Consider the following 57,671-nt stretch of genomic DNA (forward strand, 5'->3'; position numbering starts at 1 on the left):
TTTTGGTAATAATCTTGAAAACTCTTCTCCACCAAAGTATGAAGAATTAACTAGATTATTGAAGAAAAAGAGTATGATCAAGCATTAGATTTGTACAATGAAATTATGAAAGAAATTATTCAATCTTTATTTTAGATAAACAAAAAAGCCTGATTCTCTATTTTGAGAATCAGGCTTTTCATATTATTTAAAGAATTGCTCTTAGGCTGTTACGTCACGTTTAGAGAATACAACTAATGCTAATCCTAAGAAAACAACGAAATAAACTACTAGTATAATTAATGAAAATGACATTGTCATTCCTTTTACTAGCGGAGTACCGTTGATGTACTGCATTAAATCTGTGTTTGCAAATAGGATAAATTTTGTCCAATCAAAGAAACTAGCTAAAATATTTGTTACCGTACTTCCAACTGTTAATAAAAGGATTGAAATACCGATTGCAATTGTATTATTTCTAAACACAGTTGATACCATGAATGCCATTGTAGCTAGCATAAATGTTTCGATAAAACTCATTAAATATTGCTTTGCAGAATAAACTAGTCTACTTTGTTCCTCTACATGGCCATTGACATATGCTAAATAAGAATTATCCCCACTACCAGGTCCGAATAAAATTAAGCCTAGTACGCTAGAAACAATAAATAAAATAAATAACATTGCAAAACCAAATAGAATACTAGTTAAATATTTTGACATAATGATTTTAGTTCTAGAAAACGGACGAATAAGTAAAAGTTTAATAGTTCCCCAATTAAATTCACTTGCGACAATATTAGCAGAAACGATAATCGTAAATAATCCTACCAATATAATTAATTTTGATGAAACTTCCATAAAAGTCCACACACTTGATTTTTCATTAGGTGCAATATTATGCTCAATACGATACTCATTTATCGCAATTGTTCGTTCTAAGTACGGTCTTGTAATATCATTCTTATCACTTATACTTTTTAATTCCTTTTTATTTTGAGCTGTCTCATCTTGTAGTGATTTCTTCCAATTCTGATCAGCGCTTTGCTCTACTTTATTGTCGTTATATTTTATTATTGTACCAGTTACACCTACAAGTAAAATAACAAGAGCAACCATCACAATTGTTCCTGGTCTTTTAATAATCTTTATCCATTCATTCTGAATCAATTTTAACATGTTTTAAGTTCCTTTCTTTTTGAATTTCTCAACTAGTTAACGAGACTTCTAAAGCTTGTTAAACATTCGTGATTTCTAAGAAACGATCTTCCAATGTTTTTGCATTTGCCTTAAATCCATATACACGAATACGGTTTTCTACTAATAATTCAATGACATTCGGTACATCTTCTCTTGTTAATTCAATATGTATTTCTCCATCAACAACATTAGCGTTATGTTTAGTAAGAACTTTAAGTGCTGCTTCACTATTATTCACTTCAATTGAGTAAGTTTGTACATCTTCAGTTGTAAGCTCTGTTACTGTTTGTACATCCACTAGCTTACCTTGCTGAATAATCCCAATTCGGTCACACATCATTTCCATTTCTGCTAATAAGTGACTTGATACAATAATAGCCATGCCTCTTTTTTTCGTAAGTAGTTGCAAGTGATCTCTCATTTCTCGGATACCTGCTGGATCTAGTCCATTCGTCGGTTCATCAAGAATTAAAACTTTTGGATCATGCAATAAACATTGAGCTAAACCAAGTCGCTGCCTCATACCTAATGAATAGGTTTTAACTTTTTGACGGATTGCCCCAGTTAAGCCTACTAACTCAACAACCTCATCAATCTTCTCTTTTGTAACATTCTTATTCATTCGAGCATATTGCAATAAATTATCATAGCCGCTTAGAAACTTATACAACTCTGGATTTTCTACAATCGCACCTACATGCTTAATTGCATCCTCAAAGTTAGACTTAATACTATGGCCATCAATCACAACGTCACCTTCAGAAATAGCCATCAAACCAACCATCATCCTAATTGTCGTTGTCTTACCAGCACCATTTGGCCCTAAAAATCCAAAAACTTCGCCTTCAAAAATATCAAAGCTTAAATCAGAAACAATTTTCTTCCCTCTGATTTCTTTTGATAAGTTCTTAATTTGCACAATTGAATTCTTCATTTCGTCCTCCTTATTTCCAATATTTTCTAAATTCCTAATTATATTTTAACAAAATAATCAAGTAAACAAAACAGTCTAAAGTCTGAGTTTGTTAAAAGGTGGAAGATAATGTTACGAAAACATGAAAATTATTACATATTTCATTGTTTTGTGACATTTTTCAAAATTTTTTAATGTGAAGAATAAATTGACGGAAAGTAAATATAGAGAAGATTAACTCTATAATTTCATGTGGAAATAATAGTAAGATACGAGGACTGTTTGATGGTTTCAACGAACAAATATATGAAAAGAAAATAAAGAATACTTATTAAGTTACTTAGGTAGCATTGCATATTTAATTTTTACTATTATAAGAATCCATATAAGTACATAGGTACTACATAAAAAAATAGCCTTATCCCTCAATGAAATTGGGGTAAGGCTATTTTCTAGGAAATAAAATTTGTTTACCTACTAGTCATATTTGCTAAAATTTTATACTTCTTATGATTAATTACTGTGTGATCATGATCGTAATAATTTCGGTGGTTTCGATCTTTTCTCATATCTACGATTACAGAATTTGAAAGAACTTTTGTTACGATTCCTTTTACTGAGTTCGGATTTTTCTTGTCAAGATCCTCTTTTTTTGGAGTAAATTCAATTTCATCGCCTGGTTTTACATAGTATTTATTCATCGTTATGATTAGTTTATTATTTTCACACATATGTTTATCACCTTTTTTATTCTATTTTATTCAATATTACAAAAATATCTGAATATTCAAAAGTGAATTGGATACTAGATTATATTGTGACTCTGTACCTATAAATTGTTCTGATAGTATTAGATGGCTAATGCTTTATTCGTTACTGTGTATTTATTTATAGTATTACGATTGAGAAACGTAGAAGATAAGGAAACAGTACTTAAATATCTCTAAACTGTTACTATAATATAAAGACAGTAGGCATACCCATGATATCGAGTATGCCTACTGTCTTTAACCTTACTTCTATTCAAATTGAAATTGACTGATGCAAAGTTTGAATCATTACCCTTTAGGCAAAAACCCTAAAGTAGATTCCCTTTTAACTAGCGCCACTTCTAATTGATATTCTTCAGTGTCATCTGTCTCTTCTATTAAATTGATTAATTTATTTGTTGCAGCGACGCCGATTCGATAAATTGGTTGAACAATTGTACTTAATTCAGGTTCGACCATTTCTGTTATTTTAATTCCATCAAATCCAATAATAGCTATGTCAGTTGGAACGTTGATATTTAACATTTTTAATGCTTTTAAAGAGCCTATTGCCATTAAATCATTTGCAAGAAATATACCATCTACGTCTGGATGGTCCTCAAGCAACCGTTGGGTTAATTGCTTGCCACTTTCCATCGCAAAATCTCCTTGGTAAACAATTGGTTCTTGTATTGGAAAATATTTTTGCAAAGTATCTTGATATCCTCGAAGCCGGTCAATCGCAGGAATAAAAACATCAGGACCACTGATATGAGCAATTTTTTTACATCCAAGTTTATACAAATGTTCGACAGCCATTATGGCTCCTTTATAATTATCGACACCTACAGAGTTTGCAGTATGTGTATCAACAGCACGGTCTACTCTAACAAATGGAATTTGTAAATTCTGTAAGCTTTTTAGGATTTCTTCATTAAATTCAAATGACGCCAACACAAAACCATCGATATACCTACTTTGAAACTCCTTCCAAAACTTAGGGTTCTTTAGATCATCATTATTAGAATTAACTAGTATTAAGCTATACCCTTTTAATTTAGCAACTTCTTCTATTGCAACAACCAATTCTGGAAAGAACGGGTTTGAAATATCAGGAATAATTAAGGCAATAGTTTTCGATTTTTGTTTCGCAAGTCCTCTAGCAATCTCGTTTGGTTTATAATCAAGCTTTTTCATAACTACTTTAATTTTTTGTTCGGTTTCTGGACTAATATAGCTTATGTTATTTATATATCTTGATACCGTAGCTACAGAGACACCCGCTTCTTTTGCGACATCCCGTATCGTCGCTTTCTTATTTTTCACTGGATTATACTCCCCTAAAATATAACAGATTTTCTCATATGTATTATTTTGTTATTCTGATTCGATTAATCGTTTTACTGTTTCAGTAATTGTTAATCCCTTTAAATGCGGAACACAGAACCCTTTTATGGTATCAACACTATCTACCCAACTTTTCGAAATTGATTCCATTCCACTCATTGCACCTGCCAATGCACCAACCATTGCAGGCATGCTGTCGGCTTGTTTTGGTAACATAAGTGAGAGCATGATACTCTTTTCAAAATTTCCTTCTGTAGCAAGAATTATAGCATAGGCAATCGCTAAAGTCTCAGGGGCTATATTTCCATAATTATAAATTGAGTTGACTAGTTGGTTATTCCAAAGAGGCATTGCAGCAAATCCATCGTTATTAGTTGATTCCAAAATCGAAATTGCTTGGTTTACTTTTCTACTTAACCATGTATTTTCAGGGATTTGTTTTAATCCTTCATCAACAATTTCCTTCGCTGAAGCACCATCAATTGCAAGTGCAATACTTGCTGCCATTGCCTTTGCAGCGTATACTCCATCTTCCGCATTTGTGATTGATGCCATTTTTTCTGATACAATTGCAGCTTTATTTGGGTCGCCATGGAATTTAATTCCGATTGGTACTGCTCTCCCTACAGCCCCATCATCGAAATGATGCGGATTGTCATTCCCTGTTGCAGGGGATATTAAACCCTTTTTAATATTTTCAATAGAAGCTCTCTCACTAATTCCGCTCCATATTTCATGTTCATGTTGAACGACAAGTTTTTTCCATTGTTCAAGGAATTCTACTTCATTGAAATGAGATGATTCAAGTAACATAAGTGCAGAAATCATAGCAAATTCAGTATCGTCTGTCCCAGAAAAGTCTAAAATACTTTCATCCATTGCATGAGTAAATGGCAACGAAAATTTGTTAATTTTATATTCATCAGTCTGTTTACTAAAGTCCCAAAGACGATTCCTTCTTCTTGTTGGTAAAACTGTCGTTCGATGATACATAGCTGGAAACCCTAATGAATCTCCAATTGCAAGCCCTAAAAAAGCTCCACATGATTTACTATATAATGTTTGGTAATTCATTATAAACCCCTCCCAACAATAACATCTGTGAACCTCTCACTTAAATCACGTATATCAATTCCTCTTGTTTTCTTAACACATACTCCCTTAATCACATTAATTCTACTTTTCCAATCCTCCGGAATAACGCTTGAACCGTTTAATGCCCCTGATAATGCACCATTCATTGAGGCGATCGTATCTGAATCTCTGCCAATATTTGTTCCACCTAAAACTGCTTGTATGTAATCTCCCTTTGATGCAGCAAATACACCATATGCTAAAGCCGTAGCCTCAGGAGCAACGTCTGCCCAAGGATAATAGAAAATTGAAACTTTATTATAGAGCTCTTCCATTGCCTCTTGTACATTAGAATATTTCATCCCAATATTTACTGCTTCATCTATTTTTCGATAAGACCATGAATCTTTTGGTAATACGTCTAGGCCAGTCTTAATTACCTTTTCAAAGGAATCACCTGTCATAGCATAAGCAACACTAGCAGCAATCGCCATTCCACAATAGACGCCGTCTCTGTCATGACTAATTCTTGCCTCAATTTCTGCTATTTTTGCAGCTTTTTCTGGGTCACCAGCAAAATAAACACCTACTGGAGCTATTCGCATGGCTACACCATCACTCCACATTTCATGATTATCCATACCTGAATAAGGAGCAACAAGTCCTTTTCTTAAATTAAAAATAGCATCAACTTCGCTAAAACCTCCACCTTTAAATCCACCATTTTGGTCTAATAAGTATTGGCTCCATTCATTTGTCATATCTTGATAAGTTAAATTTTCACCATATTTAAGTAAGATTAGAGAAGTTAACATCGAGTATTCCGTATCATCTGTCCCAACAGGATCGTCTGAAATAAAACCATCCACCCATTTGTATTTCTCCCTTATTCCTTCTAGTGTCATTCCCTCAGTTGGCGCACCAAGTGCATCACCAACTGAAAGACCAATTAGACATCCGTATACTTTATCGTAAATTTCTTTCCGATTCATACTACTCACCTCATTTAATTAATCAAACAATGTGATTGACTATATTATAAAAGGCAGCTTTCGCTACCTTTCATAAACATCATCTTTATAATTCCTTCACAGAAAAATTAGATATGATCGATTCCCCTTGTTCTAACATTGCAAATCCGATCATTCCTCGATTAAATCGATTATGCTCAAATAAGAGAATTGCTTCATTATTAATAGAAAAGCAGATTTCATTTCCTTTGCATTTCAATTCAAACTGATACTCTTCATCATGCTTCCACTCATATGGAATAGAGTGTATACGCTCAATTCCAAAATCGTTCGAAATTAATGAAACTTGATTTTTTCCATCAAAACCGACTTGGTAATGGCGCTCTACTCCAGATGCTCTAAATAGTAGATTGTGAGAGTTACCTTTCTTCGGTAAAATGGATGCATTCATGATTACATCTTTTGTATAATAGTTTCCTGTGAATGATGCACAGTCTGTTAAACTATTAACTCTCATTTTTCCGTTCTCTAATGTCCACTCACCTCGATGATGAGAAAATGGAGTTACGCTAAGAAATTCAATTGCTTGTTTTGAAAAATCAATTTCATAACAAGACTTTCCAAAAATCCTGAATTCATCAAAATATAATTTACCAAATGCTCTTTTTGTTAGTTCTGACGGACTTTCAATAATAAATCCTACTTCATCAATTAAATCCCCATCAGTATCTGGAACGACAAATTCAACCTGATTCCATTCACCATTTGTAAGTTTAATAGAATTCAGTTTTACAGTCTCTTTAGAATAAGTATTTCGAATATAAGGTGTTAAAATAAAGTCTTCACCTTGAATTTTATCGGAATAGATTTTTAAAGAGACGCTTTGTCCACTATAAATCTGAGGTGCAAACGTTGGCTTATATTTTTCATCATTAAATTCTTCTCTTCTGTAGAAAGGTTTATAGAAAACTTTACTACTTTCACCTTTTATCATTCTATCGATAAAGATTTCAAGTGACCCTTTGCTTTGGTACCCATGCTCTGAATTATGTCTTAAGAATGTTTTAAAAGGGAAGTCTGTTCGGAATCCATGTGTAGATCCCGGTAAAGTGAAATCAAAATAAATTTCTTCTTCTCGATAGCTATTTAATAATTCAACAGATGGCTCCTGATTTGCCATCTTGTAGCCTAATAGTGCAACAGATTTAGAGAATGTAGGGATATCTAAAATGTTTAAATAGCCAGAAACACTTGATGTGGCGATAAAATCATTAATCGGTTTTCGATAACGATCAGCTATTCCGTCAATTCCGGTAAAAACACCTAAAATTGTTCCAACATTTCCAGCATTGCAGTCTGTATCCCATCCACACATCGTTGCAATCTCAATTGTTCTTGCAAAGTCGCCATTACCATAAAGTAACGATAAGATACACACACCCGCATTTGGTATAATATGGCAGATACCTGGGTATTTGTCATATCCCCATTCGTCCTCAAGATACTGACGGCAAAGGCGGAAATCATTTGGCACTTGCTCATGAAAATCTAGAACTGCTCTAACAACTAGAGCATATGTAGATTCTTCTGGAATCTCTTTTAAGCCAGCTTCAATAATTGCTTCGATCGATTTTGCAGAAAATGCTTGAGCGATACATGCGGCAATAAATCTCGCTCCAAATAATCCATTTTTATCATGTGAAACGCTTGCTGCGATTTCAGCGTAATCTGCTGCTTTTTTAGGATTATTAGGAAACAGTAAGCCCCAACTATCAACAAATATTTGCCCGCCAATTTGCTCTGCAAGGACAATTCCGTTTACTTCAGAAGATCCAGATTTTGGCGCAGATATACCTTTTTTCAAATTATTATAGGCAGTATGCTCCGTACTAATGCCTTCACCGCCCCACCAAAACATCCCGATTCCTTCACGTGTATAGTTTAACCAAGCTCGACCTACATCTTCTGGTGTTAATTCACGATCTTTTGCATCATCAAATAATGCACGAAGGAAAAATACTGGACCGTTGGCATCATCATCAGCAGAAAAAGTTTTGTAGTCCTTTATATAGCCATTAATATCACCATAGACATCTTTAATGATTTCTGGTGTCCACTCTGTTGGTTCAACCGGTGCACCAAGTCGGATTCCAGCGTTCATTCCTAAAAATCCAGCATATACCTTTTCTAAATAATCATTAGAAATCATCTCTTTCACTCCACTTCCAGGTTACACTTTTCCTCAAAAAAATCTTTTTCTTTGTTCATTAATATGTAAATCTTGCAATATAATCTCTTTTGCAACTTTAGCAAACGTATCGGATAAATGAAGTAGATTCATCTTGTTTGTTGACTCTAAGATTTGAATATCTTCTTGTTTGATAACACTATAACCATACTTAGCTCCAAGAATTACCCCAATCATCACACCAATGGAATCAGTATCACGCCCTGAATTAATACCGTCATAAATAGATTTATAGAATTCTCCATTATTTAAAACAATAAATGCCAATGCCATTGGTAGTTCTTCAATTGAAAATAACCTACTCGGTGTATAGTGATTTGATGGGATTCCGACCTTTTCTATTTTGCGATGAACATCATCCATCATTGGTGAAAACTTCACGAGAATACTTTGGAATGTTTCGATAACTTGATCCATCTCTGCCTGATCTACTCGTAGTTTTCTTGCAGCTTCTGTTAATTCAATAATCGCTTGTTTTGTGCCGTCTTTCGCATAATGAATCGCCGTCTCAACAATTTCATCAATGCTTACATTTTCTTCAAAAGCCTTTGCCACACATGCAGCCAAAACCCCTGCTGCCTCAAGTCCATAACTACTTTGATGTCCCATAGCAAAAAGGATTGCTTCATCATAAGCTGCTTTTGGATTACCTGCATTAACTACACCTATTGGAGCAATGTACATGGCTGCTCCACAATTAATCATATTTCCAATGCCACCCTCTCTTGGCTCACAATTAGCCAAAACATGTCGCATGAATATATATTTTTCAGGATAAAACAAACGATCAATAATTAATGCTTCACGGCCAAATTCAGGAATATATGTTTTTTTAAAGGCAATTTCTTTCACGAATTCATTCCCAACATCATAAGCATCAAGATGTCTTTTTTCCTTTAAATAAACATTAATTAAAGCCGCGGTCATCAAGGTATCGTCTGTTACGATACCTTGTCCACGCATTTTACCAAGTGTTACATCAAGTGGAGCGTCTTCTTTATACCATCTAGTATTCAATGACTCTACTCGTTTATATTTCTCTTTTATTTCTTCATAGGTAAGCTTTTCAATCGGTGCCCCAAGTGCGTCACCTAAGGCTGTCGAAAGAATAATACCTCTTACACGATCCTTAAACGTAACCATATTAAGCACTCCTTACTTTATTTTGTCATTTGCATATTTAGTAAGCTCATCTCCACCAGCTTTTTTCCATTCTTTTACAAACTTGTCAAAGTCACTTACAGGGCGCTTTCCTGTGATAATATCAGATGCGTATTCTTTATAAAGGTTTTCCATTGCATCCCAATTAGCAATGAATTTCTCTGGTAAAATAAAGCTATTATCTTCAGAATAAGCTTGTTGAACCATTTCTTGAGATTTCAAAGCAGGCTCACTTAACAATGGTGTTTTTAATGGCTGTTCCGTTTTAAAATCTGTTGGCTCCCAATATCTAGCAAACCACTCACTATAATATTTATCAGTTAATGCAATTTGTCCGTTATCAATCTTATATTCTTCATTTTCATAACCTAGACGATCAAGCATTTGGCCCTTTGGACTTGCTAAGTAATCCAATACTTTGAAAACTAAATCTTTATGTTTTGATTGAGAAGAAATAGCATATCCGCGTGACTCTTTTGTTACATCTGTTCCACCAAAGCCTTGGTAAATTCCTTTTGCAGCTGGTAAAACTTCTAATTCAGCTTGTTTGCCATTCACTTGAGTCATTTTACTGTTGTATAAATCGATTACTTTACCGTTTGTTCCAGTAATGATTGCAGCATCGCCATCATAGAATGCTTTCTCTTTTGTATCCCATTGTTTTGTTAAATATTGCGGATCAAGAATGCCATCTTTATAAAGTTTGCTATAGTAAGCTAGCAATTCTTTTTCATTATTTGATACTTTCGAATAAACATATGTTCCATCACTATTCTTTAACCAAGTTTGATTGATCCCAAATGCCATTTTAAAAATAGAATCTAGTTCTGCAATATCGCCTGCAGCCGTAAGTCCGTAAGCTGGTTTTTTGCCACCACCTGGGTGCTTCGTAACTAATTCTTTTAAGAACGCATAATAATTATCCGTTGTAGGATTTGCCATTAATGCTTGTGCGCTAGTCATTTTATCAAACCAGTCTTTTCTAATGACTGGAGTCTTTTGGTCAAGTGGTTTAATCCATAACAAGTAAGGATAGTTGTTTAATCTTTTTTCGTCATACGGTTGAAGCATGTTTTTAATATTCTTCGACTGATCAATATATGGTGTTAGTTTTTCTAATAAATTTTGTTGTGAAATCGGTTGGTCCCCACCTTGGAAGTAAATTAAATCAGGAATATCTCCACCAGTTAATAATAGATTTAATTTTTCAGCATAATCTCCTTGTGGTACTTCTACTAGTTTAAATTTCACATTTATATTTTCATCTCTTTTTAAAGCTTTTTCTAATTCATTGTAATACTTTACTGATGCAGGATTAGATGGAGAATCATCTTTTGCAACTACTCGAATAATTGTCTTCCCATCCGCTGTTTTATCATTTGTATTCGTTTCTTTGTCGTTTGAACAAGCAGCAGTTGTAAATACTAGTAGTGCACTAAAAATTAACATAAGTAATTTCTTCATTTTTTTACCCCCTCATAAATTTTAAGTTTTTTTGACCATTTAACATGTTTAACCATTAGTCTTTTACTCCACCTTCAAGCGCACCCTTTGCATAATATTTTAAGATTAGTGGGTACAGTATTAATAAAGGAATCATTGAAATTATGATTGTTCCGGCTTGTAGAGAAGAAAAATCTAGATTAGCAATTTGTTTATATGACCCACCAGTCAAATTCCCTAACATTGAAGTATTATCCCTCATCACTACAAATTGTCGAAGCACAACTTGTAATGGCCATTTATGTGGATCGGTAATATAAATAGTAGCTCTGAAATATTCATTCCAGTGATAAACTCCATAGAATAATCCAAGAGTTGCAAGTGCTGGCTTTGATAGAGGTAGCATGATTTTCGTAAAAATTCTGAAATGCCCTGCTCCATCAATTCTAGCAGCCTCTAAAATACTATCTGGTACATCTTCAAAGAATCTCATTAAAATAAACAGATAGAACACATTAATTGCCTTGTATAGAATTAAAGAAGAGTAAGTATTAAGTAATCCTAAATTTTTAACTAATAAAAATTCTGGAATCAATCCTGGTTCAAAAACCATTAGAATAATAAGGAAAACCATAATAACTTTTTTTCCTACAAAGTTCGTTCTAGCTAGCACATAGGCTGCCATTGCAGTTAAAAATAGATTTAGCGCAGTTCCAATAACCGTTATTAAAAATGTGTTAAAAATACTTCGTAAAATAAGTGGATTTGAAAGCAATATTTTATAATTAATTAAAGAAAATCCTTCTGGCAAAATACTTAACCCTTTTAATTTATGAACTTTTAAAGGGTCTGAAAGAGACATTGCCAGTAAGTTCAAGATCGGTATTAATATCGATAAAGATATTAAAATTAAAACTAGATAGATGGCTATTTTTATCCAATTAACTTTCTTCAAAACCTACACCTCCCTATTACCAAACACCCTTACCTGAAATCCTTTTTGAGATAAAATGTGTTCCGAGAATTAAAACTACTCCAATAACACCCTTAAATAAACTAGCCGCTGTTGCATAAGAGTATTGAGCATTTAAAATACCGATTCTATAAACATATGTATCTAAAATATCAACGACACTAATTACGGAATCATTTATCATGTTAAACACTTGATCGAAACCAGCGTTCAAAAAGAATCCTAAATTTAAGATAAACACCGTTACGATCGTACTTGTAAGTTCCGGTAGAGTGATATATCTCATTTGTTGTAAACTAGACGCCCCGTCCATACGAGCAGCTTCATATAATGATGGGCTTATTTTCATGATTGCTGCTAAGTAAAGAATGGAGTCCCATCCAGAAGAACGCCACATTTCTGAAAAAACTAAAACCCAACGAATATGACTTTTACTTGTCATAAAGTCAACGGATGGTAGATGGAAAAAGTGACGTATAACATTCACGCCTCCATCAGTTGGATTTAAAAGACTAATCCATATACCAGCAATTACAACCCATGAAAGAAAGTGCGGTAAATAAATGACAGATTGTACATACTTTCTAAAAGGCCCAGTTCGAACCTCGTTGATTAACAATGATAATATAATTGGAATCGGAAAAATGAAGATGATCTTCATTGAGCTAATGATGACAGTATTTTTTAATACATCCAAAAAAGCAGGTGAGTTGAATAAAAGCTTAAAATGCTTTAGACCAACCCAAACATTGTCACCAATTATCCGATAATCCTGAAAGGCAAGCTTCATCCCTAGCAATGGAATTACATTAAATATAAAGAAGTAAACAATTGCAGGAAGAAGCATTAAATAGATGACCCAATCTTTTTTAATTTTCGATAGCGTGGTCTTCACCTTCATGTTTCAACTCCTCTTTCCATAAAAGGTCTACTTCACTTCGATATGGCATACCGGTTTGAGCACCTTTTTTTGTAACAGATAATCCAGCTACAATCGTTCCGAATCGAATACTGTCATAAAGATTTTTCTCCTCTGAAACTGCTACTGCAAACGCTCCGGAAAATGAATCGCCTGCACCAGTTGTATCAACAGGTTCTACTTTTATAGCTGGCACACGAACAATTTCTTGTCCATCATAATAAACAACACCATCCGTACCACATGTAATAATTAATTGGTTTGGATAGTTTATCAGTAACTTTTCCATTGGAAGCTTACAATCAAAAACGATTTCATACTCGTGTTCATTTGGTGTTAAATAGGTGATCTTATCAAATAGATGTGCCTTAATTTTATGCGCAGGGGCCGGGTTAACGATTATTATTTTGCCTTTTTCATGTAGAATAGGGATTAAATACTCCATTAACTCGATTGGCGTTTCCATTTGGAATAAAACAACATCATACGTAAGCAATCCTTCTAAAACTCTATTAATATAGCTAACATCTGTAAAATCATTAGCCCCAGGTACAACTAGAATTCGATTCTCGCTATTACAAATTTCTATAAATGCTACACCAGTATGGCTTCCTTCAACTAGATTTAAATTTTTTATATCTAACGTTTCGTTTTTCATATTTTCGATAAAGATTTCACTAATCTCATCTTTACCAACTGAGCCAAATAAAGCTACTTCAGCACCTAATCGGGAAGCGGCTACAGCCTGGTTAGCACCTTTACCTCCTACAGATAAAAAGAATTGATTCCCTAATAGCGTTTCACCTATTTCGGGTAATTTTTCTGCTTCAACAAAATAGTCCATATTAATACTACCTACAACTGCAATCTTCCTCACTAGTCATCTCCGCCTCATCAAAAGTAATCTTCATTAGCGGTGCATGTTGTTGCGCACCATATACATCTCTGTCTCCTACACTTCCTGAAGAGACTTCTCTTTCAATCGTAATTTTGATTCCCAATGCTTGGTCAAAGAAAACAAGATGGTGAACCTGTTCTTCACGTAAATTATATAAATGACAAATTGTCTGTTTTGTAATCTTGCCTGAGTTTTTAACTAGTTGATAAACTCGTTCTGAATCAAATAAAATGTCCAATGTGACTTCAAAAGGACCTGAATTTTTACTTCTAAGTACTTTTGCTAAATCAAATAATGTAACCATTACTCTGCCCTCCTACAAGTACTCAATTTGAAACGGATTATCATTAATTTCCATTAAATGATAGATAGAAAACTCGTATACCGCCCCAAATTCGACATCACTTGGTGCAAATGGAAATGCTAGATTTCCCGCAGTCGACTTGCGCTTTTCGTAACCAAAGTGTAGAAAAGTTGATCTGACTGTTGCACATATACTATTTGCTAGTTCTTGAGTCTTGGCGATAACTTCAAATAACACACCAATCTCATGGCCTTTAAATGGTTCGATCTCTTTTGAGCCAAGAACAGCGTCAATTCCATAATTTAAAAAGTTAATTTTGTAATCGTTTCGGTCAATTTCAGGATAATATTCAAATACTTGTTCCTTTACCCGATCTTCAATTTCATGGATATTTTCAATTAAAATTGGATCCCTGATGCCTGCCATAACAAATGTCCGATATGCAGTCTTTTTTGCACCTTCGAGTTTAATAAATGTAGTATCTTCAGAAATGAATCGGCTATTCGAAACTTCTACAACGCCATTTCCAGCATCATGAAACTCACAATCACTTAAATCAAGTCTAAATCCTGGTCCATGTAGTAAGTATGGATGTTCTTTCTCATAAAAAGTATGAGCTGCCACACTAATCGGCGTACATTTCCGTAATGGATTTAATGATTCGACTGTGAAGGAATTATCCTTTAAAACTCCTAAAATACTATCTTTTGTAGTTCCAGGTTCCGCACAAAGTGCACCACATTCTAAAATCTTGCCTAAATGATAAGCTAGTCCCGGGTCTTTTTGATGATAAATTCCAATCGCTGCAAATGGCGATGGATCATAAGCCCGGCCGCATATGATGATATCACTATCATTTTCTAATGCTTCTAAAATTGGTTCGTGTCCCATTTGAGCTACAATTTGAATTGTTTCTTTAATCGTCTCTTCATCTAGTTCAGGGATATTCTTAGTTAAAGGTTTAATTTTATGAGAACGATTTGCCTCAATAATTTCCTCTTGTGTAAAATCAGCCCAAATTACCGCAACTTTAGCGCTTAATTCTTTCTCTTTTAATATCTTTTTTATGATTGAAATCGTTGATTCTACATGTGGTCGCGCTCCCGCTCCACCAGCAGATCCAATAATAATAGGAATTTTTCTTGGAACACCATTTGTTATGATTAATTCTAAATCCTTCATTAATGCCCGTTCACTTACGATCGAAACACCTGCACCTAATTTATGAGGGCCAGCATCCGTAGACCCAGCATCAACAACGATTCCATGTATTTTATCTTTTAATCCATTTAAAAATGAAGTTGCTGGAAATCCATACCCAAGCATCCCACATGGGGACAAGATTTTAATTTCTTCTGACATTTCTATACCTTCTATCATTGTCGATTTTTATGTATGTGTAACCGGTTACATACTCTGTAAAAAAAAAGCGAACTTTTAGGAGCATTTTTACAAAGTTTATATGTAACCGGTTACATAAGATAATCATAATAATGATTCTTAAAAACGTCAATAACTAATTTTAAAATTTTTAGAATTAATTGATTATATTTTTTCACAGAAGTATTCCTATTCATCAAACTAAACAAATAAAAAGTTCCAAAAGTAAAAAACTCATCCATCTTTGAATGAGTTTTACTAATCCATATTCATAAACTTCTACTACATATAAAAAAATTTACTTAAATCGTTTTCTTAAATTTACTATCCAGCTTTACACTTGTATCTTCTTTATCAGTAACACGTTCAACTTTTCCTACTAGGAAGATATAAGATAATGCTCCTAATAATGTGATACATGCAATAAATGTAAGTGCTGGTGCAAAGTTACCGTCTTTCACTAGGAAACCAATCACGATTGGAATGATGATTGATGCAGTTCCTCCGATAAAGTTAAATACCCCGCCGGCAATACCGATTAGACGTTTTGGTGCAAGTAATGAAACAAATACCCAAGTGATCGAAGCAAAACCATTTCCAAAAAATGCGATGGACATGAATAATACAATTAATCCTGGACTATTAACATAGTTTGCTCCAATAATAGCGGTTGCTAATAATAACCCTGTAATAATTGGTGTTTTACGAGCTTTATCTTTAGATACTCCTCTTTTAACTAGGAAATCTGAAAGAAATCCAGAAGATAATACTCCGATGAATGCTGCTATAAATGGTAGGGATGCATAAAAACCAGTTTTAATAAAAGTTAAACCTCGGTATTCTACTAAATAAGTTGGGAACCAAGTTAAGAAAAACCATAATGTTGAGCTGACTGCAAATTGACCAATATAGATGCCCCATAATTTTCTGCTTGATAATACAATCCCTAAGTCTTTCTTAGTAAGCTTTGATTTTACTTGCTTTTCTGCGTTTTTCGAATCGAATCCATCACCTTGGCTAATGTAATCAAGCTCTTCCTGATTTACCCTTTTACTCTTGTTTGGATCACGGTATAAAAAATACCATAATACAGACCAAACTAATCCGACGATACCAGCAATAATGAATAATCCTCTCCAACCAAATGTATGTTCTAAGAAGATAAGCGTTGGCGTTAAAAAGGCTAATCCAATAAATTGTCCAGAAGTGTAAATTGATACAGCTCTCGCTCTTTCATTTTCTGGAAACCAAGTTGCTGCTACTTTACTGTTAGTTGGAAAGGCAGGAGCTTCAAATGCACCTAAACCTACACGCAAAAACATTAAGCCTGTGAATCCGCTTGCAAAACCTTGTAATAAGGTCATTAAAGAGAAACCTGCAATTCCAAGTGTGTGAGTATTTCGGTTACCAAGTTTGTCTAAAAGCAAACCACCAGGAATTTGTAAAGCACAATACGTCCAACCGAAAGCCGAGAATATTAATCCCATATCAACTGTATTTATACCTAGTTCTTTCGTGATAAACGGAGCTGCAACTGATATATTACTACGATCCATGTAGTTCACAATTACAGTAATAAACAACATAAAAACAATGCTATAACGAACTTTTGTCGCTTTGTTTTTCATTTTTTCTCAATTCCTTTCAAGGAAATTTATAATATTAAAATCTGAATATTAAGAAAAAGGAAATTATATGGGGTGGCTAAAATACCACCCCTATGTTTTACCACTCAGCTACGCTGCCATCACGATGACGCCATACTGGATTCTGCCATTGGTGACCTTCTTTTGCCATTTTACGTACATGCTCTTCATTAACCTCAATGCCAAGTCCTGGACCTTGTGGTATTTGAACATAACCGTTTTCGTAATGGAAGACAGATGGGTCTACAAGATAGTCTAATAAATCGCTACCTTGATTATAGTGAATACCTAAGCTTTGTTCTTGAATAAAAGCGTTATGTGCAGTTGCATCTACTTGTAAACAAGCTGCTAAAGCAATTGGGCCTAGAGGACAGTGCGGTGCAGCTGCCACATCGTACGCTTCTGCCATACTTAATATTTTCTTGCATTCTGTTATGCCGCCTGCATGTGATAAATCTGGTTGAATGATATCAACATAACCACCAGCTAATAAAGGTTTAAAATCCCATCTTGAGTACATGCGCTCACCAGTTGCAATCGGAATAGAAGTATGAGCTGCAATCTCTTTTAATGCTTCATTATTTTCAGGCAAAACTGGTTCCTCAATAAACATCGGTCTAAATTCTTCTAAAGCTTTTGCAAGCACTTTTGCCATTGGCTTATGTACACGTCCATGGAAATCAATTCCGATTCCAATATTTTTACCGACAGCTTCACGAACTGCTGCTACATTTTCTAACACGCGATCAACTTTATCGTAAGAATCGATATATTGAAGTTCTTCCGTTCCGTTCATTTTTACAGCTTGAAAGCCTTTTTCTACACAGTCTAGAGCAGCTTTTGCTGTATCGCTAGGACGATCTCCACCAATCCAAGAGTACACTTTAATTGAATCGCGACAAGCTCCACCAAGCAACTGATAAACTGGTGCGTTAAAGAATTTTCCTTTGATATCCCATAGAGCTTGGTCAATACCAGCAATTGCACTCATTAATATTGGGCCACCTCTGTAGAAACCACCGCGGTACATTACATTCCAATGATCTTCGATACGTAGTGGATCTTTACCAATTAAATACGTCATTAATTCTTCAACGGCAGCTTTTACAGTTGCTGCTTTTCCTTCGATGACAGGCTCTCCCCAACCGACAATGCCTTCATCAGTCTCAATTTTTAAAAATAACCATCTTGGTGGTACTTGGAATAATTCATAACCTGTTATTTTCAAAGTGAACACTCCCCTATCTCAATTGTTGCTTTAGCTGCTAAGGTAAATTGTCTTGCTTTTTCTGTTAATCTCACAAAATACTCATCTGTTAATGCTTCTTTTGTATTCACTAGTGAACTACCAATTCCTAGACCTGCAGCACCTGCAGTTAAATAGTCCCTAATATTATTTAAACCGACTCCACCTGTAGGTAGTAATGGAATTTGTGGCAAAGGACCATGAATATCTTTGATAAACTGAGGTCCGAGCACCGTTGCAGGAAATACTTTAATAATATCTCCACCCAGTTCATAAGCTTTTAAAATCTCAGTAGGTGTGAATGCAGCCGGAATACTGATCGCACCATATCGTTTTGTTAGTTTGATTGTTTCTACATTTAACGTCGGAGAAAGAATGAACTGTGCCCCAGCAAGTAGAGCGCTTCGAGCCGATTCAGGATCTAAAACAGTTCCTGCTCCAACTGCCATTTCTTTTCCAAATTCATCTGCAACCATCTCAATTGCTGATAATGCTTTCGGTGAATTCATCGTAATCTCGACGATTCGAATTCCACCTTCATATAAAGATTGTACAATTCTCAAAGTATCCTCTGGTCTTGCGCCACGTACAATCGCGATTAATTTATTATCTAGTATTTTTTGTAGTGTACTCATTTGCCGATACCTCCTCTTCCAATCTATCGATTTACTTCTTCTCCTGAAGTAATATTGAAAAATTGGTACAATTCTTCCCTATTAGGCAATCCTTCAATATCTCCATTAACAGTACAAACCATTGCCCCAATCGCACAGCCTCGTTTCACTGCTTCACCGATGCCTTGTCCGTCAAGAAGACCCGATATGACGCCCGCTGCAAACCCATCACCTGCACCAACTGGATCGACTACATTTTTCACGCTAAATCCATCCACATAACCTTGGTCAGAACTAGAATTTTCGGAATAAAAAGCACCTTTCTCACCTAGTTTAATGACAACTGTCTTGGCTCCTAGTGAATGAAAGGAAGCTGCTACTTGTTCACATTGCTTTGTTCCAAATAGAAACTCGCACTCCAGTATTCCAGGCAGAATAATATCAGATTGACCTGCGATGGCTAATAGTGTTGCCCGAGCCTCTTCTTCTGACCAAAGCTTTCTACGAAGATTTGGATCAAACACTACTTTTACACCATTTTCCTTCGCAACGCTAATCGCATGGAAAATCGTTTCTTTACAGGAAGTGCTAAGTGCAGGTGTAATGCCAGATAAATATAAATACTTCGACTTTGCAATATACCCTTGATCGATGAATGCAGGCGTAAGTTGACTTGCTGCTGAGTTGTTTCGGTAATAGTAAATATTTACATGATCCTCATTTACAATTTCTTTGAAAAATACACCAGTAGATGATTGTTCATCCATTGCCACTTGACTTACATCTACCCCTTCTCCTCTGACTGTGGTCAAAATTTGCGCACCAAACTCATCTTTTCCTAGCTGGCTAATCCATCCAGTTTCATGCCCTAATCTAGAAAGCCCAATCAACGTGTTAGTTTCTGCTCCCGCTATTTTAGAGTTAAACAGATTCGAATAACGCATTTTTCCCATTGAATTCGGAGTAAACAAGATCATCGTTTCTCCTATGCTTATAACGTCCATGTTTTCACCTTTTTTCTTATGAAATGCATCCAATTCCTTCAGAAATTTTTCTAGAAGTCCAAAGAACTCTTTCAACAACCTCACCCTGTTGAGCTAACATTCTTTCCTTTGGTCCAGCTACACTAATAGCTGCATGTATTTTACGATCTGCACCGAAAATAGGAGCAGCGACACAATACAATCCTTCTTCATTTTCCTCATCATCAATCGTGTATCCGATTAACGAATACTGATACAGTTCTTTCTCAAGCTCTTCCCTGTTGGTAATCGTTTTCGGTGTAATTGGTACTAATTGAATCTGATCCAAAATTCTGGAACGATCCTTTTCTGACATATTTGCTAAAAATGTTTTCCCTAAACCCGTACAATAAAGTGGCTTACGGAAACCTGTTTGAGCAGTCGTTCTAATTGAACGCTTACTATCAATTTTTAAAACATAAACTAATTCTTCCTCTGATAACGTTGCCATAAATACTGTTTCTTGAACATTTTGCATTAGCTTTTCAAGATAAGGCTTAGCAACTAAGGAAATATCTAAATTCTCCATCGCCATCGTTCCAATATGGATCAACTTCGCTCCTAATTTATATCGTTTTGAAGGGTCTAATCTTAAGTACCCTTGAGCTGAAAGGGTAGCCACTAAATTTGAAGTACTGCTCTGTGGAAATAATAGACTTTCACTTATCTCTTTAACCGTTAACCCATCAGGTTCACGAGATAATAATTCAAAAATTTGAAGAACGCGTTCTGCCGATTTAACCGACATATATTACTCCTTCCTCTATATCACATATGTGATATAGAATCATATATATGATTTTTATGAAGGAATACTAACATACGTATTTAAAAAACGTCAATAAAATTTGCAAACGTTTTCTGAAAAATTGAGAAATAATGATTATGACCAAATAATATTCAGTCCAAATAACCTAAATAATATCGAGTAAGAACTAGCACTTGCTCTCGATTCAGGGTAGAAGGCTCACGCAATTATTCACTCATGCCTTCATAGAAACCGCCGTTCCGCGTCGACAAGGGCATCTTTGTCTTACTCTACTCGGGACATTATGCACTTTCAGGACAAAAAAAAAAAAGCAAGGGAGTTTATAGACTCACATTGCTCTTATTACCAAATATACTTATGGGTGAACCGTCTCAGAAACCCCATCCAATTCTGCTCCATTTGAAGCAATTACCTTTTGAAACCAATAAAAGCTTTTCTTTTTATATCTTTTTAAATCTCTTAAATCTGTTTCATCACGATTTACAAATATAAAGCCATATCGTTTTTTCATTTCACCTTGAGAGCTAAGTAAATCTGTTGCGCCCCAAGTCAAATAGCCGAAAACTTCCACGCCTTCTTCCATTGCAAGTTTCATTTGTTCAATATGTTCTTTTATATAATCAATTCGATACTGATCATCTACCGTCATATTTTCATTTAATTGTTCCCTAACGCCAATCCCATTTTCTGTGATAAAAATTGGTAAGCGGTATCTTGCGTATAAATCCTTTAATGCGACTCTAAGTCCGATTGGATCGATTGACCATCCCCACTCATTTGCTTCTAGATTTGGATTTGGAGTTACTCCACTTATTACATCATTTTTATTATTTACATCTAACTTCACGGTCTGACTTTGATAATAACTAATACTTAAATAATCAACTGTATTTTCTTTTAATAAATTTACATCACCATCTTCAAAAGTCGGCATGATGCCTTTCTTTTTAAGCTGACTTGTTACATAAGATGGATATTCTCCATTCGCAAAAACGTCACAGTAGAAGTCAATTAACAACTCTTTTGTCTTTACATTAGCAATTACGTCGCTTGGTCTGCAGGAAATAGGATATGTCGTTAAATAAGTAACCATTCCAGCCATTTTTCCGTCTGGTATTATTTCATGTAGAACTTTAACTGCTTTAGCATGCGCAATAAATGAATTATGTACAGCCTGATAACTTAATGCTTCCTTATTTTCATCTGTTACTTTTACACCTAATAGTTTTGGCTGAATTAAGAATAGATTTTGCTCATTAAATGTTAACCAATACTTTACTTTATCTCGATAGCGTTCAAATACCGTTCTTACATAGTTTTCAAATAAATCAACTACTTTTCTAGAAGCAAAACCATTATATTTTTCTGCTAATGCTAATGGTATATCAAAATGGTATAGCGTGATTACAGGCTGGATCCCGTTAGCCAATAACTCATCAAATAAATTATCATAAAACTGTAATCCCTCTTCATTTGGTGCACCTTCCCCTGTTGGGAAAATTCTTGCCCATGAAATACTTGTACGATAAGCAGTGAAACCTAATTCTTTGAATAAAGCGATGTCTTCTTTATAGCGATGATAAAAATCAACTGCTATTTTCCAATCAGAAAATCCTTCTGGAACTGGTCTCGCATCGACGATCGAAGGGCCTTTTCCACCTTCATTCCAAGCTCCTTCAGTTTGAAAGGAAGTTACCGCTCCTCCCCATAAAAATCCTTCAGGAATAATCTCATTATTTGTCGGCATAGCTATTCCTCCATTTTAAAAGTAGTCATATTACTTTATGAGATTTCTTGGCCAAACTATTACTTAAATAATGATTTTAAATGACTAATTACTGATCATGCATTCACTAGAAAAAAGCACCGTTCCATATAGGACGGTGCTAAATTGATTGAATTAAATTTCATACTTTGTTGACTTCGTCTTAGAAGAAATTGAATGTGTAGAGACAATTTCATCTTTATTCACTTTAATACCATGCAATGAGCCACCATAAGCAGCTGCTCCATCTATACAAATCTTCGTTTTACAAGGTGAGTACCAAATATCAAATTTGCCTTCTGTTTTATGTAATATTGATGTCGGGGTATGGCCAAATATAAACGTTTTATCTGTTTCATTTTTTCCGTAATGGAATGCATCACGAATCCAGTAAAATTCTTTATCAGTAGTATCCTTCCAATTTGCGAGACTTAAGTCTACCCCAGCATGAACGAAAACATAATTTTCCCATTCAAAATATAATGGTCTATTTTTTATAAATTGTAATTCAGACTCAAATTGTTCTTTCATTAATTGTGCTACTTCAATAGGCCCTCTTTTATTTGTAATTTCAAATTTAAAAAATGAATGAATTGTTTCAATGCCACCCTGTCCATAATAATACGCTTCTTTTAACTCTGGTTGCTCAAGCCAGTCCAAAAGCATTTGCTCATGATTTCCTAAAATCACAACCGCTCCATATTCTTTTTCTAATTGCTGCGCTTTTAACAATACCTCGTACGGATTCTCACCACGATCCACTAAATCACCAAGTAATACTAGCTGTTCATTATCCGAATTCCATTTCTTTAGTAACTTTTCTAATTCATTAATGCTGCCATGAATATCTCCAATTGCAAATACCGTATCTTTGTTCATAAAATTAAATCCTCCATAAACCTATTATCCCCATTAAATTATTTAAATAATATAAATAGTTTAACAAATATAAAAGTAAATAATCTAACATATTGCCTTTTTAAATATTGAAATATAATTTCTTTGCCTAAGAATAAGCTAGGATAGTTTTTTTACCAAAGGGAATAATGAAAAGGTAAATTTTTAGTAAAGGGGATTTTTGAAATGAGTAATGAGAATAAAGAAGTAAGTAGTAATGATTTTTATATTGCAGATTTAACTAGTGATGCTAAGAGTAAGATTGAGAATTTGGAAGATGAATTGGATATTACTTTAGTTGCTTATGATTGTAAGAAGTGAAATTAAGATAACCCGCAAGGAATTCAATTCCTAGCGGGTTCTTTGTTAAAATAAAGCTGATTTTAAGATTAATTACGTTAGTTTCACCATTATTTAAACTATGTTAATCATTCTACCAACGAGCAGTCAGCATCTTCTTCCTAGTATAAAACTCAACTCCATCCGATCCATTTGCATGTAAATCACCATAAAATGAGTTTTTATATCCTGAAAATGGGAAGAATGCCATTGGGGCAGGTACTCCTAGATTTACACCTAACATACCTGCATCGATTGTTTCACGGAATAGGCGAACATGACTTCCGTTTTGAGTAAATAGGCAAGCGCCGTTTGCGAATTCGGATTTGTTCGTTAAGTCGATTGCTTCTTCTAAACTATTTACTCTTACGATTGATAATACTGGTGCGAAGATTTCTTCTTTCCAAATTTTCATATCAGTTGTTACGCGATCAAATATTGTTGGTCCAATAAAATAACCTTCTTCTGCTGTAGCTTCGTCTTTTCTTCCATCACGTACTAAATGGGCTCCTTCGTTTTCACCAGATTCGATATACTGAATTGTTCTGGCTTTATGGCCTTCTCGAATAACTGGGCCAAGAAAGACACCTTCATCCATTCCGTTTCCAATTTTAATTTCATTCGCAGAATTATGTAGTTTTTCAAGCAATGGGTCAATTACTTCACCAACTGCAACTACAACAGATGCGGCCATACATCTTTCACCAGCTGAACCAAATGCTGCACTTGTAATTTCTTTAACAGCTATATCTAAATTAGCATCTGGCATTACAATTGAATGGTTTTTAGCACCTGCTAAAGCTTGTACTCGTTTTCCGTTTGATGCAGCTGTTTTATATACATATTCAGCAACTGGTTGCGATCCTACAAATGAAATAGCTTTTACATCTTGATGTTCTAGTAGTCCATTTACAACATCGTGCGCTCCATGAACAATATTTAAAACGCCATCTGGTAGTCCAGCTTCTTTAAATAATTCTGCTAGGTGATTTGCAAGTAATGGTGTACGTTCCGACGGCTTTAAGACGAAAGAATTTCCACAAGCAATCGCTAAAGGGAACATCCAACATGGTACCATCATTGGGAAATTGAATGGGGTGATTCCACCAATTACACCAATCGGATATCGATACATACCTGATTCAATATTCGTTGCAATATCAGGTAATTGTTTCCCCATCATTAAATTTGGTGCACCTGCTGCGAATTCGACACATTCGATTCCTCGTTGTACTTCTCCGTGTGCTTCGCCAAAGCTTTTTCCATTTTCTAGTGTAATTAATCGAGCTAATTCATCCCAATGATCTACAAGTAATTGCTGGTACTTAAATAAAATACGCGCTCTTTTCGGAACTGGTGTTTTCCCCCAAGTTTGAAATGCCTCTTTAGCAATTTCAACTGCGTGATCAAGCTCTGCACGTGTTGAAAGTGGCACATTAGCAATGATTTCATTTGTTGCAGGATTATAAACCGGTTCATTTGATACTGATTTTGAATCTACCCATTGTCCACCAATAAAGTTTTTAATTGTTTTTACACTAGTCGCTGTATCCATTAGAAAAGCTCCCTTCGGCTTATGAATTTTTAGGTTGTTACGATTTCGCCATTCTGACATTTTTGAATGTATTCTTTAATTTGATTCACTGTAGGCATTGCCTCTGAACAACTATGACTTGAGATGACAATTGAAGCTGAAGCTGCACCGAACTCCATTGATTCCGAAATATCCCAACCTTCCATTAAGCCATAAATGAAGCCAGCAGCATATGAATCACCTGCTCCAAAAGTCTTAATTACGTTTGCAGGAAAGGTTTTTCCGCTAATCTTTTCTCCATTTGACGTGTAAGCAATCGAACCATCTTTGCCGTGTTTAATCACAACAATTTTCGCATGATAGCTAAACCATTTTTTCGCCGTAATTTTATCCTCACGATTTGGATTATGCTCGAAACGTTCCATTAGATCGAATTCTTCTCTCGTTCCAATAATGACATCACATTTTTGAGCAATTAAATGATAGAAAATCGCAGTTTCTTCAATTGAATTCCAAGAATAAGGTCGATAATCAATATCAAAAAATACACAAACACCATGCTTTCTTGCATACTCAACAGCTAAGAAAACCGCTTCACGGGAAGGACTTTTCGCTAAAGCAGTACCTGAAATTAACAATGCTTTTGCACTTTTAATATAGTCTTCTTTAATATCTCTTGGCTCTAGCTTTAAATCAGCTACATTGTCTCTATACATTAAGATACTGCAATCATCAGGACTTTTAATTTCAGTAAAAGCTAATCCAGTTTTTGTACCCGATTGATCAATTAAAATATTCGAAGTATCAATTTGATTTTTAGTTAAATAATTTAAAATGAATTTTCCCATTTGATCATCAGCGACTCGCCCAATGAATCCAGTTTTTTTTCCTAATCTAGACATACCAATTGCAATGTTTGCAGGTGATCCCCCAACATATTTTGTAAATGTAACTGTTTCTTCCATCGGTCGATTAATTTCATTTGCATTTAAATCAATACATAATCTACCTAGAGCAATAAAATCGATTGGTGATTGATTACTAAATGTTAAATGATTCATCTTCTCTCCTACTTTCTATGATTTCAAAATAAGTTTGTGGTTTAAAATCCATTCATGATTCGGATCATTTTTGAACTTCCATGTACGATTTGGCCCAGCCATTACATTTAAATAATAAAGTTCGTAGCCAGGAAGAGCCGAAACCGGATGATAACCTTTTGGAACAAGTACAGCATCTCCGTTTTTAACTGTCATTGTTTCATTTAGGGACAGGTCGTCTGTATATACTTTTTGAATTGCTATACCTTGTGATGGATTCATACGATGATAGTAAGTTTCTTCTAATAAAGATTCATGTGGTAAATTATTTTGGTCATGCTTATGTGGTGGATAACTAGATGAATTTCCTTCTGGTGTAAAAACTTCGACAACTAATAAACTGTCTGCAGGTTCGTTTTCTGGTAAAATATTATGCACCTGTCGTTGAATATTGCCCGCTCCTCGAATTTCAATTTCGATCTCTTCAGGTGCTATTAGACGTGCTGGATAAGTGCCATTGCTTGGAGCTGAGCAGACAGCAATTTCAAGATCGGTAATGGCTTCAACTTGATAAAAATCATTTGTTGAAATATAAACAGAATAAGGTGGAATTTTCTCAAAAATATTCATTCGTCTTCCGATACTTTCCCAAGACTCATGTTTCGTATAAATCGTTGCTTTTCCGCTTAATAACACTATGCAAACTTCTAGATTATTCGTCTGCTTATTAAGCGATTGCCCTTTTTTAAGTACAAAAGCTTCAAAGCCTACATAATCCCAATTTGCCGATTCAGGTGTTATTTTCATTACACTTCCATCCGGATTTGGCTCACTCAAGCTATGAACAATTAGATTAGTCATCTTGATCCCTCCACAATTTTAGATCCTTAATAAGGCTTCGTCCGTTGAATAGATGTTTCCATTTCTTGATGAGCTTTAACAACCTTTGGGCTATTAGAAACTTCCGAAACGCCAACTCTCCACCATGATTCATACCCGTCTGTATTCGTACCTGGTAAAACCTTAATATCGATCAAAGTAGAAGTCGTTTCTTCCTTTGCTTTTACTAAAGTTTCACGTAACTTTTCAACTGAAGTTACCGTATAGGCATTTGCCCCTAAGCTTCTAGCATGACTAGCGAAATCAAAATTCATATACTCTCCACTTAAGTGATTTTTATCATTTGAACGATATTTAAATTCATTTCCAAATCCTTCACTACCGTGAGCTCTTTGCAAGTTATGAATACATTGGTAGCCATGATTATCAAATAATAGAATTGTAATTTTATAGTCTTCTTGTAAACTAGTGACTAATTCTGAATGAAGCATTAAATAACTTCCATCTCCAACAAATGCGTAAACATCTCGATTTGGTTCAGCCATTTTAGCACCGAATGCCCCTGAAACTTCATAACCCATACAGGAAAAACCATATTCCATATGATAAGTTTTCGGGTTTTTACTTCTCCATAAACGATGTAGATCACCAGGTAAACTTCCAGCTGCACAGACGATAATATCTTCATCATTTATAAATTGATTTATTTCTCCAATAGCTCTTGTTTGTGATAAACCTTCTTTCATTTCAATACTGTATAATCGATCAACTTCTTGATCCCATTCCGTTTTCAAAAATTGAATTTCATTTTGCTGATATGAACTACTATATTCATTGTTTGCAAGGCTTTCATGTAACGTACTTAAAGCCTCTTTTGCATCTGCAACGATGAATGTTGCATCAAGTTTCATTGCATCAAATGAGCTAATGTTAATGCCTAAAAATTCTACATCATTATTTTGAAAAGCTAGTTTAGAACCAGTTGAAAAATCTCCTAATCTAGTACCAACAGCGATGATTAAATCAGCTTCCTTTGCTAATTTATTTGCTGCTAATGAACCCGTTACACCGATTGCACCTACATTTAATGGATGATTCCAAGGAATCGAACTTTTCCCAGCCTGCGTTTCTGCAACTGGAATTTGGAAGTCTTCTGCAAATTTGATAAGCTCCTCTGTTGCGAAAGAGTAATGCACTCCTCCACCAGCAATGATTAGTGGTTTCTTTTTCCGCTTAATTAACTGAACCGCTCTTTCATTAGCCGTTTTCACAACCGGTCTACGATCAACGTGATGTACTCTCTTTTCAAAAAATTGAATCGGATAATCAAAAGCTTCAGATTGAACATCCTGTGGTAAAGCAAGTGTTACTGCACCAGTATCAACTGGATCAGTTAAAACTCGCATTGCATTAATTGCTGCTGACATCAATGCTTCCGGACGTACAATTCGGTCCCAATATTTACTAACTGGTTTAAAAGCATCTGTCGCACTAATTGTATAATCAGAGGTATTTTCAATTTGTTGGAGAACTGGATCAGGCTGCCTACAAGCAAAATTATCTCCTGGTAAAAGTAACACTGGAATTCGATTAACGGTAGCTGTCGCTGCAGCTGTCACCATATTTAACGCACCAGGCCCAATTGAAGTAGTACACGCAAAAATTTCTAAACGATTTTTTTGCTTAGCATAAGCTGTTGCTGCATGCACCATTCCTTGTTCATTTTTACCTTGAATAAATAGTAGTTGTTCAGTACCGTATTCTAGTGCTTCACCGATCCCAGTTACATTACCATGTCCGAATATTCCCATAATTCCTTTTACAAATTTATGTTCCTCACCATCTAATTCGATATATTGATTATCTAGAAATCGAAGTAACGCTTGAGCCATCGTTAAACGAATTGATTCCATAGATCCTCCTAATTTTTTGACTTAAAAAGGCTTAAAATATGTAAAACTCCCGGAAAAAGGTTCAAAAATTGGGCACGTTGATAAAGTAAATACCCATCATCATGCCCCACTTTATTCATTCATTTATTTTACTTACTGTTCCGCCAACTTGAAGCGTTGGATTTAATACGATTTTTCTTGCAGAAGTTCGATCGCTATCCAATAAATCTAGTAATAAAGTTAGTGCTGTACTACCTAGTTCATGCATCGGCTGTTTAATTGTAGTCAATGAAGGATACACAATATTTGTGATCCATGAACCATCAAAACCGACAATCGACACATCACTCGGAACTTTATTACCTGCAGCTTCAAAAGCTTTCTTTACGCCAATTGCAAGAAGATCATTCGTTACAAGATAAGCAGTATGTTTTAATCCGCCTCTTAATATTTGCTCACCTATTTGCTCTCCATCTACAATTTCACAGCCTTTTGCATCAATGACTTCCCTATATGAGGAAAGACCTTTTTCTTCCATAATGATTTGATAAGCTCTTATACGATCTTTTATATCATTAAATACTGGCGGTTCTGAAATTAATGCCACTTTTTCATGACCATTTTCAATTAAATGCTGCATCGCTATTTGAATACCAGAGAAATTATCTGTAATGACACAGTTTGCTTTACTATCAAGTAAATCATTACCGATAATAACTAAGTTATCTACTTGTTTATTCAATTTGGCAACTTGTTTAGCAGTCATATCCATTAAAAGAAGTCCATCTACATTTTGTTTGTTTAAATAAGGAATATCATTGTCTTTGGTTAATGACAAGTTAGTCGTAACGATATTAATTCCTTTGTTTAATGCTTCATAATAAATCCCTTCTGCAACTTCTGCATAAAAAGGATTTATATTATTTGGTGTAACTAATGCGACAGTATTTGTACGTCCAGAGGCAAGAACACCAGCGGCTGCGTTATACTGGTATTGTAGTTGGTTGATTACTTCAAATACCTTTTTCTTCGTCTCTGACTTTACACTCGGGTGCTCATTAATTACCCTCGAAACTGTAGCAATAGATACTCCTGCATGTTTTGCAACATCATAAATCGTTACGGACATACTTGACACAACTCCAATCTATCTATTCTAAAGTCTTAAATTTGTAATCGATTCAATATAGTTTATTGATTTTTGTGCGTATTCAATCGGATTAGCTTGTAGTGAATCTTGTTCAGCTTCAATGACAAACCATCCCTGATAATTCACTTCAGCAAATGTTTTGAATATTGCTTCAAAATTAATTGTACCATCACCAGGTACAGTAAAAATACCTAATCTTACTGAATCATTAAAATTAATTCCATTGTCTCTCACGTTTTTTAATACATCTTCACGCACATCTTTTAAGTGAACATATTTTACACGATGACCATACTTTTTGATTACCTCTACTGGATCTACACCACAGTAATATAAATGGCCAGTATCCAATAATAATGAAACTACCTCTGGGTCAGTACCTGCACAAAGGGTATGAATCTCATCTAATGTTTCAACACCTGTCCCTGTATGAATATGATAAACAAGTGTCATTCGATGTTGTCTACAAAATTCACCAGCAATATTTAACCCTGTGCATAATGATGCCCACTCACGTCCAGTATATTTTCTTATCCCTTTATTTGAACGATCCTCTCTTGGGTCCCAGTGAACAGAGCCACCACCATCCGCTGTAACAACAAAGGTTGATCCCATTCGTTTTAAAAATAATACATGTGCTTTAAATTTTTGTAAGCTCTCGTCCAAATGATCTGGGTCAGAAAATAGAATGTCGCACCATCCTGATGTTAATGCTAAGTTTCTTTTTCCTAGTTCATTTTGTAAAGTAACAATATCCCTAGGATACTTACGCCCAAGCTCCGTACCTCTAAAACCAAGTTCATTCATTTCATCAACTATTTGTTGAAATGAATAGTGATCACCTAAATCCGCCATATCATCATTTGCCCAGTTAATTGGAGAAATCGCTAATTGACAATTATAGAAAGTATTCATTTTAAGTCCCCCTATTTTATACGTAAATAAGTTTTCCACCTTCACTTGCACTACGGTAACATGCGTCTGTAATAAGAACAGAACGATATGCATCATTAGCCGTTACACTAAATGGGGTATTATTTTTTACGGAATCTAAAAAGTCTTTATGCATTTGTACATAGCCCCATTTTAAATTGCGGTCGATTCCTTTAACGTTTTTAGTTTGCTGCTCTTGTTTTAATGGTCCACATTCTGTTACTAAATCCAACTCTTCTGTAATGATTGTCCCATGGTCACCCCATAATTGAATTCGCTCAGACGGCCAAGTCCAAGATGCATGGCCATTAGTACTTAATACAATTGACTGACCTTCTTCAGTTGTAAACATACATGAAAAATTGTCTTGTAAAGGGTATAGGCATTGCTGTGCAACACATCTCACTTCACGAATTTCACCCATTAAATAACGAACCATATCAAACATATGAATGGTTGAGTCATATAAAAATCCACCTGTTAATTCCACATTCGTTACCCAAGGAGGAGAAGTCATATCTCCATCATTCATAATGATATTTCCAGAATAAACTTTGAAGCCATTTTGAATAATTTGCTTTGTTTCTGCATAAACAGGAGCAAACCTGCGATTAAATCCGACGTATAATCGGTTTTCATCATTCCCGAGGACATTCATGATTTCATTTGCATCTTGCACACTTGTAACAAAAGGTTTCTCACAGAAAACTGTTGCTCCTTCTTTTAGAGCTGAAACAACTGCTTCTTTATGCTTCGTATTCGGAATTGTTATAAACACAACTTCCGCACCAGCTTGAACCATCTCAGCGACAGAACGAAATGCCTTTCCACCGTGAGTTTCACAAAATGATTTACATCTTTCAAAATCAATGTCTGTTACGCCCATAAATTCAACATCAGATCTCGTTTTTAATAGACTTGCATGTAAATTCCCCATATTACCTGCGCCAACAATCCCAATTTTCATGTATTTAGACCTCCATCGTTTCTTTTAATTCTTTTGCTAAAAACTGACCAAACTGGTTTACAACCGACTTCGGCTCAAGATTTCCTTCATACTCGATTGAAAGCCACCCATTATAATCTACGTCTCTTAATTTCCTTAAGATGGCCGGGTATTTAATCTCTACCTCTTCACCTTCACTATTAATCTCTTTCACCTTTGCATGTACATGCCCTGAAAAGTGAGCAGTTTTTAATGCACCTTCAAACTGGTCAACAAAATTACCAGTATCCAAAAGTAGTTTAATAGAAGGTCGATTTAAATCTTTGAACATCCTTAACACATCATCACTATAGGATAAAAATCCACCATGGTTATGATTTTCGATGACTGCCGTTAAACCAGCTTCTTCAACAATTGTCGCTGCTTGATTCACATATTGAATCATTGATTTCCACTGTTTTTCTTTATCAAAATCTGGCCAACCAGCAAATAAGCGGAAGTTTTGAATATGTAAAGCTTTCGCAATTTCAACCCATTCTTTTACTCGCGTAATCTCCGCGTTAATCTTATCCTCTGATTCAAATCCAAAATTACAATCAAATGCTAGATTAACGATTGGTAGCTCATAATGACGACTTAATTCAACAATTTCATTAAGATACTCACGATTGCGAGGATGAAAAATATGTTTATCCTCTAGTTCAACCCCATTTACAAACGGTAAAGTTGAACAATATTGAAAAAACTCCTCTAACTCCATTTTTCTTTCTAAAAGAAGCTGATCGAATGATTGAGAACTACAAGCAATTTTCATTAATATCTCTCCTCATTATTTAAGTGCACCCGCTGCAAGGCCTTTTACTAAATGCTTATGGATCAGTATGAACAAAATTAGTACTGGAATGGTACTTAATAGGGAAGCCCCCATCATGTAATTCCACTGAACATCGTATCTTCCAACAAAGCTATACAGACCAAGCGTAATTGGCATCTTACTATCTGTTTGAACAAATGTTAAAGCGAACAAAAATTCATTCCAAGCATTAATAAATGAAAAGACGCCAACTGTTACGATTGATGGAATTGCTAATGGAGTTAAAATGCGAATTAATGTATCAAACTTATTGCAGCCATCAATTTGCGCAGCCTCATCAATTTCAACTGGAATATTATTAAAAAACGAATAAATAAACCAAACTGCAAAAGAAATTGAAAATGTTGTATTAATAATAATTAGTGACCAAATACTGTCTAAAAAATGATGATTCGCGAACATTTTATATAGTGGGACTAAGATGATAATTGGAGAAAACATTTGAATCACAAGTAACAATGCCAAAACTGCATTCTTTCCTTTAAATTGCAAACGACTTAGAGCATATGAAGTAGGAATCGCTAGAACTAATACTAGTAGAGTAGAACCAAGTGCAATTTTAATACTATTCATAAAATAGATACTTAAATTTGTGTGGCTCCATAGCTTAATATAGTTTGAGAATACCATGTGTATTGGGAAGAAAACCGAAGTATCATATACCTCACTTTTCGTTTTTAATGATGTAATTAGCATGATAAAAAATGGAAAATCTAGCAGTATGATCATGAATAGGAGAAAGACCCAGCGTAATGTTGACCATCCATTCAGTCTAATTCTGTACACGTTTCTTCTCCCCCTTACTTAAGATGAAATAAATGACCGTGAAAACTAGCATAATTAAGAATGTCAAAAATGATAGTGCTGATGCTTGCCCAAAATCGATTTTTACGAATGATAATTTGTAAATCATTGTTACTAATGTTTCAGTAGAACCCGCAGGACCACCCTTTGTCAAAATCCAAATAATTGGAAAAGCATTAAATGCCCAAAAGATCGAAAGAACAATTACTAAAGAGTTAACCGATTTCATTAATGGCCAAGTAATATGTCTAAACTGTGTAATTGGTCCAGCCCCGTCTAAATTAGCAGATTCATATAATTCCGGATCAATCGATTGTAAGCCTGCAAGTAAAGTGATGACGATAAAAGATATATTCGACCAAATTCCTACAATTGAAACGACAATGAAAGCCGACGTTGGCGTCCCAAGCCATTGATGGTACTGCTGAATCAAATGAAAATATTTTAAAATCTGATTTAAAGGTCCTAATTCACCGTGGAAAATCCACATCCAGCTCATCGTTGCAATACTTAAAGGCGCAGCCCACGGTAAAACGACAAGAATATAAGCAATTTTCCTAAATCGAAATTTTTTGTTTAAAATTAAAGCAAGAAGATAGGCAAGGACAAAAGCAACACCAACTGTCACAATTACCCATAATATTGTTTGACCAAGAATTGCCCAAATGCCATCATACGTTACAATCGCTTTGAAATTCCCAAAAAATCCAACCGACTGGATTCTTCCAATTCGATTTACCTTCGAAACAGAAATTAATAGTGTTTGAAGCATCGGATAAATAATCGTTAAAAATACTAGTAGCAATGTAGGGAATACGAGTAAGTAAGGAAGTGCCATCTGAAAAATAGATATCTTCCTACGTTTTTTGTATGTTGAAACGCCTATCTTTTGTATGAACTCTGTCTGGGTAGGCACATGAATCTCCCCTCTCTTAGTAAAAACAATTGGTTTAATTAATTCGCATATAAATCTTTTACTTGTTTAGCAGATTCTTTTAATGCTGATTTTGGACTAATTTGTTGTAAATAAACCTTTTGAATTTCATCCGTTACAATGTGGTCCATTTGATCACCGAACTTACCAGTATCAGCATATTTATTGATTGCATTTGGTAAAAGAGATGCAAAGAACTTATTATTTTCTGTGCTATTATATTTAGGATCATTTAACACTGCCGTTAACTCTGGAATATTTCCATGGTTTAAAGCGAAGTTTAAACGATTATCAGGCTTATACATAAATTGTAGGAACTTACCAATTGCTGCTTTTTTAGAAGAGTCATTGCTCATAACTGAAATGACATCAGGCTGCATAACCGATTTTGAAACCATTCCTGGTTTTGCTGTCGGAACTGGCACCATGCCGTACTCAACCTTTTTATCTTGGTCTAGCATCGAAGCGAACCAAGGTCCAGTTATCATCATTGCGAGTTTCCCAGATTGGAAGATTGGTTGAACACCATTTTCCCATTCAATTGCATTTGGATTCGGATTTGTTAATCCATCTTTTACTAACTTATTTAAAAATGCTAAAGAGTCTACGCCTTGTTTTGAATTAAATAATAATTTATTGTGAGGTCCAAAATGTTCAGAAGATACGCTTGGATCTGAATTAAAGTAGAAATACTCAAAGCCTGTCATTACGTTTGGATATTTTCCACCTACACCAAAACCATAAACATCAGAAGAAGTTAATATTTTCGCATCATTGTAGAGATCATCCCAAGTTTTTGGAGCTTGTAAGTGATTTTTCTCAAATAAATCTTTGCGATAATATAAAACCCTAGGATCAAGAAAGAATGGTAAACCAGTTAATTTTCCGTTACTTCCTTTGAAAGAATTTAATGGAGTTTGAACAAATGTATTTAAAAGGTCTTTATTCACATATGAGTCTATTGGCTTAATCGCATCCATATCTTTAAATTCACCAATCCATAAACCAGATAAATTCGCAATATCAGGAGCTTGATTTCCAGTAACCCAAGTAACTAAACGATCATGATAGTCATTCCAGTTGCTAACTAATAACTTAACTTTAATATTCGGATTTTCTTTTTCAAAACGCTTAATCATATCCTGCATTTCAGGCTTAATCTTCGAATCATACTCTGCAACAGAAAATTTAATCGTAACCTTTCCATCCCCTTTTGTAGAAGCAGACTGTTGACTACACCCTGAAAAAAGAATCATTGCCACGAAAAGTAGAATCCAACTTTTCATTAGAATTTTTTTACTCATTTCCCTTCCCCATTCCCTTTAAATTTTATATTTTTAACTTTCCTAAATTAAAAAAGAAAATAAAAGTATGGCTTACAAAATAAATTTTCAATGATTCATGTAACTTCTTTCATAACAAAATCACTAACCCTACTCGTTAATCCTATGCACCACCATTCCGATTTTATGTAATTTTTATGAAAAATTAGTTAAGCGTTTACATTTATTATTTTATTATTGAGTGAATATTCTTTCAATAAAAAATATTCGTGTTTTTTCTACATATTACCAGAAATATCTAGTCGTTTTATTGTACATTAAAATACAATTAACAACTAAATTCTTCTCTAATTTACCTTCTTTTTATGAAAATAAATTTATTTACACTACTTTTCATTCGGTTGTTTCATAGATTTACATTCGCTTTCATATGTTTCAGACAATAAAAAAACACCTCTAAGAGATGTCGATTGATATTAGTATCTGTTATGATTATGTTCTTTAACAAAATAAAACCCTATCCCATTTTCTTGTCGAACAAATCCCTGTTGTGATGAACTATTTTCAACCATATTTTGTTCTTCCACAGAAACAGTAGTAACTACATCTCCCCCACCAAAACCATTAAAGTCGTTTGGTGCTTCTTTAGAAATTAGTCCTACATGTTCATTCCAATAGCCCATATACAATAATGCTATTGAAATACTAAAAATTGTTAAACCTTTCATATTTTCACCTCCAATCTAACCAATAATCATTTATACCCCTGCGTACACCAAATATATCCAAGTTAAAGTAACCAGAATTAAGATTATACTTAGAGCAATATTGATTAGTACATTCCATCTTCTATTAACTGAATTAATTGAAACCATTAAACTTAAAAGGCAAAATAGAATACTTATACTATTTAAACTTAAAAATAGATGAAAGCTGTTAAATACATTAAAAAAGGCATTGAAGAAAAAAATGGAGTAACAAAATTAAGAATGTAGGTACTTTTCAAAATAAGACACACCTTTGATTTTTTACATTGTGAATATATTAACATATCACTCTATTAGTAAAATGTTCTATATTTGAAAAATGTTTGAATATTAGCTTTTATTTACAGTTTGTTCCTCAAATTGTAACAACTTCTCATCATTTCATTTAATTTACAATGTTATATTGAATTTAATTTACATGGATAATTGAATTCGATTATAGAAAAGGAGAATGTTCATGAAAGTGATTATAATAGGCTTTTTAGTTTTCATATTATTTGTAGTAGTATTATCTGCTCCAATTAAATCCAATACTAATCAACAAAAAACGTAGTCGTTTCAAGTGAAGAATATGAGTTTGATCTTAATCAGATAGAAAATATTACAGAATCAGCAAAACAAGTATTTATAGGTCGAGTAATTGGACAATTGAAGACAAAATCTGATGACGGTGGTCCTTATACACCATATAAAGTTATTGTGGAAAATAATTTAAAAGGAGAATTGGGAGCAAGCCAGGAAGTTATTGTTGAATAGCGCATTGGCTATGATAAAAGCAAAAAAGTATTAATAAAGATGGATCCTAAGGATGATTTTTTAGCGCTTGATAATTCATATGTATTCGCAACAAGTAATTTAAAAGACAAAGATCGTTATAGGATAATCGTTCCGAAGAAAGGAAACACAAAAATTAAGGGCAAAAAAGATCGACTTCCAAACGAAGTAATTCTACAAGAGTTTAAGGATGCAATAAAGAAAAATGAAGATGAACATACAAATGAAATATGATTAATGATCATCCTCAAACCATTGGGGATTTTTTTAAATCTATTACACTTCAATAGGCCCAATTAATACCTTGGCCGTTAGATTTTCTATGACCTTATTTTCTTTTTTATTAATCGTATTTTTTACTACCAAAATAAATAGTTTTATAAAAAGAAAAGCTAAGACGAAAACAATAAGTAAAGCATAAACCATGTAGTCACTATCTTTACTATTTTTTTAAAACGTCTTTATGTGGTTAAACCAATTTATCTAATGCCTCCTTCATCAATTTATTTGGATATGAGCGTAACTTATATAAAGGAGTCTCATTAAGATCAAGATTCAAATCAATTAAACTAATTACCTCACCTTTTTCAGCAGTGTAATAAATGATATGTTCGGCACTAAATATCATATCATTCATCTGTGAGATTATACTTCGATCGCTTGTGGCGGTGTATTGTACTTCACCTAGTTTTTCCATATATAAATCAATTTTCTCAATTTCGTATTCGTTAGCCAGAAAGTTTTTTAATATATGATTCTTCATTAATACTTCAAAATCTGTAAAATCCTTTTTTACTAGTCCGTACATCATAAAACAATATCTAGTAGCATTGTTCATTACCAATACGCATTTTTTACGGCCTAATTTAAAGATGTTCGCATGCCAACAAAAAAGTTGATTTTCATTCGTTAAATCTGGCTTCACTACATTTAATTTCATTTCATCTGAAAGTTTTTTTGTTAATTGAATACGCATTATCTCAATTCCTCTATTTCCGAATGTTTTCATAGTTATATTTTAGCATTTTAATAAATTTTACGAGTAGCTTAATTAAACAAAAATGTGAAGAAAACGATAAAACAGCCAAGGCACTTCAAAAAGGCTTGGCTGTTTTTCTTATAATCCATGCAATTCATTAACTGCATGCCGAGTTTTCGTAATTTTGTCTTTTGACGATTCAATATTAATTGATGCATACACGTAATACAATACATCAATAATGAAAAATTGGCTAAGTTTCGAAGTAGTCGCAGCACTTCTTATTTTTGCTTCAGGGGCTTGTGAAGTGAACAAGTTAAAATCGCAAAGATCTGATAGCTTACTTCGCCCAAATCCGGTGAGGCTGATTGTGATTAGTCGATTTTTTTTTGCAACCTTCGTGAGTTCCATCACTTCTTTCGTTTGGGCGCTATATGAAATGCCGATGAAAACACTTCCTTCTGGTGCATTTGCCATGGTCATGGCAAGGACGTGTAAATCACTCATTGCATAAACATTTTTACCCATTCGTAACCACTTTTGAGCAATATCCTCTGCGACTAATGCTGATGCACCAACTCCAAAAGCAAAAATGACTGGTGCGTCGTAAAGTATTTTCGCGATCTTTTCAATCGTAATTGAATCAATTTGATTTGCGCTATCTCTTAATGATTGAATCGCATTTGAGAGCATCTTTTCAACGAGATCGGAAGCATTCTCGTTTTTATCCAAATCATAATAACCTGTTTTTTGTTCTTGTGCGAGATCAGCTGATAATGCCACCTTTAATTCTGGGAAACCTTTTAACCCCATTGAGCGACAAAATCGAACAACAGAAGCGCTACTTGAAGAAGATTGCGCCGCCAATTCATGCACATTCATGAACATTACTTCATTCGGTGAACTAAGAACAAACCTGGCAACTTTTTGCTCAGCTTGCGTTAATTTAGGCATTGCGTTCTCAATTCTAGATACTATTTCACCAATACTCATCCTAACGCCTCCACTACTTCCTGTACAATATCTATGTGCTCTATTCAAACCGACGATTCACTTAGAATAAAACGGAATGGATAACCTGATTTTTGTAAAAAAGGTAACAGAGAAAGATCTTCTTTAATCACGTACCCGATGACATTGACTCGTTCATCTGGAGGCAACTGCTTTAGTGTGATCTGAAACTCTCCTTTGTACCGTTTATACTTGTCGTTATCAATAGTAAGTGCTCCGATCGGACGTTCAACACAATTAGCCGGCTGTATGCTTCCAGTAAATTGCCTGCGTGCATTTTCGGAACGGATAACGTCTCTTGCGATATCGGGGCGGTTATGATGCACTTGATCCCAAACATGCGAATGTTTCTTGTCTTCTACACAAATTAAGACAATTCCTTCATTCCATGACATAAACTGTTGCAACGTCTGGTTACTAAGTGACAAGTCTCCGATGACTGCTTGATCGACAAATGCCTCAGATAGTAATTCAATGTAACTAGAAAAAGGTGAACGATTTCGATGTTTCTCTAATGTAGGCAAGCCCTCATGTAACGGACCTCTTAAATCGCCATCACCAGGAATAAACGCAACCACCTTCAATCCTTGAGATTTTAACCATTTGTTCTGTTCTTTAAAATGAGAAAGCGACAAACCAGTCTCAGGTCTAGGATAATAATTATGCCACGCTTCAAGTGACGTAAAATCAGCATGACATTCTCTTAACTCGTCTAAAAATGCACCATCAATTGTACTAGCATTCAGTGCAATCAACCAATCATGGGTTAATGATGCAATGTCCGAAACATTCATCCCAAAATCAATTCGCAATCCAGTTACACCACTTTCTTTCAGCTGAGAGAGTGAAAATGATTTAAATGCTCTTGGTGAAACATCTACCATTAGTGTCATTTGATGAATGTTTGCGAACTCTCCAATTTTACGTAAAGGAGTCAATAAATCTGAGTTACTTTCCTCAGGAATTTGAAGAGATGTAAAAATCGTATGAAATCCAATTTCTCTCATATTCTTGAGATAATCGATTGTTTGTTCAATTGATTGTTCAGTTAGTGAAACGAGTACGCCGCTCATAGTAAGCTCCTTTTTTATGCTTTTTTTGTTAAAAATAAAAGCCTCGCATAATCACTCACGACTAAAAATCACGAGTATCCTATGCGAGGTTGATGAATTAGAACGAAAACGTATCTTGCACTTCGACTGTCTCTTCTGCCTCAACGGATTCTCTTGCTTTTTTCGGTACACCAAAAAGGTACGTACAGACGAATCCAAAAATATAAGCTGTCAAGATTCCAAGTAAATAGATCCACCATTTTCCATCAGCGATTAATAAACTAAGTTCTAGTCCACTTGCACCAATCCCAATTGCCCCTACATTGCCAAAATGGCCGATAACCGCTCCACCAAATGCTCCGCCTAAACATGCTGTCACAAACGGTCTACCAAGTGGAAGTGTAACGCCATAAATAAGTGGTTCACCGATTCCAAGGACACCAATCGGTAATGCGCCTTTGATAATATTGATCAGTGGCTTGTTCTTATAACAACGTACCCAAAGCGCTAAAGCTGCACCAACTTGCCCTGCTCCAGCCATTGCTAGGATTGGTAATAGAACCGTTACCCCTGTTTTATTAATAAGTTCAATATGAATAGGCGTCATAATATGATGTAGTCCAAGCATAACCATGACCAACCAAATACCACCTAGTATAAATCCTGCAAATGCTCCACCAACTGATAAAGTCCAATTAACTGCAGTAAGTAAATGAGTTTCAACGAATCCTGCAAAAGGCATAATTAAGAAGATCGTGATTAATCCTGTAATAACAACACTCAGAAATGAAGTCAAAATGAGATCAATTGAATTCGGTATGATTTTATGCAATCGTTTTTCAATTCGCGATAATATCCAAACAGCTAACACAACCCCAATTACGCCACCTTGTCCAGGGATAAGTGCATCACCCGTAAATAAGTTTTTAATCGGTAATTCCGGGTTCATCCCAGTCAAAAGTGTCGCTCCACCAATTAATCCACCAAGTGGAGGGCTCGCTCCAAATTCTCTAGCTGAATTGATTCCGACATAGATTGCCATATAAGCTAATAAACCACTTTGAATGACACCAAGGACTTGTTTAAATTGAATCCAACCTTCTCCGGTTAAGTGTCCTGATGTAATGAGGTTACCTATGATTGCTGTGATCCCGGCAGTTAAACCAGCCGCTAAGAATGCAGGTACTAATGGAATAAAAATATGTGCAATTGCTTTAAAAAAGTTTTTTATCGGCGTATTGTTCTTTTTTTGATAGTTTTCTTTATTATTCGCTGCAATTCTGGCAGCTTCTTCAGCACGAGAATTACTATGTTGAAGCGGGATTCTCTCACCTATTTTTACACCACTTACAAAAGCAATTTCATTCGCTACTTTCGTTACTACTCCTGGACCAACAACGATTTGAAGAGTAGATTCCACAATCACACCTAAAACACCTGGAACTTTCTTTAGTTCTTCAACGTTAGCTAGTGACTCATCTCGTAAAGTGAGGCGCACACGTGTCATACAGTGTGTCACAAGTGCTACATTCCCTATTCCCCCAACCTTACTGAGAATAGCTGATGCCAATTTTTTTTCTTTTTCCATCTTCCTAACCTCCCTTTCATCCTATGGTTCATCATTGAATGCGTCCGTTTATTAAGCACGACCAGTTGTATGAGGCGAATTCACAATGCACCCTTCCCTTAATGCAAAACAGTTGTTCAAATTTCCTTTCTAACAAAATAAGAGCTAAAACAATTAAAAAATTCTGAATATACTTAAAATATAAATCATCCGTAATAATATTTCAATTGAAATCGTTTACATTGTAAAAATATTTCACAAAAAAATTTCCCATTTGGTTTGATGGACACCCCACTTACTTAAGATTGTTATGATTTTAGAATGCTCAACTTGCCAAAATCTTTATTTGATCATTTTTATGTACAATATATACCATCAGAAACAAGACGCAGAAACTAACCGTACTAACAACTTGCTTTAAAAATTTAAAGTCTTTAAAATAAAATTTTGCTACTTCTATCTCTTCTGTATAGCCATATAAGGTTATTCCAACAAAGTCAAAACCTAATGACTCAGCTGTTACACACTCTTGAATTGTTGCACAATTAGTCATCCATTTTTGATAATTTGATTACTACTATTGGAAAGAGAATGATTAATTAATAATGATATATCTGATTTTTTTGTCTTTGAGAAGGAATAGTAGGCTCTTAAGGAGATTCTCAATCTTTACATATTGAATTAGTTAATTTTCACATGTTACTTTTAATACTCTAACTATTAAGTAATAGCACAAAATTTGAAAAGGGGAGTTGTAATGGTTCAACCCAGTAAACTTAAATTAATGAATGCTTTAGTTGAATTATTATCGTGGAAAGAACTTGACCAAGTTACTGTGATGGATCTCATCCGAACAGCTAATATTTCACGTTCATCCTTTTATCGTAATTTCGTTGATAAGTTTGAATTTCTAGATTGGACGATGGATTATTTATTATCAGGAATCACACCTTCAAAGATGAATCCAAAACCTACAGCAAATGATTTTTATCCATATTTTTTTAATTATTTCTACCAACATAGACTATTTTTTCGGACTTTTGCTACCCAATCTACTTGGCCATCCTTTACTGCAAAACTAATTGCTAGTGGGAAGCAAGCTTATGAAGCGTGTTTTGAAGACAAGGCGACAGTTAACATACCAAGTAGTATTTTAGCTAACTATATTGTTAATGCTCATGTTGGCGTTATTCTTAATTGGCTATGTACTGATAATCCTTGTCCACCAGATGAAATGGCGGACTATGTCACACAAATTACTGAAAGTGTTCTTCAATCTCGTGGAACAAACCTTGAGACACTCTTTGATAACGAGTTTTGATAACTATAAATGAGAATGGGACACATTTGGAAAATCTGATTCTTATATCAATGTTCTTAGAAGTATATAGTAAAGCTATAAGAATTAAATTGGAGGTCAGAGTCATGACAGAAAGCATTTCAAGAATGTATCCCAAAATTGATTTTCATGCGCATTACTTATCACCAGGTTATCAAAAATATCTTGCTGAAAAATACCATGATGTAGCAGATGGTGTTAAGACGCCAAAATGGTCTGTCGATGATAACTTAGAATGGATGCAGCAGCTTAATATTGAATATGCCATATTATCGATATCTAGTCCGCACATTAATACTGGTGAAAAAAATAGCACAATTGAATTGGCTTCAGAGGTGAATGAGTTCGCTAGTAACTTTCAATCCAAATATCCAGGTAAACTTGGCTTCTTTGCTTCATTGCCTTTACCTTATATTGAAGAGAGTGTTCAAACCATTGACAAAGCAATAAATGAACAAAATGCAATTGGATTCACATTACCGACTAATTCACAAGGACTATATATAGGTGATCGAAGACTTGATCCAGTAATGAAGAAGTTAAATGAACAAAATGCATTAGTAACAATTCATCCAAATGAACCAAATTTATTGAACCCAACAGTCAATAAATATACAGCTCCTCCACTAATGGAATACTTTTTTGATACTACTCGTACCATAGTCAACATGGCGGAAAATACGATTTTTAGTCGCTATCCGAAAATTACTTGGATTATTCCACATGGCGGGTCATTGTTACCAATTATCGCACAACGCATTGCTATTGGTCGCACTGTTCTTGGACACGAGTCTCATAAACAAGATGATATTCTAGATGTGATGAATAATATGTACTTTGACACAGCAGGAGCAATATTACCATATCAATTGCCAACATTGCTCAAAATGGTAGACTCAAACAAAATCCTATATGGGTCGGATACACCATATACACCAACGAATGCTGCTTTAGCAATTGGAAAAGATGTAGATGCTTCTTTACTTTTATCTGAATCTTTTAAACAAAATATGTACCACAGCAATGGAGCTAAATTACTAAATAGTCAATGGAAAAGGGAATATTTAATGGTATAACCTATTTAGTTTATTATAAGAGGTGTCTCATCAGGAACAAGCAGAATACAACGTTAAGTATTTAAATTGAATAAAGTTCAGTCTTTATTAAATACACATAAATGAGAGCCAAGTCTTATATAGGATGACTTGGCTCTCATTCATTATGGGATTTATATTCATTTATTTCATATGACAAAACTATGAACAAATAGTTAATAGTATGTATTTATGTATACATTAATTCCGATACTTTTCAGTAACTAACGTGCCCTATTTTAATACAAACTTATTTCAAAGTTTTGTACCAATGTATTTCAGAATATCTCTGACATTTTTTTTATCTGATTCTGAAATTGATGATGTTAAAACAGCCTCTAAATCGAAAAATATCTGCTGAACTAAATCAACAAGATTCTTACCTTCTGCTGTTAAGTATAGTCTTTTTTGTCTTTCATTGTTAGAAGGTATTTCTCGGCTAATATATGCTTTTGCTTCTAAACCTTTAAGTATATTAGTAACAGTTGCAGTTTGCTTACCAAGATAATTAGCTAGATCTTTTTGGATAGTGCCAGGATTGTTTGCTATATAATTTAACGTTCGAGCTTGCTGCTCATTAAGATTCATGCTTGTTAACCTTTTTAATATAAAATCTTTTTGCAAATTATTAAAATGATATATTTGTTCTGAAAGCCTGTCTTCCCCTACATTCATTACTTTCTCTCCTTTAGCTTACACATATTCTATCATATATTATTGGTTAAATAATTAAATATACAACCTTCTAATTGACAACATAATAAAGTGAGCCTATCATATAATCAAATAGTTGTAATTACAACTGTTTGATTATATGAATAGGAGGTAGAGATATGTCTTTAACTCAAAAGCAAGTGGAAGATACAATCAGAGAATTTGAGTTAAATTTAAAAATGACTGAGTTATCTTTGAACCAAATTGCTGATGATCTAAATACAAGTGTTGACTCTATAAAGCAAACCTTGCATTTGCAAACGCATGTAATTGAAGATCCTTGGATTTTGAAAAATTATTTAGTTGAGCATATTGAAGCTCTTGGTAAGAAACCTATATCCTTTTCGGCATTATCAGGTGATTATCGTCGTTACTGGTTTCTTAATTCCAAAATAATAGGTGAGAAAAAAATAAGCAATGTTTCTTCTAACTGAATTTTTGACAACATTTAGTTAATAGTTCATCCAAAAGGAGATTGATGAATATGACAGTAACATTAATAACTGGAGCAAACAAAGGGTTAGGTTTCGAAGCAGCACAACGCCTGAAAAAATTAGGTCATACGGTTTATATTGGTTCTCGTGATGAAGAAAGAGGAAAAGAAGCAGCAGAAAAATTAGAAGCCCAATATATTGTTCTTGACGTAACGAATGAAGAATCCGTAAAAAATGCTGCCATAGAGATTGAGAAAAGAGAAGGATATATAGATGTCTTAATCAACAATGCAGGAATCTCTGGTAATCATTCTTTTGTGCAAGACATTACTGCTGATATGATGGAACAAGTCTACAACACAAATGTTTTTGGTATTGTGCGTGTCACGCAACACTTCTTACCTTTATTAAAAAAGTCAAACCAACCTGTAATTGTAAATGTAAGTAGTGGACTAGGTTCATTCGGACAAGTCACAAATCCTGAGAAAATTGAATCAACCGTCAATGCTTTAGCATACTGTTCATCTAAAGCGGCGGTTTCAATGCTAACCTTACAATATGCAAAAGGACTTCCTGACATACGTATTAATGCGGTTGATCCTGGACCAACAAAAACAGATCTCACTGGTCACGGTTTTCAGACTTTAGAACAAGGTACTGATGCAATTGTTAAAATGGCGACAATTGATAACAGTGGTCCAACTGGTATCTTCATAAACCGTGATGGAATTATTCCTTGGTAACAAAATTTGGATTTAGGTCCAATCTTCAAGAGTTAAGCTGCCTCCTATATTGGAAGATTTACACCACATGCATAATAAAGAACTACCACCAACTGTGCAAAGCAACGATGAATGTCTAGGCATTGCCAAAGTTACTACGATTATTAGGAGGAACTGGATCAGTAGCCAACTAGCAAACACCAGATCATTCTAAGTATGCATACGCTGACCTTATCGCCAGTTTCGGTACACTAAAAAAAATAAAGGAACAGAAGATTATATCCATGCAAATGTTTCGAATATCTGCGACAAAAAGGGTTCGGATAGACAGCTTTAAGCAAACGGACCTTTTCTCTATAAATGACTCTAAAGGAGTGTTACATCAATGACTAAATCTAAAAAAGTGATTCTCGTCACTGGAGGAAATTCCGGGCTTGGATTGGAATGCGCCCGGAACATTGCAGCAAAATCCAATAATTATCACATTCTTTTGGCTTGCCGCAATGGACAAAAAGCGAATGCGGCCATCAAATATGTAATTGACCAAACAGATAATGCGAATATCTCCACAATGGAGCTTGACGTTTCTTCTCTCTCTTCTGTGCGAAGCTTTGTAAAGAAATATAAACAGCACGGATTGGGTCCCCTTGAGGGAATAATTTGCAACGCGGGTATCAATGGAACATACTCAGGCCTGACATCAGATGGTTTTGATATGGTGTTTGAGACCAATCATTTGGGACATTTTCTCCTAACGAATTTATTACTTCCCCATTTGCAGCCCAATGGTCGCGTTGCAATCGTGAGTAGTGATATGCACTGTCCGCCCGGCGGTGAACTAACTTGGTCGGGCGTTGAGGCACTGGCTTATCCTAGTGAGGAGTTTAGCACAAACTTCAGCCGTTATTCGTTTTCTAAGTTGTGTAATCTGTATTTTACCTACGAATTGGCTGCAAAACTGAAAAGACTAAATTCTCATATTACAGCCAATGCATTTAACCCCGGACTATTGACTGATACCAATTTTTCACCAGATAAATCTCGTTTTACGGAGGAGTTTTTAGCAAAAGTAGCTGATCGAATCGGTACGCTAAATCAGTCTGCAATGGCATTAGCGAATATGATGACCGAAGCTCAATATGAACAAATAACAGGTAAATATGTTGACAGAGGGATGGAAACGTTATCCTCATCCTTGTCGTATGATAAGAGAAATGCAAAAGAGTTGTGGGAAAAGTCCGTAGAGTATACGCGTCTTAGTGCATTTGAGACTTTGCCCGGAATCTTAACTATATAATTTGTTACAAAAAAATTGCTCAACATGTGCATCTTATTTCTAGTTTTCAGATTGAATATTCATTATTTAACAGGGGGAATTGAAGATGAAATTCTACCACTATTTAAAGAGTTAAATATTCCCCTTAATCTTAAAGTGATTGTTGCTGAACTAATGAGTTATTTAGGAGGTTTTATCATTGAACATAATAGAATTAGACGGTGCAAATTTACATTATCATCAAATTGGACAAGGTCCAGTGCTGATATTTATTCCTGGTGCAAATGGTACAGGTGATATTTTCTTACCTTTAGCACAGCATTTGAAAGATACCTATACAATTGTTGCGATAGATCGTCGAGGTTACGGACAAAGTGAATTGACACAACCATTACCTGAATCAATAGCTAATCCACATGATGAATATCGAGTTAAAAGAGATGCAGCTGATATTGTAGCATTAGCGAGTCATATAAGTGATAAACCAGTTTATATTTTAGGATCAAGCTCAGGTTCTATTGTAGCAATGCATGTGTTAAAAGAGTATCCAGAAATAGTAAAAAAAATCGCATTTCATGAACCACCAATTAATACTTTCTTACCAGATAGTCAAAAATGGCAAATGAAAAATGAAGAAATTGTACAAACTGCAATAAATGAAAACATGTCAGAAGCGATGAAAATATTTGGGGAATCTTTAAGAGTGGCGCCAATTGATGCAGAAAGCATGTCTAAGCCAGCTAGTTCACCTGAAAGTACAAAAGAAATAAAAAGATTTGAAGAAATGTTGAATTGGTTTAAATATGAAATTAGACAATATACATCTTCAAATATTACAATGGAAGATTTTAAACCTTATTTAAATCGTATAATATTATTGAATGGAAAAGATTCAAAGGGATCTTTCCCTCAAGATGTAAATCAATATATTTCTGAACAATTGAATTTACCAATTGTTCACATCTCAGGTGGACATCTAGGATATATTCAGAAACCAGCAGGCTTTGCAGAAACATTATTATCAATGTGGTAAGTAAACGTTCTAAAGTAGGAAGCATATTAAATTTGAAATATAAGCTTTCTTTTTTGTTATATGAGGATTTTTTTAACGTTGATGATCAATCACACCACATTAGAAATTTACTAATAGACGTTACACCTACCCCACTTTTTGCTACAAGGTAACAAAGGTCTAATAAAAATTGGGCTATTGGCAGTTCGCCAATAGCCCTTTCTACTGTCTTCCCATTCACTTGAAAAAAAAGAATAATTGAACAAATACTTTTTTGAAAAAATCAAAATTAGATGAAGAAATGATAATAGATTAAAAAACTCGAACAAAGTTATACCTTCATGCGAGTCCAAATTTCTTATAAAGTTTTACTAAAATGTATGCGTGTGTCTTCACGTAATTTTTGAATCCAGTTATTTGTTAAACCAAAATTACGTTTTTGAACGTAAGAAGTTCCTCATCTTCTCCCAGCTTCCAGCATGACAATTTTAATAGTACATAAAGTGCAATCTGAAACCTCTTCATTCATTAAAATTTGTATCATTAAGATTTCTATAAAAATACCCCTTGTCTTTAATATTATATTGGAATATAGGTTTTGAGTCTTCAATAGCTTCCACTGCAAAAAAAAACGTAATATCTGTAGCATCTTTGGCCAAACTAATGCCACCCTTAGTACCTGGTACAGCAGTTACATTACCTGCTTTTGAAAGTTTACTGAACATCCTCGAAAGATATGGATCTGAGACACCCTAAAACTTGGAAAGGTCTTTAATTGTAATACTCGAGTTTGGTGGTATATCAATTAAATAAACAAGCCAATGAAGACAATATTCTACCCCTCCACTACAAAAATAAAATATGTAATCCAAATTTTAAAAAGATTTATACTTTGTGAAAAACTACACAAATACCATTGACATTTTAAAAAACAACGGTTATATTGTGGATATACTTAATCGCCGATTATATCTGTCGGTGATTAAGTATTACTTACAAGAGGAGACATCTTATGAACAGAATACTTGTAATAAATGCACATCCCAATTTCAATTCTGAAGAGGTATATAGTGTAAATGTATTAAATCATTTTAAGGAAACACTTAAAAATATGGACCCTACTCCGGAGATTGAACAAATTAACTTGTATAACGAAGAAATACCTAATGTAGATTCAACAGTTTTATCTGCCTGGAAAAAGTTAAGTGAAGGAATTCAACTTAACTCGGATGAAGCACGTAAAATAGAACGAATGAATGAAATCTTAAAGCAATTCAAAGAAATAAAGCAGTATGTAATTGCTTTACCACTTCATAATTTTAATATTCCTTCTAAATTAAAAGATTATATGGATAATATTTTAATAGCCCGTGAGACTTTTAAATACACAGAAAACGGTTCGGTAGGACTACTAAATGATGGTCGAAAATTATTACTCATTCAAGCCAGTGGTGCAATTTATACTAATGATGATTGGTATACTGAGGTTGAGTACGCTCATAAGTATTTGAAATCCATGTTTAATTTCTTGGGCGTTGAAGATTATCAAATTATAAGAGCTCAAGGCACAGCTTTGTTAAAGAGAGAAGAAATATTGGCTAATGCATATAAGGAAGCAGAAGATGCTGCAAAGCGTTTTGCAATATAATTGTTTTACTTAAAAACTATTAATAGATATGTATTTCTAAAAAAGCTTCATCAATAAGTCAATGAGAAAAAAAGACTTACCTAATAATAATATTAAACAATTAAATCATCATAAGTGAGGTAAACATAAATGAAAATTGTAGTAATTGGTGGTACTGGATTTATTGGAACTAAAATCGTAAGTAAACTTCGTGAAACTGAACATGAGATTGTTGTAGCATCACCTTCCTTAGGGGTTAATACTATTTCTGGTGAAGGCCTTGTTGAAATTCTTAGTGGCGCTGATATTGTGATTGATGTAACAAACTCTCCTTCATATGAGGACAACGTCGTATTGGACTTTTTTGAAACTTCTACACGAAATATTCTTGCTGCTGGGAAAGTTGCCAACGTAAAACATCATCTTCATTTATCAATTGTTGGTACGGAAAGACTTCTTCAAAGTGCATATTTCCGTGGTAAAATGGCTCAAGAAGAATTAATAAAAAATTCTAGCATTCCTTACACGATTGTTCGTACAACACAATTCTTTGATTTTATTCTGGTTCTTACAGATTTATTTACTGACGGAGACACTGTTCGTTTACCTGATTCGTATAATCAGGCGATCTCTTCAGAAGATGCTGCTGCAGGTATCGCGGACTTTGCACTTAGTACACCAGTAAACGGTATTGTTAATTTAACTGGACCAGATCGAATGAAATTTGCTGATTTCGTAAATGCCTACTTAGAAAGTAAAAATGATAAACGTACAGTAGAAGCAGCTGATAAGAATCTTTACTTTGGTGCAAAACTTGGTGAGTTTTCTTTAGTTCCAAAAGCAGAAGAAATTTTGCATACTGCCCCAACACGTTTTAAAGATTGGCTTAATGAAAACTAGGCCATGAATAAATGGATTATTTTAGCCCCCTATTTTTAAGTCGGGCTTCTAACTAAGAAAAAAATGTATGGAAAAATTATTCCATACATTTTTTCTTTTATATTCACAAAAAGCTAATTTAAGTCAAGAGCATAGTATTTACGAGTAAAGTTTAACAGAAAAACTACTACTTTCTAGCACCCGAGTCATCTTGGACAAACAATATAAACTTATACTATGACAATTCGGCTATTTTTCTGTTTACACAAGGGCTTTAATATAATATTTTTCATTTTCTATAATATTCGTTTCGCGAAAATGAATGTGTGCTTATCTTACGCCAAGTAATTAAAAGGATTATACAAGAAACTATAGATACAATTAACTTACCTTCCCCTATCCAATTTATGACTTGGTGCACGGAATAGGCTTCAATTAAAATTGCCTGTATTTTTCCTAAGGTACTGGCAGCTTAAAAAATGAGAAGGGACGTTTTTCCAATGGAAGCTATGAATGTTACAAGACCCGATGGGATTAATGGTAAAATTCTAAGGAAAAGTATTAGTAAAAATGAATCTTTACTATTGGCTTTTAGTAGTTGTTGTACTTTCCGATTAGAGAATCCACGCACATCCTTTAATTTGCGAAATCCTTTTCTAGATAAAACAAACGAAATGGCTGTTCCAGAAACTTCTCCAATAAAAGATATTCCCATTCCTTCCCAAAAACCGAACACAGTCAAGTTTGCAGCAGTTAAGAAAACACTTGGAACAATCCCTAATATACTAATCACAATATTGATACTAATGCTCAACAGGACAGCAACATTTTCGTAAGAAGTAAACATATCAATTGCTAGATCCTTTAGGTGCATGTCTAAATCATCCCTCTTCTTAATGAGGATATTGAAATTTTCAACAAATCCTTAACTATTTAAAGTTATAGTTCTCATTCTACAAAAATTTTAGGATATTCCGATGTCGCTACTATATTTTCTATAAGATTGACTTTATTGATATTTCTTAGCCAGTCTCATTAATTTAAATTTGTGCTACATTGAAATAGTACTAGCTTTTAATCTTTATTCAATTTCACAAAAAAAGTAATCCAATCATTGTTGAACTCCCCCCATATTCCTCCACTATGAAGTTCAACAATTCGTTTAGAAATAGCAAGTCCCAACCCTGCACTTCCTTCACTTTTTCGTGATTGGTCTACGCGATAAAATCTTTCAAAAAACCGATCAAGATGCTCAACCTTAAGATTATTTCCTTTATTTGATATTGAAAATAGTACTTCATTGGTGGATTGAGTTAAATTAACAATTATAGTAGAAGGCTTAACACTATACTTCATAGCATTACTAAATAAATTATCCAAAACCCTTACGATTTTTTCGACATCAATATTTATATGAATATCTTCTGCTATCAATTCCTTTTTAAGGTTCAATCCCTCTTTATGGAAAATGGGAATATTCTCTCCAATAACTTGTTCAATTAATTGACTATAATCAACTATTTGTTTTGATAGAATAATATCAGGGCTAGATAACTTTGTATATTCAAAAAGTTCATTAATTAGATTTTTCAAGTCGTTTGATTTTGTATAAATTGTATTCAAGTATTCATTTAATTCATTCTCATTTTTGTATTCTCTATTTCTTAACAAATTCGTATATCCTAAAATCGACGTTAATGGTGTTCTTAAATCATGTGAAACACTTGTTATCAATTCATTTTTTACATTTTCCATTTGTCTTTCATTATTAAATTTTATTTCTAGTTCCTTTGACATTGTATTAATATTCTTACTTAATTGAGTTAATTCATCGTTTCCTTCCAAATCAATAGCAATCCCAAGTTTACCTTCTGATATCAATTGAACAGTATTTGAAATTTGCTTTAGATACTGTATTTTTTTCCTAACTAGTAATAAAAAACTAATAATAAAACTTGAAATAATCATTAAAAATGTAGGAATAATTATTAAATTGTATAAAAATGAATTCACATTATTTGGATGACTTATTATATATGGCCTAATAAAAATTTGTGAAATGAGGAGAGTAATAATTAGTGAAACCCCAAAACTAATAGCAATTGCAACTAAAAGCTTAATACTAATCCGTTGCCAAAAGTGATTTAATTTATTCATATTTTGTACCCAATTCCCCAAATAGTTTTAATATAAATTGGATGTTTCGGATCTTCTTCAATTTTTTCACGAATATTTGTTATATGGACCATAACAGTATTGTCGGACTTTAAAAAGTCTTCTTTCCAAATTGCTTCATATATTTTACTCACACTTAAAACGATTCCTTTATTACGTAAAAGTAATTCAAGTATTTCAAATTCTTTTGGAGTTAACCTTTTTTCTTGTTTACGAACCCAAACTTGGCGAGTTTCTGTATTCATGTACAAATCATCAAATTCTAAAACTTTTTCATTATTTTTTTGCATTTTATTATATTTTTTAAATCTTCTTAACTGAGATTTTACTCGAGCAATTAACTCAAGAGGATTAAAAGGCTTCGTTAAATAATCATCTGCACCTGAACTTAAACCTTGTATTTTATCAATATCTTCACTCTTTGCTGAAAGCATGATGATCGGTAAGGTCTTTTCTTCACGAATCTTAATACACGCTTCAATTCCATTAATTTTTGGCAGCATGATGTCCAAAATAATTAAGTCATATTCTTCTTCTTGTAAGAATTCAAATGCTTCTACTGCATCATTGGCTAACGTAGTTTCAAATCCTTCGTTTTGAAGATAAATCGAAATTAATTTTTTTATATTTTCATCATCATCTACAACTAGTATTTTACTCGTCATTTTTAACTAATCCTTTCAAATAGACCGTTCATTATTACAACTTAGAACATATGCTGGGGGGAAATTTCTAATTTCTCTTTTAATATGCATTTTCTCGAAGTAATGATTAATAAAACTCATTTTTCTTTGTGTATATTGGAATGTAATAAATTTTCCTTCATCATTCAGTACCCTTTTGGTACTCGTTAATATAGATTTAGAAATCCTTTTTGGTAAACTTGCAAATGGTAGACCTGAAATAACATAATCCACATTGAACACTTCTAATTCTGCTAAATATTTAACTATGTTTTCTGCACCATCATTTATGATAAACAAATTTTTCCTATGACCAAACTTATTAATTAGATGATTGTAAAACTCCTGATTTTTTTCCATTAATATAATTTTAATATTGGGCAATCTTTTTTTTAGTAGTTGTTCAGTAAAGATTCCTGTACCAGGCCCATACTCTACAATTACACTAGCATTTTCAAAATTAATATCTTCTAACATCTTGCTTGCTAGGAAACGTGAACTAGGCATTATAGCTCCAACTGTTCTTGGTCTTAGTATATATTGAAATAGAAATAATAAATTTTTCATAAACCTAACCTCCAAATTATTAACTTTTCAAGATAGGCTTATAATAAAGTTAATATCTGAAGAAATGGTCACTAAAATTCTTAAGATTTATAAAGAATCATGAACAAATATTAAAAATGTACATAAGATCCAAGTAATACATACCATAGTGCATAGCAGGTGTTACTTAACAAAACAATTGCAATGTAAGCTCTATACTTCATTCCAGATGCCGATGAAATTAAACAAGCAGCATCTGTAGGACCTGTTGGAACTGCACCTAAAATAAATAACATCCAGTATTGGTTTTTCTTAATTCTATTATCAATTTTCGGATGTTTTTCTAGAAATGTTTTATACCACTGTGACTTATTTATTTTTCTTCCAATAATGTAGACGATACTTTCAGTAATAAACATAGATCCTAAGGAAATTAAAAGTACAATCCAAGGATTAAAAAGATATACACCTATGAGTAAAAATAATGAACTAGGTATCATTAAAATAAATCTAAATGCAAATATTACAAAGTATAATAAAATTGCATAATCTTGTTGTTTGGTAATAAAGTCAATTAATTCATTTTTTGATAATGGAAAAATTCCAATGACATATAAACCAACCAAGAGAATTCCCCAACTACTTATTAAAGCTATTAAACGATATTTCAATCCTATTCCTCATTTCTCATTTATTACTATTTAGTAGATAACATTTATATTTTCGACTAATTTTATTAGTATTTCTCTACGGAATTTCTTAAGAATTCTAAAGAAATAACTAAAAATATGTAATTTCCATTATTATTTTTATGAAATGAATATCGAACACAAACTAGGAAAGATTAAATCACATACCATAGCTAAACACTAAGCAGTAGGTGATTGAATATTAGAATAAATAATTATAAAATTCTGTTTGCTATTTTTTTATTAATATTATGGGAACTATTTATGGATAGGTCACCTGGATCCTTCTTTGTTAGCATGCATTTGATAATTACCATTAGTGTAATTGTTATCTCTTGCAAATTATTTTTAGAAAATCGTGACCCACAAAATACTCTTTCTTGGCTATTATTATTCGTCCTAATCCCAACATTTGGCGTTATTTTATATGTATTATTTGGACGATTAAAGACAAGGCGAAAGAAATTAATCCGACACTCAATGTTTAAAATACCTCAAAATACTCCCGTTAACTCTATTAATAGCAATACATTGTCTACAAAATTATCTAAATTAAGTGCTATTATTGAAAAATTAACCGGTGCATCAATTAATCAAAATACAACCGCTTCTTTATTAATCAATGGAGATGAAATGTTTTCTAGACTAAAGGAATCTTTGTTAAATGCAAAACACTCCATCTATATTCAATATTATATTTTTCGTACGGATACAATTGGGAATGAGGTACTCGATATATTAAAAATGAAAGCAAATGAGGGTATTGAAGTTCGTTTATTGATTGATGGTTTGGGAAGTAAAAAATTTAAAAAGAAAATTTTAAAAAACTTGCAAAATATCGGTGTTAAAGTAGCACAGTTCGATCCGATTTTCACTAATTGGTCATTTGGCACTCTGAATTACCGTAATCATAGAAAAATCGTAGTGATAGATGGGATAAAAGGATTTACTGGGGGTCTAAATGTTGGTGACGAATATTTAGGAAGGTCTAAACTAGGATTTTGGAGAGATACTCATTTATTCATTGAAGGCACAGCTGTCAAAGAATTGCAAAATTTATTTTTACAAGACTGGCACTATTCTACATTTGATAGCTCAGTTGAAACTATTAAAAATATTTTAAACAATGATCAAATTACAGTTGAGAAACCTATTGATAATGCTAGAGAATTAGCTGAATCAGGTGCTATTCAAATATTTGGAAGTGGTCCTGATACAAAAGAACCAACAATGAGGAATGCATTTCACTCTCTCCTCTCAATAGCTGAGGATAGTATTTGGATTGCCACACCTTATTTTGTTCCTGATCAAGAAATTTTAACAATTTTAAAGCTTAAAGCTTTGTCTGGTGTAGATGTACGAATAATGTATCCAGGTAAAAGTGATAGTCTATTAAGTGACTCAGCTTCAAAATCATACTTTGCACCTCTATTAGAATGCGGGGTAAAAATTTTTAAATATAAAAAGAATTTCCTTCACTCAAAAGTGATACTCATCGATAATGAAATTGCTTCAGTTGGAACCGCTAATTTAGATATTCGTAGCCTTCACTTAAATTATGAATTAACTGCATTTATGTATGAATCGAAAGGAGTTCGTCAAGTCTATAACTCTTTTTTAAATGACTTTTCGGTTTCAACACAATTAATTTTTGCTGAATTTAAAGAACGAAGCCTTTTCAAAAAAATAATCGAGTCTTTAACTCGCTTATTTTCCCCTTTATTATAAAGTCTTTTGATTGGAGGAAATGGAGTGGCCAGTCATAACCACCAGTATAACTGGTGGTTTGCTCAGCCTTATAAGAGTACCTACTCCATTTAATATCTGACCAATTTCTCATTTTTATTTTCCATATATCACTAGTCTACTGTTTTTTGGTGCAAAGACAATGCTATTTGCAATACCATTTTGACCGACCGAATTTAATTATATCAAAGAGGTTTTATTTTGTTCAAAGCTAAAAACTTTTTAGAACCAACCAAACGGTACTCTCTTTGTTAACACACTTTATTTAGCTAATTCTTAAAGCTTAACACTCTTAATAGAAGTCCAACCACTATACACTTTAGTAGAACCAACTGTTCGATATGTTCTTACTTTATAATAGTAAGTCTTTTTCTTTGTTAAACTACTATTTGTATAAGATGTTGAAGTTGTACTTTTTACTAAACTATATGAACCAGTAATTGATGTAGATCTGTAAATTTCATAGCCGCTTGCTCCACTTACTGAACTCCACGATAC

Annotated in this window: 56 protein-coding genes and 1 pseudogene (1 of these 57 running past the window's edge); 11 read left to right on the forward strand and 46 right to left on the reverse strand. The window is 33.9% G+C overall.

Annotated elements, in window-relative coordinates:
- Nucleotides 1–201: 201 nt before the first annotated feature.
- The 21 genes from ACFCYN_RS16605 to ACFCYN_RS16705 all read right to left on the reverse strand — a co-directional run bounded on the left by ACFCYN_RS16605 (nucleotide 202) and on the right by ACFCYN_RS16705 (nucleotide 23,500).
- Nucleotides 202–1,158, reverse strand: a complete 957-nt coding sequence (locus ACFCYN_RS16605) for an ABC transporter permease (RefSeq protein ID WP_375950426.1) — start codon at nucleotides 1,156–1,158, stop codon at nucleotides 202–204.
- A gap of 58 nt (nucleotides 1,159–1,216) precedes the next feature.
- Nucleotides 1,217–2,113, reverse strand: coding sequence for an ABC transporter ATP-binding protein (locus ACFCYN_RS16610; RefSeq protein ID WP_172443762.1), 897 nt, complete (start codon nucleotides 2,111–2,113; stop codon nucleotides 1,217–1,219).
- A gap of 449 nt (nucleotides 2,114–2,562) precedes the next feature.
- Nucleotides 2,563–2,823 carry a DUF2187 family protein gene (locus tag ACFCYN_RS16615; RefSeq protein ID WP_375950428.1) on the reverse strand — a complete coding sequence of 87 codons (261 nt, stop codon included), beginning with the start codon at nucleotides 2,821–2,823 and terminating at the stop codon, nucleotides 2,563–2,565.
- Nucleotides 2,824–3,150: 327 nt separating this feature from the next.
- Complete coding sequence (locus tag ACFCYN_RS16620; protein WP_375950430.1) at nucleotides 3,151–4,167, reverse strand: LacI family DNA-binding transcriptional regulator; 1,017 nt, start codon at nucleotides 4,165–4,167, stop codon at nucleotides 3,151–3,153.
- A gap of 51 nt (nucleotides 4,168–4,218) precedes the next feature.
- Entirely contained in the window at nucleotides 4,219–5,262 is a 1,044-nt protein-coding gene (locus ACFCYN_RS16625) for an ADP-ribosylglycohydrolase family protein (protein ID WP_375950432.1), read from the reverse strand.
- A complete protein-coding gene (locus ACFCYN_RS16630; RefSeq protein ID WP_375950433.1) occupies nucleotides 5,262–6,254 on the reverse strand; it encodes an ADP-ribosylglycohydrolase family protein in 993 nt (330 codons plus the stop codon). The genes ACFCYN_RS16625 and ACFCYN_RS16630 overlap by 1 nt, the downstream gene beginning before the upstream one ends.
- Nucleotides 6,255–6,339: 85 nt before the next feature.
- Nucleotides 6,340–8,442: an ADP-ribosylglycohydrolase family protein gene (locus ACFCYN_RS16635; protein WP_375950435.1), complete on the reverse strand. Its 2,103-nt coding sequence runs from the start codon at nucleotides 8,440–8,442 to the stop codon at nucleotides 6,340–6,342.
- A 33-nt stretch (nucleotides 8,443–8,475) separates the two neighbouring features.
- Entirely contained in the window at nucleotides 8,476–9,624 is a 1,149-nt protein-coding gene (locus tag ACFCYN_RS16640) for an ADP-ribosylglycohydrolase family protein (RefSeq protein ID WP_375950437.1), read from the reverse strand.
- A 12-nt stretch (nucleotides 9,625–9,636) separates the two neighbouring features.
- The gene (locus ACFCYN_RS16645) at nucleotides 9,637–11,106 is read right to left on the reverse strand and encodes an extracellular solute-binding protein (RefSeq protein ID WP_375950439.1); all 1,470 of its coding nucleotides are present in this window, start codon (nucleotides 11,104–11,106) and stop codon (nucleotides 9,637–9,639) included.
- A 55-nt stretch (nucleotides 11,107–11,161) separates the two neighbouring features.
- Entirely contained in the window at nucleotides 11,162–12,040 is an 879-nt protein-coding gene (locus ACFCYN_RS16650; RefSeq protein ID WP_375950441.1) for a carbohydrate ABC transporter permease, read from the reverse strand.
- Between the two features lie 16 nt (nucleotides 12,041–12,056).
- Complete coding sequence (locus ACFCYN_RS16655; RefSeq protein WP_172443754.1) at nucleotides 12,057–12,959, reverse strand: ABC transporter permease; 903 nt, start codon at nucleotides 12,957–12,959, stop codon at nucleotides 12,057–12,059.
- Nucleotides 12,928–13,854 carry a ribokinase gene (locus tag ACFCYN_RS16660; protein ID WP_375950443.1) on the reverse strand — a complete coding sequence of 309 codons (927 nt, stop codon included), beginning with the start codon at nucleotides 13,852–13,854 and terminating at the stop codon, nucleotides 12,928–12,930. The genes ACFCYN_RS16655 and ACFCYN_RS16660 overlap by 32 nt, the downstream gene beginning before the upstream one ends.
- On the reverse strand, nucleotides 13,829–14,179 hold the full coding sequence (locus ACFCYN_RS16665; protein WP_098118535.1) for a DUF4387 domain-containing protein: 351 nt from the start codon (nucleotides 14,177–14,179) through the stop codon (nucleotides 13,829–13,831). Before ACFCYN_RS16665 ends, ACFCYN_RS16660 begins: the two co-directional genes overlap by 26 nt.
- 12 nt (nucleotides 14,180–14,191) lie before the next feature.
- Nucleotides 14,192–15,541, reverse strand: coding sequence for an acyclic terpene utilization AtuA family protein (locus ACFCYN_RS16670; RefSeq protein WP_172443751.1), 1,350 nt, complete (start codon nucleotides 15,539–15,541; stop codon nucleotides 14,192–14,194).
- A gap of 320 nt (nucleotides 15,542–15,861) precedes the next feature.
- On the reverse strand, nucleotides 15,862–17,187 hold the full coding sequence (locus ACFCYN_RS16675; RefSeq protein WP_375950445.1) for an MFS transporter: 1,326 nt from the start codon (nucleotides 17,185–17,187) through the stop codon (nucleotides 15,862–15,864).
- A gap of 97 nt (nucleotides 17,188–17,284) precedes the next feature.
- Entirely contained in the window at nucleotides 17,285–18,433 is a 1,149-nt protein-coding gene (dgoD, locus tag ACFCYN_RS16680; protein WP_172443749.1) for a galactonate dehydratase, read from the reverse strand.
- Complete coding sequence (locus ACFCYN_RS16685) at nucleotides 18,430–19,086, reverse strand: bifunctional 4-hydroxy-2-oxoglutarate aldolase/2-dehydro-3-deoxy-phosphogluconate aldolase (RefSeq protein ID WP_375950448.1); 657 nt, start codon at nucleotides 19,084–19,086, stop codon at nucleotides 18,430–18,432. The genes dgoD and ACFCYN_RS16685 overlap by 4 nt, the downstream gene beginning before the upstream one ends.
- A 23-nt stretch (nucleotides 19,087–19,109) precedes the next feature.
- Complete coding sequence (locus tag ACFCYN_RS16690) at nucleotides 19,110–20,069, reverse strand: sugar kinase (protein ID WP_375950507.1); 960 nt, start codon at nucleotides 20,067–20,069, stop codon at nucleotides 19,110–19,112.
- A 16-nt stretch (nucleotides 20,070–20,085) separates the two neighbouring features.
- Nucleotides 20,086–20,835 carry an IclR family transcriptional regulator gene (locus tag ACFCYN_RS16695; RefSeq protein ID WP_172443747.1) on the reverse strand — a complete coding sequence of 250 codons (750 nt, stop codon included), beginning with the start codon at nucleotides 20,833–20,835 and terminating at the stop codon, nucleotides 20,086–20,088.
- A 376-nt stretch (nucleotides 20,836–21,211) separates the two neighbouring features.
- The gene (locus ACFCYN_RS16700; RefSeq protein WP_375950450.1) at nucleotides 21,212–22,603 is read right to left on the reverse strand and encodes a glycoside hydrolase family 1 protein; all 1,392 of its coding nucleotides are present in this window, start codon (nucleotides 22,601–22,603) and stop codon (nucleotides 21,212–21,214) included.
- 153 nt (nucleotides 22,604–22,756) lie between these two features.
- Nucleotides 22,757–23,500, reverse strand: coding sequence for a metallophosphoesterase family protein (locus tag ACFCYN_RS16705; RefSeq protein ID WP_375950452.1), 744 nt, complete (start codon nucleotides 23,498–23,500; stop codon nucleotides 22,757–22,759).
- A gap of 204 nt (nucleotides 23,501–23,704) precedes the next feature.
- On the opposite strand from ACFCYN_RS16705, the gene ACFCYN_RS16710 reads away from it, so the two are divergent.
- Entirely contained in the window at nucleotides 23,705–23,839 is a 135-nt protein-coding gene (locus tag ACFCYN_RS16710) for a hypothetical protein (protein ID WP_375950454.1), read from the forward strand.
- 112 nt (nucleotides 23,840–23,951) lie between these two features.
- Here ACFCYN_RS16710 and ACFCYN_RS16715 read toward each other — a convergent pair whose 3' ends face one another.
- The 12 genes from ACFCYN_RS16715 to ACFCYN_RS16770 form a co-directional block, all read right to left on the reverse strand.
- Nucleotides 23,952–25,412, reverse strand: coding sequence for a CoA-acylating methylmalonate-semialdehyde dehydrogenase (locus ACFCYN_RS16715; RefSeq protein WP_375950455.1), 1,461 nt, complete (start codon nucleotides 25,410–25,412; stop codon nucleotides 23,952–23,954).
- Nucleotides 25,413–25,441: 29 nt separating this feature from the next.
- Nucleotides 25,442–26,452, reverse strand: coding sequence for a 5-dehydro-2-deoxygluconokinase (gene iolC, locus ACFCYN_RS16720; RefSeq protein ID WP_375950457.1), 1,011 nt, complete (start codon nucleotides 26,450–26,452; stop codon nucleotides 25,442–25,444).
- Between the two features lie 15 nt (nucleotides 26,453–26,467).
- A complete protein-coding gene (gene iolB, locus ACFCYN_RS16725; protein ID WP_375950459.1) occupies nucleotides 26,468–27,292 on the reverse strand; it encodes a 5-deoxy-glucuronate isomerase in 825 nt (274 codons plus the stop codon).
- Nucleotides 27,293–27,318: 26 nt separating this feature from the next.
- Complete coding sequence (gene iolD, locus ACFCYN_RS16730; RefSeq protein ID WP_375950461.1) at nucleotides 27,319–29,184, reverse strand: 3D-(3,5/4)-trihydroxycyclohexane-1,2-dione acylhydrolase (decyclizing); 1,866 nt, start codon at nucleotides 29,182–29,184, stop codon at nucleotides 27,319–27,321.
- A gap of 115 nt (nucleotides 29,185–29,299) precedes the next feature.
- A complete protein-coding gene (locus ACFCYN_RS16735) occupies nucleotides 29,300–30,292 on the reverse strand; it encodes a LacI family DNA-binding transcriptional regulator (protein WP_172443740.1) in 993 nt (330 codons plus the stop codon).
- A 27-nt stretch (nucleotides 30,293–30,319) separates the two neighbouring features.
- Entirely contained in the window at nucleotides 30,320–31,228 is a 909-nt protein-coding gene (gene iolE / locus ACFCYN_RS16740) for a myo-inosose-2 dehydratase (protein WP_172443739.1), read from the reverse strand.
- A gap of 16 nt (nucleotides 31,229–31,244) precedes the next feature.
- On the reverse strand, nucleotides 31,245–32,213 hold the full coding sequence (locus tag ACFCYN_RS16745) for a Gfo/Idh/MocA family protein (protein WP_172443738.1): 969 nt from the start codon (nucleotides 32,211–32,213) through the stop codon (nucleotides 31,245–31,247).
- A 4-nt stretch (nucleotides 32,214–32,217) separates the two neighbouring features.
- On the reverse strand, nucleotides 32,218–33,006 hold the full coding sequence (locus ACFCYN_RS16750) for a sugar phosphate isomerase/epimerase family protein (protein ID WP_172443737.1): 789 nt from the start codon (nucleotides 33,004–33,006) through the stop codon (nucleotides 32,218–32,220).
- A 15-nt stretch (nucleotides 33,007–33,021) separates the two neighbouring features.
- Entirely contained in the window at nucleotides 33,022–33,852 is an 831-nt protein-coding gene (locus ACFCYN_RS16755; protein ID WP_375950463.1) for a carbohydrate ABC transporter permease, read from the reverse strand.
- On the reverse strand, nucleotides 33,839–34,786 hold the full coding sequence (locus ACFCYN_RS16760; RefSeq protein ID WP_172443735.1) for a carbohydrate ABC transporter permease: 948 nt from the start codon (nucleotides 34,784–34,786) through the stop codon (nucleotides 33,839–33,841). The genes ACFCYN_RS16755 and ACFCYN_RS16760 overlap by 14 nt, the downstream gene beginning before the upstream one ends.
- Nucleotides 34,787–34,824: 38 nt before the next feature.
- Nucleotides 34,825–36,108, reverse strand: a complete 1,284-nt coding sequence (locus ACFCYN_RS16765) for an ABC transporter substrate-binding protein (protein ID WP_375950465.1) — start codon at nucleotides 36,106–36,108, stop codon at nucleotides 34,825–34,827.
- Between the two features lie 455 nt (nucleotides 36,109–36,563).
- Nucleotides 36,564–36,815, reverse strand: coding sequence for a hypothetical protein (locus ACFCYN_RS16770; protein ID WP_375950467.1), 252 nt, complete (start codon nucleotides 36,813–36,815; stop codon nucleotides 36,564–36,566).
- A gap of 834 nt (nucleotides 36,816–37,649) precedes the next feature.
- Between ACFCYN_RS16770 and ACFCYN_RS16775 the strand changes: the two genes are divergently transcribed.
- On the forward strand, nucleotides 37,650–37,862 hold the full coding sequence (locus tag ACFCYN_RS16775) for a hypothetical protein (RefSeq protein ID WP_375950468.1): 213 nt from the start codon (nucleotides 37,650–37,652) through the stop codon (nucleotides 37,860–37,862).
- A gap of 235 nt (nucleotides 37,863–38,097) precedes the next feature.
- Here ACFCYN_RS16775 and ACFCYN_RS16780 read toward each other — a convergent pair whose 3' ends face one another.
- The 5 genes and pseudogenes from ACFCYN_RS16780 to ACFCYN_RS16800 form a co-directional block, all read right to left on the reverse strand.
- Complete coding sequence (locus tag ACFCYN_RS16780) at nucleotides 38,098–38,604, reverse strand: DUF6933 domain-containing protein (protein WP_172443730.1); 507 nt, start codon at nucleotides 38,602–38,604, stop codon at nucleotides 38,098–38,100.
- Between the two features lie 141 nt (nucleotides 38,605–38,745).
- Complete coding sequence (locus tag ACFCYN_RS16785) at nucleotides 38,746–39,600, reverse strand: MurR/RpiR family transcriptional regulator (protein WP_375950470.1); 855 nt, start codon at nucleotides 39,598–39,600, stop codon at nucleotides 38,746–38,748.
- 44 nt (nucleotides 39,601–39,644) lie between these two features.
- On the reverse strand, nucleotides 39,645–40,691 hold the full coding sequence (locus ACFCYN_RS16790; RefSeq protein WP_172443728.1) for a DUF871 domain-containing protein: 1,047 nt from the start codon (nucleotides 40,689–40,691) through the stop codon (nucleotides 39,645–39,647).
- Nucleotides 40,692–40,788: 97 nt separating this feature from the next.
- On the reverse strand, nucleotides 40,789–42,258 hold the full coding sequence (locus tag ACFCYN_RS16795) for a PTS transporter subunit EIIC (RefSeq protein ID WP_172443727.1): 1,470 nt from the start codon (nucleotides 42,256–42,258) through the stop codon (nucleotides 40,789–40,791).
- A 304-nt stretch (nucleotides 42,259–42,562) separates the two neighbouring features.
- Nucleotides 42,563–42,793: pseudogene (locus ACFCYN_RS16800) on the reverse strand (hypothetical protein); the annotation flags it as partial.
- Between the two features lie 201 nt (nucleotides 42,794–42,994).
- Here ACFCYN_RS16800 and ACFCYN_RS16805 point away from each other — a divergent pair.
- Nucleotides 42,995–43,558 carry a TetR/AcrR family transcriptional regulator gene (locus tag ACFCYN_RS16805; RefSeq protein WP_172443725.1) on the forward strand — a complete coding sequence of 188 codons (564 nt, stop codon included), beginning with the start codon at nucleotides 42,995–42,997 and terminating at the stop codon, nucleotides 43,556–43,558.
- Between the two features lie 104 nt (nucleotides 43,559–43,662).
- Nucleotides 43,663–44,652, forward strand: a complete 990-nt coding sequence (locus ACFCYN_RS16810; RefSeq protein ID WP_375950473.1) for an amidohydrolase family protein — start codon at nucleotides 43,663–43,665, stop codon at nucleotides 44,650–44,652.
- 273 nt (nucleotides 44,653–44,925) lie between these two features.
- Here ACFCYN_RS16810 and ACFCYN_RS16815 read toward each other — a convergent pair whose 3' ends face one another.
- Nucleotides 44,926–45,345, reverse strand: a complete 420-nt coding sequence (locus ACFCYN_RS16815; protein WP_375950474.1) for a MarR family winged helix-turn-helix transcriptional regulator — start codon at nucleotides 45,343–45,345, stop codon at nucleotides 44,926–44,928.
- Between the two features lie 158 nt (nucleotides 45,346–45,503).
- Between ACFCYN_RS16815 and ACFCYN_RS16820 the strand changes: the two genes are divergently transcribed.
- The 4 genes from ACFCYN_RS16820 (at nucleotide 45,504) to ACFCYN_RS16835 (ending at nucleotide 48,849) form a co-directional block, all read left to right on the forward strand.
- The gene (locus ACFCYN_RS16820; protein ID WP_172443723.1) at nucleotides 45,504–45,818 is read left to right on the forward strand and encodes a DUF2316 family protein; all 315 of its coding nucleotides are present in this window, start codon (nucleotides 45,504–45,506) and stop codon (nucleotides 45,816–45,818) included.
- A 50-nt stretch (nucleotides 45,819–45,868) separates the two neighbouring features.
- On the forward strand, nucleotides 45,869–46,561 hold the full coding sequence (locus ACFCYN_RS16825) for an SDR family NAD(P)-dependent oxidoreductase (RefSeq protein ID WP_375950476.1): 693 nt from the start codon (nucleotides 45,869–45,871) through the stop codon (nucleotides 46,559–46,561).
- A gap of 364 nt (nucleotides 46,562–46,925) precedes the next feature.
- Nucleotides 46,926–47,837 (forward strand): SDR family NAD(P)-dependent oxidoreductase, encoded by a 912-nt coding sequence (locus ACFCYN_RS16830; RefSeq protein WP_375950478.1) that lies wholly within the window; start codon nucleotides 46,926–46,928, stop codon nucleotides 47,835–47,837.
- Between the two features lie 178 nt (nucleotides 47,838–48,015).
- Nucleotides 48,016–48,849, forward strand: coding sequence for an alpha/beta fold hydrolase (locus ACFCYN_RS16835; protein WP_375950480.1), 834 nt, complete (start codon nucleotides 48,016–48,018; stop codon nucleotides 48,847–48,849).
- A gap of 500 nt (nucleotides 48,850–49,349) precedes the next feature.
- On the opposite strand, the gene ACFCYN_RS16840 is transcribed toward ACFCYN_RS16835, so the two are convergent.
- Entirely contained in the window at nucleotides 49,350–49,553 is a 204-nt protein-coding gene (locus ACFCYN_RS16840; protein ID WP_375950482.1) for an Rrf2 family transcriptional regulator, read from the reverse strand.
- A gap of 287 nt (nucleotides 49,554–49,840) precedes the next feature.
- Here ACFCYN_RS16840 and ACFCYN_RS16845 point away from each other — a divergent pair, with 287 nt between their 5' ends.
- Together ACFCYN_RS16845 and ACFCYN_RS16850 are read left to right on the forward strand one after the other, a co-directional pair.
- Entirely contained in the window at nucleotides 49,841–50,476 is a 636-nt protein-coding gene (locus ACFCYN_RS16845; RefSeq protein WP_172443719.1) for an FMN-dependent NADH-azoreductase, read from the forward strand.
- Nucleotides 50,477–50,605: 129 nt separating this feature from the next.
- The gene (locus ACFCYN_RS16850) at nucleotides 50,606–51,355 is read left to right on the forward strand and encodes an SDR family oxidoreductase (protein ID WP_375950484.1); all 750 of its coding nucleotides are present in this window, start codon (nucleotides 50,606–50,608) and stop codon (nucleotides 51,353–51,355) included.
- Between the two features lie 451 nt (nucleotides 51,356–51,806).
- On the opposite strand, the gene ACFCYN_RS16855 is transcribed toward ACFCYN_RS16850, so the two are convergent.
- The 5 genes from ACFCYN_RS16855 to ACFCYN_RS16875 all read right to left on the reverse strand — a co-directional run bounded on the left by ACFCYN_RS16855 (nucleotide 51,807) and on the right by ACFCYN_RS16875 (nucleotide 55,409).
- The gene (locus tag ACFCYN_RS16855) at nucleotides 51,807–52,208 is read right to left on the reverse strand and encodes a VTT domain-containing protein (protein ID WP_375950486.1); all 402 of its coding nucleotides are present in this window, start codon (nucleotides 52,206–52,208) and stop codon (nucleotides 51,807–51,809) included.
- Between the two features lie 200 nt (nucleotides 52,209–52,408).
- On the reverse strand, nucleotides 52,409–53,491 hold the full coding sequence (locus ACFCYN_RS16860; protein WP_375950488.1) for a sensor histidine kinase: 1,083 nt from the start codon (nucleotides 53,489–53,491) through the stop codon (nucleotides 52,409–52,411).
- On the reverse strand, nucleotides 53,488–54,174 hold the full coding sequence (locus tag ACFCYN_RS16865) for a response regulator transcription factor (protein WP_172443715.1): 687 nt from the start codon (nucleotides 54,172–54,174) through the stop codon (nucleotides 53,488–53,490). Before ACFCYN_RS16865 ends, ACFCYN_RS16860 begins: the two co-directional genes overlap by 4 nt.
- Before the next feature lie 15 nt (nucleotides 54,175–54,189).
- Entirely contained in the window at nucleotides 54,190–54,759 is a 570-nt protein-coding gene (locus ACFCYN_RS16870; protein WP_375950490.1) for a class I SAM-dependent methyltransferase, read from the reverse strand.
- A gap of 110 nt (nucleotides 54,760–54,869) precedes the next feature.
- The gene (locus ACFCYN_RS16875; protein WP_172443713.1) at nucleotides 54,870–55,409 is read right to left on the reverse strand and encodes a TVP38/TMEM64 family protein; all 540 of its coding nucleotides are present in this window, start codon (nucleotides 55,407–55,409) and stop codon (nucleotides 54,870–54,872) included.
- Between the two features lie 282 nt (nucleotides 55,410–55,691).
- Here ACFCYN_RS16875 and cls point away from each other — a divergent pair, with 282 nt between their 5' ends.
- The gene (gene cls / locus ACFCYN_RS16880; protein WP_375950492.1) at nucleotides 55,692–57,155 is read left to right on the forward strand and encodes a cardiolipin synthase; all 1,464 of its coding nucleotides are present in this window, start codon (nucleotides 55,692–55,694) and stop codon (nucleotides 57,153–57,155) included.
- A 294-nt stretch (nucleotides 57,156–57,449) separates the two neighbouring features.
- Here cls and ACFCYN_RS16885 read toward each other — a convergent pair whose 3' ends face one another.
- Nucleotides 57,450–57,671: the 3' end of a fibronectin type III domain-containing protein gene (locus ACFCYN_RS16885; RefSeq protein ID WP_375950494.1), read on the reverse strand. It continues 1,197 nt past the right edge of the window; 222 of the gene's 1,419 nt are visible here — the last part of the coding sequence; the start codon falls outside the window, past its right edge; its stop codon occupies nucleotides 57,450–57,452.

This window comes from Gottfriedia sp. NPDC056225, from assembly GCF_042267765.1.
In the GTDB taxonomy this organism is placed as follows: Bacteria; Bacillota; Bacilli; order Bacillales; family Bacillaceae_G; genus Gottfriedia.

Coding starts and splice junctions, on each gene's coding strand:
- ACFCYN_RS16605 (WP_375950426.1), bottom strand. CDS start 1,158: ATGTTAAAATTGATTCAGAATGAATGGATAAAGATTATTAAAAGACCA.
- ACFCYN_RS16610 (WP_172443762.1), bottom strand. CDS start 2,113: ATGAAGAATTCAATTGTGCAAATTAAGAACTTATCAAAAGAAATCAGA.
- ACFCYN_RS16615 (WP_375950428.1), bottom strand. CDS start 2,823: ATGTGTGAAAATAATAAACTAATCATAACGATGAATAAATACTATGTA.
- ACFCYN_RS16625 (WP_375950432.1), bottom strand. CDS start 5,262: ATGAATTACCAAACATTATATAGTAAATCATGTGGAGCTTTTTTAGGG.
- ACFCYN_RS16630 (WP_375950433.1), bottom strand. CDS start 6,254: ATGAATCGGAAAGAAATTTACGATAAAGTATACGGATGTCTAATTGGT.
- ACFCYN_RS16635 (WP_375950435.1), bottom strand. CDS start 8,442: ATGATTTCTAATGATTATTTAGAAAAGGTATATGCTGGATTTTTAGGA.
- ACFCYN_RS16640 (WP_375950437.1), bottom strand. CDS start 9,624: ATGGTTACGTTTAAGGATCGTGTAAGAGGTATTATTCTTTCGACAGCC.
- ACFCYN_RS16645 (WP_375950439.1), bottom strand. CDS start 11,106: ATGAAGAAATTACTTATGTTAATTTTTAGTGCACTACTAGTATTTACA.
- ACFCYN_RS16655 (WP_172443754.1), bottom strand. CDS start 12,959: ATGAAGGTGAAGACCACGCTATCGAAAATTAAAAAAGATTGGGTCATC.
- ACFCYN_RS16665 (WP_098118535.1), bottom strand. CDS start 14,179: ATGGTTACATTATTTGATTTAGCAAAAGTACTTAGAAGTAAAAATTCA.
- ACFCYN_RS16670 (WP_172443751.1), bottom strand. CDS start 15,541: ATGTCAGAAGAAATTAAAATCTTGTCCCCATGTGGGATGCTTGGGTAT.
- ACFCYN_RS16675 (WP_375950445.1), bottom strand. CDS start 17,187: ATGAAAAACAAAGCGACAAAAGTTCGTTATAGCATTGTTTTTATGTTG.
- ACFCYN_RS16685 (WP_375950448.1), bottom strand. CDS start 19,086: ATGAGTACACTACAAAAAATACTAGATAATAAATTAATCGCGATTGTA.
- ACFCYN_RS16690 (WP_375950507.1), bottom strand. CDS start 20,069: ATGGACGTTATAAGCATAGGAGAAACGATGATCTTGTTTACTCCGAAT.
- ACFCYN_RS16695 (WP_172443747.1), bottom strand. CDS start 20,835: ATGTCGGTTAAATCGGCAGAACGCGTTCTTCAAATTTTTGAATTATTA.
- ACFCYN_RS16700 (WP_375950450.1), bottom strand. CDS start 22,603: ATGCCGACAAATAATGAGATTATTCCTGAAGGATTTTTATGGGGAGGA.
- ACFCYN_RS16705 (WP_375950452.1), bottom strand. CDS start 23,500: ATGAACAAAGATACGGTATTTGCAATTGGAGATATTCATGGCAGCATT.
- ACFCYN_RS16710 (WP_375950454.1), top strand. CDS start 23,705: ATGAGTAATGAGAATAAAGAAGTAAGTAGTAATGATTTTTATATTGCA.
- ACFCYN_RS16715 (WP_375950455.1), bottom strand. CDS start 25,412: ATGGATACAGCGACTAGTGTAAAAACAATTAAAAACTTTATTGGTGGA.
- iolC (WP_375950457.1), bottom strand. CDS start 26,452: ATGAATCATTTAACATTTAGTAATCAATCACCAATCGATTTTATTGCT.
- iolB (WP_375950459.1), bottom strand. CDS start 27,292: ATGACTAATCTAATTGTTCATAGCTTGAGTGAGCCAAATCCGGATGGA.
- iolD (WP_375950461.1), bottom strand. CDS start 29,184: ATGGAATCAATTCGTTTAACGATGGCTCAAGCGTTACTTCGATTTCTA.
- ACFCYN_RS16735 (WP_172443740.1), bottom strand. CDS start 30,292: ATGTCCGTAACGATTTATGATGTTGCAAAACATGCAGGAGTATCTATT.
- iolE (WP_172443739.1), bottom strand. CDS start 31,228: ATGAATACTTTCTATAATTGTCAATTAGCGATTTCTCCAATTAACTGG.
- ACFCYN_RS16745 (WP_172443738.1), bottom strand. CDS start 32,213: ATGAAAATTGGGATTGTTGGCGCAGGTAATATGGGGAATTTACATGCA.
- ACFCYN_RS16750 (WP_172443737.1), bottom strand. CDS start 33,006: ATGAAAATTGCTTGTAGTTCTCAATCATTCGATCAGCTTCTTTTAGAA.
- ACFCYN_RS16765 (WP_375950465.1), bottom strand. CDS start 36,108: ATGAGTAAAAAAATTCTAATGAAAAGTTGGATTCTACTTTTCGTGGCA.
- ACFCYN_RS16770 (WP_375950467.1), bottom strand. CDS start 36,815: ATGAAAGGTTTAACAATTTTTAGTATTTCAATAGCATTATTGTATATG.
- ACFCYN_RS16775 (WP_375950468.1), top strand. CDS start 37,650: ATGGATCCTAAGGATGATTTTTTAGCGCTTGATAATTCATATGTATTC.
- ACFCYN_RS16780 (WP_172443730.1), bottom strand. CDS start 38,604: ATGCGTATTCAATTAACAAAAAAACTTTCAGATGAAATGAAATTAAAT.
- ACFCYN_RS16785 (WP_375950470.1), bottom strand. CDS start 39,600: ATGAGTATTGGTGAAATAGTATCTAGAATTGAGAACGCAATGCCTAAA.
- ACFCYN_RS16790 (WP_172443728.1), bottom strand. CDS start 40,691: ATGAGCGGCGTACTCGTTTCACTAACTGAACAATCAATTGAACAAACA.
- ACFCYN_RS16795 (WP_172443727.1), bottom strand. CDS start 42,258: ATGGAAAAAGAAAAAAAATTGGCATCAGCTATTCTCAGTAAGGTTGGG.
- ACFCYN_RS16805 (WP_172443725.1), top strand. CDS start 42,995: ATGGTTCAACCCAGTAAACTTAAATTAATGAATGCTTTAGTTGAATTA.
- ACFCYN_RS16810 (WP_375950473.1), top strand. CDS start 43,663: ATGACAGAAAGCATTTCAAGAATGTATCCCAAAATTGATTTTCATGCG.
- ACFCYN_RS16815 (WP_375950474.1), bottom strand. CDS start 45,345: ATGAATGTAGGGGAAGACAGGCTTTCAGAACAAATATATCATTTTAAT.
- ACFCYN_RS16820 (WP_172443723.1), top strand. CDS start 45,504: ATGTCTTTAACTCAAAAGCAAGTGGAAGATACAATCAGAGAATTTGAG.
- ACFCYN_RS16825 (WP_375950476.1), top strand. CDS start 45,869: ATGACAGTAACATTAATAACTGGAGCAAACAAAGGGTTAGGTTTCGAA.
- ACFCYN_RS16830 (WP_375950478.1), top strand. CDS start 46,926: ATGACTAAATCTAAAAAAGTGATTCTCGTCACTGGAGGAAATTCCGGG.
- ACFCYN_RS16840 (WP_375950482.1), bottom strand. CDS start 49,553: ATGTTCAGTAAACTTTCAAAAGCAGGTAATGTAACTGCTGTACCAGGT.
- ACFCYN_RS16845 (WP_172443719.1), top strand. CDS start 49,841: ATGAACAGAATACTTGTAATAAATGCACATCCCAATTTCAATTCTGAA.
- ACFCYN_RS16850 (WP_375950484.1), top strand. CDS start 50,606: ATGAAAATTGTAGTAATTGGTGGTACTGGATTTATTGGAACTAAAATC.
- ACFCYN_RS16855 (WP_375950486.1), bottom strand. CDS start 52,208: ATGCACCTAAAGGATCTAGCAATTGATATGTTTACTTCTTACGAAAAT.
- ACFCYN_RS16860 (WP_375950488.1), bottom strand. CDS start 53,491: ATGAATAAATTAAATCACTTTTGGCAACGGATTAGTATTAAGCTTTTA.
- ACFCYN_RS16865 (WP_172443715.1), bottom strand. CDS start 54,174: ATGACGAGTAAAATACTAGTTGTAGATGATGATGAAAATATAAAAAAA.
- ACFCYN_RS16870 (WP_375950490.1), bottom strand. CDS start 54,759: ATGAAAAATTTATTATTTCTATTTCAATATATACTAAGACCAAGAACA.
- cls (WP_375950492.1), top strand. CDS start 55,692: ATGGATAGGTCACCTGGATCCTTCTTTGTTAGCATGCATTTGATAATT.